Origin of the sequence: Mycobacterium sp. 050128, assembly GCF_036409155.1 — a bacterium.
Taxonomy (GTDB): Bacteria; Actinomycetota; Actinomycetes; order Mycobacteriales; family Mycobacteriaceae; genus Mycobacterium.
Genome location: NZ_JAZGLW010000001.1, coordinates 1,484,238 through 1,540,753, shown reverse-complemented (window position 1 = coordinate 1,540,753; position 56,516 = coordinate 1,484,238). Strand labels below are relative to the sequence as shown.

At 66.0% G+C, this 56,516-nt stretch carries 56 protein-coding genes and 1 pseudogene (2 of these 57 cut by a window edge); 26 read left to right on the top strand and 31 right to left on the bottom strand.

The features are described from left to right. A protein-coding gene (locus SKC41_RS07480; protein WP_330977049.1) for an SCO6745 family protein crosses the window boundary here: on the top strand, nt 1–543 show its 3' portion. It extends 351 nt beyond the left edge of the window; the window shows 543 of its 894 coding nt (coding positions 352–894); its start codon lies beyond the left edge, outside the window; it ends in the stop codon at nt 541–543. Between the two features lie 2 nt (nt 544–545). Here SKC41_RS07480 and SKC41_RS07475 read toward each other — a convergent pair whose 3' ends face one another. The 5 genes from SKC41_RS07475 to SKC41_RS07455 form a co-directional block, all read right to left on the bottom strand. Continuing rightward, nucleotides 546–1,901, bottom strand: coding sequence for a PPE family protein, SVP subgroup (locus tag SKC41_RS07475; protein WP_330977048.1), 1,356 nt, complete (start codon nt 1,899–1,901; stop codon nt 546–548). 349 nt (nt 1,902–2,250) lie between these two features. Further along, complete coding sequence (locus tag SKC41_RS07470) at nt 2,251–2,598, bottom strand: GNAT family N-acetyltransferase (protein ID WP_330977047.1); 348 nt, start codon at nt 2,596–2,598, stop codon at nt 2,251–2,253. After that, nucleotides 2,579–3,574, bottom strand: a complete 996-nt coding sequence (locus SKC41_RS07465; RefSeq protein WP_330977046.1) for a pirin family protein — start codon at nt 3,572–3,574, stop codon at nt 2,579–2,581. The genes SKC41_RS07470 and SKC41_RS07465 overlap by 20 nt, the downstream gene beginning before the upstream one ends. Nucleotides 3,575–3,627: 53 nt before the next feature. Continuing rightward, a complete protein-coding gene (locus SKC41_RS07460; RefSeq protein WP_330977045.1) occupies nt 3,628–5,010 on the bottom strand; it encodes an acyl-CoA dehydrogenase family protein in 1,383 nt (460 codons plus the stop codon). Between the two features lie 91 nt (nt 5,011–5,101). Then, nucleotides 5,102–5,518, bottom strand: a complete 417-nt coding sequence (locus SKC41_RS07455; protein ID WP_330977044.1) for a WhiB family transcriptional regulator — start codon at nt 5,516–5,518, stop codon at nt 5,102–5,104. 146 nt (nt 5,519–5,664) lie between these two features. Here SKC41_RS07455 and SKC41_RS07450 point away from each other — a divergent pair, with 146 nt between their 5' ends. From SKC41_RS07450 to SKC41_RS07425, 6 genes are all read left to right on the top strand, one after another. Next, on the top strand, nt 5,665–6,453 hold the full coding sequence (locus SKC41_RS07450) for a helix-turn-helix domain-containing protein (protein ID WP_330977043.1): 789 nt from the start codon (nt 5,665–5,667) through the stop codon (nt 6,451–6,453). Beyond that, on the top strand, nt 6,450–7,256 hold the full coding sequence (locus tag SKC41_RS07445; RefSeq protein WP_330977042.1) for a C40 family peptidase: 807 nt from the start codon (nt 6,450–6,452) through the stop codon (nt 7,254–7,256). The genes SKC41_RS07450 and SKC41_RS07445 overlap by 4 nt, the downstream gene beginning before the upstream one ends. 15 nt (nt 7,257–7,271) lie before the next feature. Beyond that, nucleotides 7,272–7,634 (top strand): DUF4226 domain-containing protein, encoded by a 363-nt coding sequence (locus SKC41_RS07440; RefSeq protein WP_330977041.1) that lies wholly within the window; start codon nt 7,272–7,274, stop codon nt 7,632–7,634. A gap of 126 nt (nt 7,635–7,760) precedes the next feature. Next, the gene (locus tag SKC41_RS07435) at nt 7,761–9,158 is read left to right on the top strand and encodes a DUF4226 domain-containing protein (RefSeq protein WP_330977040.1); all 1,398 of its coding nucleotides are present in this window, start codon (nt 7,761–7,763) and stop codon (nt 9,156–9,158) included. A gap of 45 nt (nt 9,159–9,203) precedes the next feature. After that, nucleotides 9,204–9,521 carry an ESX-1 secretion-associated protein gene (locus SKC41_RS07430; protein WP_330977039.1) on the top strand — a complete coding sequence of 106 codons (318 nt, stop codon included), beginning with the start codon at nt 9,204–9,206 and terminating at the stop codon, nt 9,519–9,521. Beyond that, complete coding sequence (locus tag SKC41_RS07425) at nt 9,518–9,829, top strand: DUF2694 family protein (protein WP_330977038.1); 312 nt, start codon at nt 9,518–9,520, stop codon at nt 9,827–9,829. Before SKC41_RS07430 ends, SKC41_RS07425 begins: the two co-directional genes overlap by 4 nt. Nucleotides 9,830–9,839: 10 nt before the next feature. Here SKC41_RS07425 and SKC41_RS07420 read toward each other — a convergent pair whose 3' ends face one another. Then, nucleotides 9,840–9,983, bottom strand: a complete 144-nt coding sequence (locus SKC41_RS07420) for a hypothetical protein (RefSeq protein WP_175364318.1) — start codon at nt 9,981–9,983, stop codon at nt 9,840–9,842. An 82-nt stretch (nt 9,984–10,065) separates the two neighbouring features. Here SKC41_RS07420 and SKC41_RS07415 point away from each other — a divergent pair. From SKC41_RS07415 to SKC41_RS07380, 8 genes and pseudogenes are all read left to right on the top strand, one after another. Then, nucleotides 10,066–10,399: pseudogene (locus SKC41_RS07415) on the top strand (hypothetical protein); the annotation flags it as partial. 11 nt (nt 10,400–10,410) lie between these two features. Beyond that, nucleotides 10,411–12,006: a DUF5631 domain-containing protein gene (locus SKC41_RS07410; RefSeq protein WP_330978786.1), complete on the top strand. Its 1,596-nt coding sequence runs from the start codon at nt 10,411–10,413 to the stop codon at nt 12,004–12,006. Between the two features lie 139 nt (nt 12,007–12,145). Continuing rightward, nucleotides 12,146–12,448, top strand: a complete 303-nt coding sequence (locus SKC41_RS07405; protein ID WP_330977037.1) for a hypothetical protein — start codon at nt 12,146–12,148, stop codon at nt 12,446–12,448. Nucleotides 12,449–12,642: 194 nt separating this feature from the next. Next, nucleotides 12,643–12,972 carry a DUF2710 family protein gene (locus SKC41_RS07400; RefSeq protein ID WP_330977036.1) on the top strand — a complete coding sequence of 110 codons (330 nt, stop codon included), beginning with the start codon at nt 12,643–12,645 and terminating at the stop codon, nt 12,970–12,972. Between the two features lie 51 nt (nt 12,973–13,023). After that, nucleotides 13,024–14,520 (top strand): type VII secretion protein EccB, encoded by a 1,497-nt coding sequence (eccB, locus tag SKC41_RS07395; RefSeq protein WP_330977035.1) that lies wholly within the window; start codon nt 13,024–13,026, stop codon nt 14,518–14,520. Between the two features lie 6 nt (nt 14,521–14,526). Beyond that, a complete protein-coding gene (gene eccCa / locus SKC41_RS07390; protein WP_330977034.1) occupies nt 14,527–18,606 on the top strand; it encodes a type VII secretion protein EccCa in 4,080 nt (1,359 codons plus the stop codon). Between the two features lie 180 nt (nt 18,607–18,786). Beyond that, entirely contained in the window at nt 18,787–19,092 is a 306-nt protein-coding gene (locus tag SKC41_RS07385) for a PE family protein (protein ID WP_330977033.1), read from the top strand. A 9-nt stretch (nt 19,093–19,101) separates the two neighbouring features. Then, complete coding sequence (locus SKC41_RS07380; protein ID WP_330977032.1) at nt 19,102–20,313, top strand: PPE domain-containing protein; 1,212 nt, start codon at nt 19,102–19,104, stop codon at nt 20,311–20,313. Between the two features lie 18 nt (nt 20,314–20,331). Here the strand turns inward: SKC41_RS07380 and SKC41_RS07375 are convergent, their stop codons facing one another. After that, a complete protein-coding gene (locus tag SKC41_RS07375) occupies nt 20,332–21,105 on the bottom strand; it encodes a TIGR03084 family metal-binding protein (protein WP_330977031.1) in 774 nt (257 codons plus the stop codon). 9 nt (nt 21,106–21,114) lie between these two features. Then, nucleotides 21,115–22,401, bottom strand: coding sequence for an MFS transporter (locus tag SKC41_RS07370; protein ID WP_330978785.1), 1,287 nt, complete (start codon nt 22,399–22,401; stop codon nt 21,115–21,117). Nucleotides 22,402–22,540: 139 nt separating this feature from the next. On the opposite strand from SKC41_RS07370, the gene SKC41_RS07365 reads away from it, so the two are divergent. Further along, the gene (locus SKC41_RS07365; RefSeq protein ID WP_096291461.1) at nt 22,541–23,149 is read left to right on the top strand and encodes a YqgE/AlgH family protein; all 609 of its coding nucleotides are present in this window, start codon (nt 22,541–22,543) and stop codon (nt 23,147–23,149) included. On the opposite strand, the gene SKC41_RS07360 is transcribed toward SKC41_RS07365, so the two are convergent. The 3 genes from SKC41_RS07360 to SKC41_RS07350 form a co-directional block, all read right to left on the bottom strand. Continuing rightward, complete coding sequence (locus SKC41_RS07360) at nt 23,146–24,150, bottom strand: bile acid:sodium symporter family protein (protein ID WP_330977030.1); 1,005 nt, start codon at nt 24,148–24,150, stop codon at nt 23,146–23,148. The two genes, SKC41_RS07365 and SKC41_RS07360, sit on opposite strands and share 4 nt — an antisense overlap. A 37-nt stretch (nt 24,151–24,187) precedes the next feature. After that, the gene (locus SKC41_RS07355) at nt 24,188–24,529 is read right to left on the bottom strand and encodes a hypothetical protein (protein ID WP_330977029.1); all 342 of its coding nucleotides are present in this window, start codon (nt 24,527–24,529) and stop codon (nt 24,188–24,190) included. A gap of 68 nt (nt 24,530–24,597) precedes the next feature. Beyond that, nucleotides 24,598–25,773, bottom strand: coding sequence for an LpqN/LpqT family lipoprotein (locus SKC41_RS07350; protein WP_330977028.1), 1,176 nt, complete (start codon nt 25,771–25,773; stop codon nt 24,598–24,600). A gap of 188 nt (nt 25,774–25,961) precedes the next feature. Here SKC41_RS07350 and leuS point away from each other — a divergent pair, with 188 nt between their 5' ends. Further along, nucleotides 25,962–28,880, top strand: a complete 2,919-nt coding sequence (gene leuS / locus SKC41_RS07345) for a leucine--tRNA ligase (protein WP_330977027.1) — start codon at nt 25,962–25,964, stop codon at nt 28,878–28,880. Between the two features lie 6 nt (nt 28,881–28,886). Here the strand turns inward: leuS and SKC41_RS07340 are convergent, their stop codons facing one another. The 14 genes from SKC41_RS07340 to SKC41_RS07275 all read right to left on the bottom strand — a co-directional run bounded on the left by SKC41_RS07340 (nt 28,887) and on the right by SKC41_RS07275 (nt 42,905). Next, entirely contained in the window at nt 28,887–29,558 is a 672-nt protein-coding gene (locus tag SKC41_RS07340) for an SDR family oxidoreductase (protein ID WP_330977026.1), read from the bottom strand. Between the two features lie 48 nt (nt 29,559–29,606). After that, on the bottom strand, nt 29,607–30,113 hold the full coding sequence (locus SKC41_RS07335; protein WP_090598062.1) for a MarR family winged helix-turn-helix transcriptional regulator: 507 nt from the start codon (nt 30,111–30,113) through the stop codon (nt 29,607–29,609). A 64-nt stretch (nt 30,114–30,177) separates the two neighbouring features. Next, entirely contained in the window at nt 30,178–30,927 is a 750-nt protein-coding gene (locus SKC41_RS07330) for an amino acid ABC transporter ATP-binding protein (RefSeq protein WP_330977025.1), read from the bottom strand. Further along, a complete protein-coding gene (locus tag SKC41_RS07325) occupies nt 30,924–32,732 on the bottom strand; it encodes an ABC transporter substrate-binding protein/permease (RefSeq protein WP_330977024.1) in 1,809 nt (602 codons plus the stop codon). Before SKC41_RS07325 ends, SKC41_RS07330 begins: the two co-directional genes overlap by 4 nt. 49 nt (nt 32,733–32,781) lie before the next feature. Then, nucleotides 32,782–33,522: a GntR family transcriptional regulator gene (locus SKC41_RS07320; RefSeq protein ID WP_330977023.1), complete on the bottom strand. Its 741-nt coding sequence runs from the start codon at nt 33,520–33,522 to the stop codon at nt 32,782–32,784. Nucleotides 33,523–33,635: 113 nt separating this feature from the next. Then, nucleotides 33,636–34,442: an LLM class F420-dependent oxidoreductase gene (locus SKC41_RS07315; RefSeq protein WP_330977022.1), complete on the bottom strand. Its 807-nt coding sequence runs from the start codon at nt 34,440–34,442 to the stop codon at nt 33,636–33,638. A gap of 26 nt (nt 34,443–34,468) precedes the next feature. Continuing rightward, on the bottom strand, nt 34,469–35,395 hold the full coding sequence (locus SKC41_RS07310; RefSeq protein WP_330977021.1) for an alpha/beta fold hydrolase: 927 nt from the start codon (nt 35,393–35,395) through the stop codon (nt 34,469–34,471). Further along, nucleotides 35,395–36,612, bottom strand: coding sequence for a DUF1214 domain-containing protein (locus SKC41_RS07305; protein WP_330977020.1), 1,218 nt, complete (start codon nt 36,610–36,612; stop codon nt 35,395–35,397). The genes SKC41_RS07310 and SKC41_RS07305 overlap by 1 nt, the downstream gene beginning before the upstream one ends. A 2-nt stretch (nt 36,613–36,614) precedes the next feature. After that, nucleotides 36,615–37,415, bottom strand: coding sequence for a sugar phosphate isomerase/epimerase family protein (locus tag SKC41_RS07300; protein ID WP_330978784.1), 801 nt, complete (start codon nt 37,413–37,415; stop codon nt 36,615–36,617). A 4-nt stretch (nt 37,416–37,419) separates the two neighbouring features. Then, entirely contained in the window at nt 37,420–38,589 is a 1,170-nt protein-coding gene (locus tag SKC41_RS07295) for a sulfotransferase family protein (protein WP_330977019.1), read from the bottom strand. Further along, entirely contained in the window at nt 38,586–39,713 is a 1,128-nt protein-coding gene (locus SKC41_RS07290) for an LLM class flavin-dependent oxidoreductase (RefSeq protein WP_330977018.1), read from the bottom strand. Before SKC41_RS07290 ends, SKC41_RS07295 begins: the two co-directional genes overlap by 4 nt. A 264-nt stretch (nt 39,714–39,977) precedes the next feature. Further along, nucleotides 39,978–41,075: an inositol-3-phosphate synthase gene (locus SKC41_RS07285; protein WP_330977017.1), complete on the bottom strand. Its 1,098-nt coding sequence runs from the start codon at nt 41,073–41,075 to the stop codon at nt 39,978–39,980. A 50-nt stretch (nt 41,076–41,125) separates the two neighbouring features. Continuing rightward, complete coding sequence (locus SKC41_RS07280) at nt 41,126–41,668, bottom strand: PadR family transcriptional regulator (RefSeq protein WP_330977016.1); 543 nt, start codon at nt 41,666–41,668, stop codon at nt 41,126–41,128. Between the two features lie 361 nt (nt 41,669–42,029). Further along, the gene (locus SKC41_RS07275; RefSeq protein WP_330977015.1) at nt 42,030–42,905 is read right to left on the bottom strand and encodes a DUF1707 SHOCT-like domain-containing protein; all 876 of its coding nucleotides are present in this window, start codon (nt 42,903–42,905) and stop codon (nt 42,030–42,032) included. Between the two features lie 100 nt (nt 42,906–43,005). Between SKC41_RS07275 and SKC41_RS07270 the strand changes: the two genes are divergently transcribed. The 9 genes from SKC41_RS07270 (at nt 43,006) to dnaB (ending at nt 53,160) form a co-directional block, all read left to right on the top strand. Further along, entirely contained in the window at nt 43,006–43,431 is a 426-nt protein-coding gene (locus tag SKC41_RS07270) for a DUF5318 domain-containing protein (protein ID WP_330977014.1), read from the top strand. Continuing rightward, nucleotides 43,424–45,982, top strand: coding sequence for a transglycosylase domain-containing protein (locus tag SKC41_RS07265; protein WP_442931568.1), 2,559 nt, complete (start codon nt 43,424–43,426; stop codon nt 45,980–45,982). Before SKC41_RS07270 ends, SKC41_RS07265 begins: the two co-directional genes overlap by 8 nt. After that, on the top strand, nt 45,979–47,643 hold the full coding sequence (locus SKC41_RS07260) for a glycosyltransferase family 87 protein (protein ID WP_330977012.1): 1,665 nt from the start codon (nt 45,979–45,981) through the stop codon (nt 47,641–47,643). The genes SKC41_RS07265 and SKC41_RS07260 overlap by 4 nt, the downstream gene beginning before the upstream one ends. Next, a complete protein-coding gene (locus SKC41_RS07255; RefSeq protein ID WP_330977011.1) occupies nt 47,643–48,281 on the top strand; it encodes a DJ-1/PfpI family protein in 639 nt (212 codons plus the stop codon). Before SKC41_RS07260 ends, SKC41_RS07255 begins: the two co-directional genes overlap by 1 nt. A 252-nt stretch (nt 48,282–48,533) precedes the next feature. Further along, a complete protein-coding gene (gene rpsF / locus SKC41_RS07250; protein ID WP_061557737.1) occupies nt 48,534–48,824 on the top strand; it encodes a 30S ribosomal protein S6 in 291 nt (96 codons plus the stop codon). Between the two features lie 110 nt (nt 48,825–48,934). After that, nucleotides 48,935–49,453 carry a single-stranded DNA-binding protein gene (locus SKC41_RS07245; protein ID WP_330977010.1) on the top strand — a complete coding sequence of 173 codons (519 nt, stop codon included), beginning with the start codon at nt 48,935–48,937 and terminating at the stop codon, nt 49,451–49,453. Between the two features lie 54 nt (nt 49,454–49,507). After that, complete coding sequence (gene rpsR, locus SKC41_RS07240; RefSeq protein WP_066819628.1) at nt 49,508–49,762, top strand: 30S ribosomal protein S18; 255 nt, start codon at nt 49,508–49,510, stop codon at nt 49,760–49,762. A gap of 31 nt (nt 49,763–49,793) precedes the next feature. After that, nucleotides 49,794–50,252: a 50S ribosomal protein L9 gene (rplI, locus tag SKC41_RS07235; RefSeq protein ID WP_330977009.1), complete on the top strand. Its 459-nt coding sequence runs from the start codon at nt 49,794–49,796 to the stop codon at nt 50,250–50,252. 526 nt (nt 50,253–50,778) lie between these two features. Next, nucleotides 50,779–53,160, top strand: a complete 2,382-nt coding sequence (dnaB, locus tag SKC41_RS07230) for a replicative DNA helicase (protein ID WP_330977008.1) — start codon at nt 50,779–50,781, stop codon at nt 53,158–53,160. Here the strand turns inward: dnaB and SKC41_RS07225 are convergent. The 6 genes from SKC41_RS07225 to SKC41_RS07200 all read right to left on the bottom strand — a co-directional run. Beyond that, nucleotides 53,108–53,527, bottom strand: a complete 420-nt coding sequence (locus SKC41_RS07225) for an SDR family oxidoreductase (protein WP_330977007.1) — start codon at nt 53,525–53,527, stop codon at nt 53,108–53,110. The two genes, dnaB and SKC41_RS07225, sit on opposite strands and share 53 nt — an antisense overlap. Nucleotides 53,528–53,636: 109 nt before the next feature. Then, nucleotides 53,637–54,038 (bottom strand): nitroreductase family deazaflavin-dependent oxidoreductase, encoded by a 402-nt coding sequence (locus tag SKC41_RS07220; RefSeq protein WP_330977006.1) that lies wholly within the window; start codon nt 54,036–54,038, stop codon nt 53,637–53,639. A 69-nt stretch (nt 54,039–54,107) separates the two neighbouring features. After that, nucleotides 54,108–54,521 (bottom strand): limonene-1,2-epoxide hydrolase family protein, encoded by a 414-nt coding sequence (locus SKC41_RS07215; protein ID WP_330977005.1) that lies wholly within the window; start codon nt 54,519–54,521, stop codon nt 54,108–54,110. A 55-nt stretch (nt 54,522–54,576) separates the two neighbouring features. Then, nucleotides 54,577–55,692: an NDMA-dependent alcohol dehydrogenase gene (locus SKC41_RS07210; protein WP_330977004.1), complete on the bottom strand. Its 1,116-nt coding sequence runs from the start codon at nt 55,690–55,692 to the stop codon at nt 54,577–54,579. Continuing rightward, nucleotides 55,689–55,889, bottom strand: coding sequence for a ferredoxin (locus SKC41_RS07205; RefSeq protein WP_330977003.1), 201 nt, complete (start codon nt 55,887–55,889; stop codon nt 55,689–55,691). The genes SKC41_RS07210 and SKC41_RS07205 overlap by 4 nt, the downstream gene beginning before the upstream one ends. 4 nt (nt 55,890–55,893) lie before the next feature. Further along, nucleotides 55,894–56,516, bottom strand: partial view of a CaiB/BaiF CoA transferase family protein gene (locus SKC41_RS07200; RefSeq protein ID WP_330977002.1) — the end only. It continues 1,726 nt past the right edge of the window; only the last 623 of its 2,349 coding nucleotides appear in the window; the start codon falls outside the window, past its right edge; the stop codon is at nt 55,894–55,896.

Sequence of the window (56,516 nt, the reverse complement as noted above, 5' to 3'; positions counted from 1 at the left end):
GCGGGAAAGGCGGTGCGCCAGGCGGGCGTCGACGGGCGACCGCTGTTCGCCGCGAATCGCGCGCTGCCGTGGCCGGACAATCCGCTTGACGCACTGTGGCATGCGACCACGCTGCTGCGTGAGCACCGCGGCGACGGCCATGTGGCGGTATTGACCGCGGCGGGCGTCTCGGGCCGGGAATGCAATGTGCTGCATGCGGCGGCGCACCGTGTCCCGCGTGATTACATCGCGCGCACCCGCGATTACGACGAGACCGAATGGCGTCACCACGAACAGCGACTGGCCGAGCGTGGCCTGCTGTACGAGGATGGCACGCTCACCGCGGCCGGCGCCGAACTCAAAGATCATGTCGAATCGAGCACCGATGCGCTGGGGTTGTCGGCGCTCGACGCACTGAGCGACGACGAGGTGGAGGCGCTGTTCCAAGCGCTCACGCCGATCACCCGAACGGTGGTCGAAGGCGGCGACGTCCTCGCCGTAACGCCAATGGCACTGCGCCGCAATGAGTTACACGACGCAAGTGCACATTTGAGCTCTGCCTAGCGTTACGGATCACGCGGCAGCAGGCGCTGCTTTTGCTCGATGAATTCGTCTTGGGTGAGAATTCCGGCATCACGCAGCGAGGCCAGCTCGCGAAGCTCGGCGGCGATGCTCGTGATCGGGCCGCCCGCTGGAATCTGGGCCGCCTCGGGCGGTTCGGTGGGCTTGGAATCCTTTGGTTTGCGCCCGGGTATCCCGACGCGCTCCTGGGTTCGAGCGACACCTCCGCCGGTGGTGCCGGCCATAGCGCGCCCGGCCATGCTTGCCAGGGCCATCTGGCTGAACAGGCTTCCCGCGCTGGAGCCGGTGGCCTGGGCGGCGGCGCCGACGGTCGCGGCCGGCAGTGCTGTCGTCATCGCGCGTAATTCGGGGGCCGCGGCCACCCATGCCGGCGGTACCGACAGCCGTCCGACCGAGGGCGCGTGGCGGAACTGCCCGGAAACCGTCGCTGCCGGTTCGGTGAGCACCGGAAAGGATGTCGCCGGTGCAGGTGCATTGCCCGGCCACGGTTGTACACCCGCCCAGCCGCTGACGATGTCGTCGGTGTGGACACCGGTCCAATATCCGCCTACGTCGTAGGGAAGAGCCGTCGTCCCCAGTGAGGTGTCGGCCGCGAGTCCCGCCGCCCCGATTTCCGGATCCAGAAAAACAGCGCTCAGGTCCGCGAGCAGGCCCAGTAGGTCCCGCCCCCCGAATCCAAAGTCGGCCGGACTGGCCAGGTTGATCAGTGCGTTGGGGACGGCGGAGATGGCCTGCTGGACGTTCTGCTGCGCGTTGCCGACGGAGGTACCGGCGGCTTGGGCGACTGCGTCGGCTTGGTAGGCGGTCCCGTCGCTGTTGGTGCTCGACGACGGCGACTCGAACGGCGTCAGTGAGGTAGCCGATGCCGAGGAGGTCGCGTAGGTCTGCATGGCGCCGGTGTCCTGAGCCCACATCTCGCCGTACTGCGCTTCGGTGGTCGCGATCGCGCTCGTGTTCTGCCCGAAAAAGTTCGTGGCGACCAGCGCTGCCAACAGCGCGCGATTCGCGGCGACCACCGGCGGGGGCACTGTCTCCGCGAACGCGGCCTCGTAGGCGGCTGCCGCCGCGACGGCCTGGTTGCCCGTTTGCTCAGCCTGCTCGCCGGCGGTTCTCAACCAGGCGACATACGGAGCGGCGGCGGCTGCCATGGTTGCTGCCGCCGGACCCAGCCAGGGTCCAGCGGTCAGCTCAGCAATTGCCGACTGGTAGGAGGTTGCTGTCGAGTACAGCTCCGCGGCGAGCGTCTCCCATGCTGACGCCGCGGCAAGCATCGGTCCGGAGCCTGGTCCGGCGTAGATGCGCGCAGAGTTGATCTCGGGCGGCAGTACCCCGAAGTCCACTTTTCCCTCCGATCGAGCATGCCTGGCGCGCCCGCCGCTTCGGTAAACGGCAAACGAACACGACGCCGTGGCCTGGCCTGGCCGCCTGAGCTCATCATTTTGCTCACGGAGACTGTGAGTTAGCTGGGAGGTCCGGCTACTACGGCCGCCGCTTGGATGCCTAGCCACGGGAGTACCCGATTTACCCAGCTGCCCTGCGATAACACGTTAGGTCACGTGGCATTGTCCGTCGAAATCGCGTGAGCCGCCAATAGCATCGCAGGGAATTTAGCTGCCGGTTGACCGCCGCCGTGCCGGAGGTTCGTTTCCAGTAAAGCTGCCGTAAAGCCGTTGTCGACTGCCGGGCCAGCTAGCTGCTCGGCTGGGCTTGCACCCATTCTCGGACCTCGTCGGTGACGGGGTCGGTGACCTGGTCGAATTCGGGGTGCTTCTTGAGCACGGTCTGGAACATCGAGCACACCGGGACGATTCGTTTGCCGGCGTCGCGCGCCCCGTTCAGGGCCTCCTCGACCAGGATGGTCGCCAGGCCGCGTCCGCCGAATTCTGGGTCGACGACGGTGTGGTAGAAAACGCGCTGCTCGCCGCGGTCGGCGTAATCGGCGTGGCCGACCGTCTTGCCTTCGACGGCGATGGCATACGTCTGATGCCCCTCGGTGACGGTGGTCTCCGCGCCGGTCTTATCGGTCGTGGTCGTCATGTCGTTTCCTCCCATTCGGTTCGTGCGGTATTGGTCGCGGCCGTAGCCGGGCGGTCGGCAGCGGTGGGGCCGGCAGTCGCTTCACCGTGCCCCGGTAGCCGTCGACGGCGCCGAAGCGTGCGTCGGCGTCCTCCCACAGCTGGCGATACCCGACGATCTCGTCGTGGGTGCGCCCGACGAAGTTCCACCACATCAGCAGCTCTTCGGTGAAGGGGGCGCCCCCCAACAGCACTACCCGCGCGGGCTGATCCCCAACATTGCGCAGGTGGACCGCGGCGCTGCCCGGGCCTTGATAGCCGAGCGCGGCGACCGTCAGAGTCGTTCCGCTCATCGCTACGGTCCCCTCATCGCAGAGCACGCCGTGCTCGAACGCCGGGTCGACGTCGAGGTGCAGTTCGGCGTTCGCGTCGAGATCGATCTGGGCTCCGAGTAGCGGTGTGAACGTATGCACTGGAGACCGGCTGCCGACCACCTCGCCCAAGAACACCCGCGCTTGCGCGCCCGCCAAAGAGATGGGGTCTGGCACATAGTGAGCGAAGCCGCGTCCGGTGTCGCGATCGGAATCGGGCAGGGCGACCCACAGCTGCACGCCGTGCAAAACAGCGTCCGATCCGACCGACACCTCGGAATGAGAAATTCCCGCACCCGCGGTCATGAGATTCAACTCGCCGGGCCGGATGACGGCGTGCACTCCTGCGCTGTCGCGGTGTTCCACTTCTCCGGTGAACAGCCAGCTCACCGTCTGTAGTCCCGTGTGCGGATGAGGGGGTACATCCATGCGCGCTCGAACGGGGCCGTAATGGTCGATAAAGCACCAGGCTCCGATCAGCGATCGCTGTCGCTGCGGCAGGGTGCGTTGCACCCGGATGCCCCGCGGGCCGCCGAGCGGAACCTCGCGCGGATGTAGCACCTCGGTCCCCGCAACCCGTGCAGCACTGCAGGCGATTTCGGCCGGGGCGGTCTCGAGATTGCTCACCGTGCACCCTTCGTTGCGGGCGTGATATGGCGAAGGTACCCGCGCTCGCCGGCCTATCTGCCCGGCGGCCGCAGCATCTGCATGGCCACCCGCATGATCGGGTCGGGGATCTGATCCTTGACCGACAGCGCGGCGTCGGCGGCGCGGGACCGCAGCGGGGTGCCGCGGCCAAAGATCCGGTTCAGCGGGCCGCCGGACGGTTCCAGCACGACGTGCAGCGGCGGAGTGCCAACGGCGGCGCCCAACGCATTCGAGATGACCATCCGCTGAATCTCGCTGGTGCCCTCAAAAATGGTGTACAGCTTGGCGTCTCGGTACCACTTCTCGACGGGGTGGTCGGTGATGTAGCCCCAGCCGCCCATGGTCTGGAGCGCGCGCTCGGTGGCCTTGATCGCGACCTCGCTGGCGGCGAGCTTGGCCATCGAGCCCTCACCACGCTCGAAGGGGACTTCGTTGGCCGCCATCCAGGAAGCCCGCCAGGTCAACAGCCGGGCCGCGTCGATCTGGGTCGCCAGATCGGCCAACGGAAAGGCGATGCCCTGGTTGTCGATGATGGGTCCGCCGAACGCCTCGCGCTCCGTGGCATATGCCGTCGCGTACTCCAATGCCGCACGCGCGATGCCGATCGCCTGGGCGGCGACCATCGGACGGGTCTGTTCGAACGTGCCCAGCGTCGCCGAGCCCGAGCGCTGTCCCCCCGCGACGACCTCGCGGGCCTTGGCGAGTTTATGCTCCAGCTTCTCTTGTCCGCCAAGCAAATTGGCGCCCGGAACGCGAACGCCGTTGAACCGCAACTCCGCGGTGTGGGACGCGCGGCAGCCCAGCTTGTCGAGCTTGCGCACCAGTTCCAGTCCGGGGGTGCCGCCCGGCACCACGAAGAGGGCCTGGCCGCGGTGGCCGAGCTCCTCGTCGACGACGGCATTGACCACGTGCACGTTGGCGATGCCGCCGTTGCCGATCCACATCTTGTGGCCGTCGATGATCCAGTCGTCACCTTCGCGGTGTGCCCGGGTGCGCAGATTGCGCACGTCGCTGCCGCCCTCGGGTTCGGAAATCGCCAGTGCGGCCAGCTTGAGATCGCCTGGGGTGCCGAAACATTCAGGCGCCCACTGCAGCATCTGCTCGGGAGACGCGGCCTGACCGATCGCCGAAAGAGCCAGCGCCGGCATCACGATCGCCAGACCGATTCCGGCGCAGCCCCAGAACAACTCCTCCATAAACATGGGCAGGGACAGGCCGGTGCGATCACCGATCAGGTCGCGGTAGAACAGCGGACTGTAGAAGCCGCGCTGGGCCGCTTCTTCGAGGACCGGCCAGGGAAACTCCTGCCGCTGGTCGTATTCGAGCGCGACCGGACGGATCACGGATTCGGAGAATTCGTGTGCCCGCCGAGCAAGGTCGTGCTGCGCGGCCGTCGGTGTCAGGTCGAACGTCATGGTGCGCCTCCGGGTCGACGGTCTGGTGTTCCGTCGCGGTCGACTACCCGGTCGACTCGGTGAACAAACGTTCACGGGCACCGTGCACCGGTCAGGCGGCCGAACGCGGGCCAACCTGCGCGATCGGCAGGTGCAGCACTACTGCGGGAACCGGGATGGTCTCGTGCTCGCTGCGCGCCAGCAACGCCGCGTTCTCGGGCAGTTGCCGGGAGTTGATCTCGCCGGTGGCGATACGTCGCAGGATGTCGTGGGCGCGCGCGAGCTGGTCACGCTTGCGGTACTGGCCGCCGGGAAGCTTGACGCCCGCCCACACGCCGTACTCCTCACGATGTGCGATGGCGTATTGCGCACATCGGCGCTGCTGTGCCAGCGGGCAGCGACGCAGGCATTGGATCCGCGCCTCGGTGGCGGATCGTTCATAGGCACGCGCCTTGGCCGCGCCGTCACCGCCGTCGTCATCGGGGTAGCCGAACCACAGTTCCGGGTCGGTTGCGCAGGGGTGGCCCATGTCAGTCTCCTCGGCTAAGGGGCGAAACATATACGAAAGCGTATACACAGGAGCCCGCCCGGCGCAAGAGAAACGTGATAAAAGCGTATATACATAGCGATAGCGGGCTGGCTGTGTAATATCCGGCCTATGGCCGGAGCCAGCGGGTGAGCCGTGAATCGGCAGGCGCGGCCATCCGGGCATTGCGTGAGTCGCGTGACTGGTCCCTAGCGGAGCTTGCTGCCGCGACCGGCGTCAGCATCATGGGATTGAGCTATCTGGAACGCGGCGCGCGTAAGGCCCATAAAAGCACTGTTCAGAAGGTCGAAAACGGCCTGGGTTTGCCGCCAGGCACCTACTCGCGGCTGTTGGTGGCCGCCGATCCGGATGCCGAACTGGCCCGATTGATCGCCGCGCAGCCCCCCGAAACGATGTCGCCGCCGCGCACCGGGGCGGTGGTTGTCGACCGCCACAGCGACACCGACGTGCTGGAAGGATATGCCGAAGCCCAGCTCGATGCGCTGAAATCTGTCATCGATCGTCTGCCGGCGACGACATCAAACGAATATGAGACGTATATTCTCTCTGTGATCGCGCAGTGCGTGAAGGCCGAGATGCTAGCCGCCAGCTCATGGCGGGTTGCCGTGAACGCCGGAGCCGACTCGACCGACCGGCTGATGGAGCATCTTCGGGCGCTCGAGGAAACGCGCAGCGCGCTGCTCAAGCGGATGCCGACCAGTTTGAGCGCGCGATTCGACCAGGCCTGTGCGCGGTCGTCGCTGCCGGACGCGATCATCGCGGCGCTGCTCGGTGTGAGCAGTGACGAGATGTGGGACATCCGCAACCGCGGGGTGATCCCGGCGGGGGTACTCCCCCGCGTCCGTGCGTTCGCCGACGCGGTGGGGTCGACGAGCCAGGAACCCGTTGATGAGGGCAGCGGCGAGGGGGACCGATGACCGAAAGTGAAATCGAGGCGTTGAGCCGAGCTCACGAGTTGTTCGCGGGCAGCACCCGGCAGCCACAGCTGGTTGCGCCTTACCATGTGGTGTCGCCATCGTCAGTGAATACCGTTGTGGGACAAGGAAATTATCAATTTCAAGCAAAGCGGGGCCACGAAGCGCTGCTCTCGGCGGCGCGCACGGACGCCGCGGCCGCGGGCGTTATCGCCGACGCCCACCGCGACCGGGCGCAAGCCCGTGAGCTGACTAAGAACGTCCTCGACGAGGCCCGCGCCGATGCCGCCGTCACCTCGATAGCGCCGATGGCCCAGCGTGACGCGATGCGCCGTCGAGCCGCACGGCTGCGCGCCCAGCGGGCACACGTGTTGACCGCTCGGCTGCGCGCCCGTCGGCATTCGGCGGCGCTGCGCGCACTGCGCTACCGAATGCTGCACCACCGCGGCCTGCGGTTGCCGTCGCCGAGTAGTCGTGCCGGAATTGCGGTGCGCGCGGCGTTGTCTCGGCTGGGCCGCCCGTATGTGTGGGGCGCGACCGGCCCCGATCAGTTCGACTGTTCCGGGTTGGTGCAGTGGGCATACGCGCGGGCGGGGATTCATTTGGACCGCACCACATATCAGCAGATCAATGACGGAATCCCGGTGCCCCGTTCGCAAGTCAGGCCCGGCGATCTCGTCTTCCCGCACACCGGACATGTGCAGATGGCGATCGGCAACAATCTCGTCGTCGAAGCCCCCTACTCGGGCGCCTCTGTGCGGATCAGCCGGTTGGGAAACTACGTCGCGATTCGTCGGCCGATATGAGATTAGGTTGAGCGTATGTCGGAACAGACTGGCCACTCGCTAACCGCCATTCAGGCGCGGCAGTCGGCGATGGCGACCCGGCATGACTCGGTCGCCGAGGCAGACTGTGCGCTAATGGACGTGCTTGCCAGCGCGCACGCCGCGATGCGGGAGAGCATCAGACGTCTGGATGCGATCGGCGACGAGATCGAGCGTGCCGTTCCGCAGCAGCGGAGCCTGGGCGTCGACACGCCCATGGGGGCGAGGGAGTTTCAGAAGTTTCTGGTTGCCAAGCAACGTGAGATCGCGGCGGTCGTGGCGGACGCGTGCGAGCTTGATCGGGCGAAAAGTGCTGTGCTGAAAGGCCTGCGGGCACAATACGGCGTATCCGCGGGATAGCGCCAGGCTGTTATCCACAGCCGCGTCGCGGTGAATTGTCCACAGCTCAGGGCCTCAGTACTGTCACCCGGCATGGAGGGGTCGCGACACCGCCCGCGTTGGGCCGCAGCGGCGTTTGGCTAGCCGATGTCGACGTATGACGAGCTGCTTGCCACGGTCAGAGTTGTGCGCGACCGCACCGGTGACCCGAACGCGTGGCAGGCAGGCCTGACCCCAACGGAGCTGGCCGCGGTGATCACCCCCACGACACATCCGGAACAACTCGACACGATTCTGGCCAAGATCCGCAGGCAGCATCCGGGCCTGTTCGGCTCCGGGGCGCAACCGCCTGCTCCGTCGCCGCAGCAGTCCGAGGGAGCCGCCGCCGAAGCCATCGCAGGCGCTGAAGCCGCTCTGGCACACCAGAATTCGGCTAGCTCCCAGCTGGATTTGCAAGTGATCTCGGCCATCATGAACGCCCACCTAAATACGGTCGAAGGCGCTGAAGCGCTGAGCGCCTTGCAACGCGAGACCGAGGCTGCAGTGCAAACCCGATCGGACTTGGACACTCCGGCGGGTGCACGCGACTTTCAGCGATTCCTGATCGGCAAGCTCAGGGACATCCGCGCCGTGGTGATGACCGCCAGCCTCGACGACACGTCGAAGTCAGCACTGATGGCCGCGTGGACCTCGCTCTACGACGCCTCGAAGAGCGTGCCGAGCGTTGCCGGCGAGACCCGGCCGGCCTCGGTTGCCTCGCCCGTACGGGCAGCCGATCCGGCCGCCGCCGGTGACGATCCGCTACTGGATTCGCTGCTGGCCGATGACCCTGGCCTGTTGACCGGGGATTCGGGGCCCGGGCCGGCCGAGAGCGCGCCGCCGTCCGCGATGCCGTCGGCGATGCCGGGGATTCCCAATCTTGGGCTGGGGTCGGCGCCGGGACCAGGTTCGATGGGTGGTTGGGGGACGCCGGGCGGGCTGCCGCTGCCCGGGCGTGCGGAGGGCAGCGAATCTGATCCGGCCCTGGCGGGCCTGGACGACGAAGACCCCGACGCGAACCCAACCGATCACGAATTGGATGACCCGGACGAACACAAAGACGACGAGCACGGTGCGGAGGTGTCAACGGCGGAATCGGCGCCCGCGGGCCCGACGACGGTTACCCTGCCCGACGGCGACACGGTGACGGCGGCCAGCCCCCAGCTGGCGGCGGCCATCGAGGCCGCGGTGGGCGGTGCGCCGATCCCGGACGCGTTCCATCAGCAGGGAATCACCATTCCCGCACCCGGAACCGCAGTCGCCAATCCGATTGATCCGGTACAAGTCGGACCGGGAGACGTCGGAATCTTCACCGATCGCCATGCGCTGGCCCTCGGCCACGCCAAGGCCCTCCTCGATGGCCAGATTCAGCACATCGCCACCGTAAGCGGGCCGAGCTTCCTAGGCTGGGAGCATCCGCCGGCCGCGGCGACCGCGACCGCGCCAGCCAGGACCGACGCACCGACACCGACCCGGCCGGCGGCCACGCCGACCACTGGACAATAGTGAATTCGCCGGACCGGCCGGCGGCGCAGAAACAGGAGAAAGCGGATGGCAGATCGAATCCATGTGGTGCCCGCGCACTTACGTGAAGCAGCTGCGCATCATCAGGAGACCTCCGACTACTTGCGCACCGTTCCGTCGTCGCATGCCGCCATCCAGGAGAGCCTGGACTCGCTGGGGCCTATCTTCGGTGAACTTCGCGACGCCGGACGTGAACTGCTCGAACTGAGACGCCAGTGCTACGAGCAACAGGCCGACGACCACGCCGACATGGCGCACAACCTGACCGTGACGGCCACGACATGGGATCAGCATGAACAAGATGCGGCCGGCGAACTCGGTCGCGTCGTCGACGGCGGTCGATGACCGACGCCAATCCCGCGTTCGACACCGTTCACCCGAGTGGGCACATCCTCGTCCGCTCGTGCCGCGGCGGTTACATGCACAGCGTTGCGCTGAGCGAAGAGGCGATGGATACCGACGCTGCGACCTTGGCGCAGGGCATCCTGTTGACCGCTGATGTTTCCTGGCTGAAGGCGTTGCTGGAGGTTCGCTATGAGATCGTGGCGGCCGGACACACCCCGTCGGCGGAGGTCCCGACCCCGAACGACCTCGATGCGGCGATCGAGAAGCTGCTGGCGCACAAGCTGCGCCGCCGCGACGGCGCCGACTAACCGTTCGGGTTTAGATCAACCAGGTTTTGACGGCGTCGGGATCGGGTGCAATATCGGTTGGTGGCTCGATGGGGTTGGCGCCAAACAACTCTCGTGCGCGGCCGAGCAGGGTGCGCACCTCATCGAGTTGCTGCTGCAGCGCAGAATCAACCATGGCCCTACGCTACCGAGCCGCTCCCACCTGCACAATTCACCTTCGGTAAAGAGCGTTCGGAATATGTCGGTAGTCTGACGCGGTGGCGATCTTCGGTCGAAAGACGGCGCGCCAGCGCCTCCGGAGAGCTACCCGGGAATCATTGTCGATGCCGGCCTTCAGCTCTCCTGTCGATTGCACCCCGTGGGTGATCGGTGGGCTTTGGCCTGCCGAACTGTCGATGGCGACAGACGAAACCGTAACTCTCGCAGAGTATCTCGAAAAGGATCTGCAGCAAATCACCGCCAGCGCCAACAAGCAGTTGGGGATGGTCAAGCGAGCGGGACTCACCGATGTGGGCCGGCGGGCGGCAGAGGCCCGCGTCATCGACGAGGCGCGTGCCCGCGCCGTGCGGCGCGTCGAATCGACCATTCGCCAGCTGGACTTGATGAAGGCGCAGACGCGCGCGCGACGCCAAACCGCGCAGGTCGCGCGACGTTTCAGCACGGCCGACATGGAAAAGACGCAAGTCATCCCGGCGGTCCCGGCGGCCGAACCCGATGTCGGCGCGTCAGCGGCCGACAAAACCCAGGTCATCCCGGTGGTCCCGGTGACGGAGCCCGAAATCAGACCTCGGACGCTCGATCAGACCCAGGTCATCCCGGTCATCCCCGCGCAGCCCGCGGTACCTGTTGAGGAGCCGGTGACTGAGGTTGCCGCCAATGACGACGACGTTTCGGGTGGCCGGCATCGAGCTCCGTCCGAGGAGACCACCGTGGACGTCGCGGTTCCGCTGCAGCAGGAAGTCTCGGCGGCCGCAGTCGACGCGGAATCCGAGACCGCGCGATTGGAAAAGCTAGTCCCGCCAGCGGAACCTGCCGTGAGCGAGCCCGAGCCCGAGCCCGAACCAGAGCCGCAACCGGAACCGGAGCCGGAGCCGGAGGCGGAACCGGAACCGGAACCCGAGGTCGTGAGCGAACCTGAGCCGGTGGCCGTGAGCGAACCCGAGCCCGAACCCGAACCCGAACCCGAGCCGCAACCGGTGGTCGTGAGCGAACCTGAGCCGGTGGCCGTCAGCGAGCCCGAATCCGAACCCGAGCCGGAACCGGAACCGGAACTCGTCAGCGAGCCCGCACCCGAGCCGGATCCGGAACCGGAGCCGGTGGCCGTCAGCGAGCCCGAATCCGAACCCGAGCCGGAACCGGAACCGGAACTCGTCAGCGAGCCCGCACCCGAGCCGGATCCGGAACCGGAGCCGGTGGCCGTCAGCGAGCCCGCACCCGAACCTGAGCCCGAGCGGGAACCGTTGGTCGTGAGCGAACCTGAGCCGGTGGCCGTCAGCGAGCCAGAACCGGAACCCGAGCCGCAACCGCTGGAAGCGCCTGCGGCTCTTGTTGCCGTCGAATCCGATTCGGAACGGCTGCACCGGCTGCTGGCGTATGTCGTCCGCCAAGAACCCGGGTTGAACTGGGCGGTCGGCGATCTCGCCGACGGCACCACACTGCTGGTCACCGACCTCGCGCACGGCTGGATTCCGCCGGGCATCGCGCTCCCGGTCGGCGTGCGGTTGCTTGCACCCGGCCGCCGCAGGGGTAAAGCCTCCGCACTGCTCGGCGAGGCGACCCTGACCGCGACCTACACCCCCGGCGATCGAGTCGGCCGTGCGACAGACTTCCCGCCGACCGAATCTTCGGTGCAGGCCCGCGAACTGCCGCCCGTCGAAGATCTCGGGTGGGAGCTGGGTCGAGTCACGCACTGGCGGGACGGACTTCCCCGGTTGGTGCACACCTTGGCGAAAGCCGCCACGTCGGGCACCGGTGTCGTGGAGGAGGAAGCCGATCTGCTGCGTGTGCATCTCGACACCGCCCGCTATCAGCTGCTGAGCCAGTACCCGGACGTCGTGCCCGCACTATTGCTCAACTGTCTATTGCTGGCCGCCACCGAAAGCAGTGTCACCGGCGATGCGACGTCGGCGAACTATCACCTGGCGTGGTTCCAGAAGCTCGATGAACCCCCGGCCAGCCAGTGGACCGCCGAGTCCTGACCGCAGCTATAGCCGATATCGCGCGGGTTCGTCGTGGCGAGACAGGTAGTCGACTACGCATGCGCTCAACACCGGGGACTCCCTAGATTTTGATTGACGGCCGGACCGACCGGGCGCAAACCCCTCTCAGGTGATCGAAATGCTAGCCATCCCGAAAACCGCGGTGCTGCATCGTGATACCGCTGCACCCAGGCAACCGCAGCACAGTATGGCCCCGGAGCCTGTCCTCATCACCGAACGCCAGGTCATGTTCGCCACGGCCGCGGCCGTCGCCGGCGCGCGGCCCCACCCCGCACCGCGCCCGCGTCCCTGGCTCACCACGTTCTGGCAACGCCTGGTCCTGAGCGTCAGCATCGAGCATGAGCCGCGCCGCCACTACCCGCCACGGCGGATGAGCTACTTCGAGCAGGCGGCGACGGCCCGAGAGATGGACCGACTGTGAACGAACTTCTGATGGTCGCTGAAGGCGTCGTGCTGCTGGTGATCAGCGTCGGAATTCACCACCTCTCCGCCTGGCTGGAACGCTGGGATTACGAACGCCACTGCGAGGATTGACGGACACTCCCCCATTCGCGTCCGCCCAGCCACTCGTCAAATTGTGAATTGACGCTGGTTGGAGGGGTCGATGATACTGACATGGTGGCGGGGTCGGGCGGTCGCAGCGAACATAGCGACCTAAAAGACAGAGATCTCGTCGAAGCGGTTCTGCGTGAGCTGAGCGAGGCAGCCGACAAGTGGGAAGCCCTTGTCGCGCAAGCCGAGACGGTCACGTACAGCGTGGACTTGGGGGATATTCGCGCCGTGACGAATTCCGACGGCAGGTTGGTCGAGTTGTCGCTGCATCCTGGCGTGATGACCGGTTACGGTCACGCAGAATTAGCGGACAGGTTGAACCTCGCGATCGCGGCGATTCGCGAGGAGGCAGAAGCCGAGAATCGGGCCAGGTACGGCGGCGAACTGCATTGATGTCGGTGTCGATGCAGCAATCCTGCATCGACCGCCTAAAGGAGACTGACCGTGCCACTCAATCTGTCCAACCGGGATCAGAATTCGGGGCACCTGTTCTACAACCGACGGCTGCGCGCTGCGATCACCCGGTTCTCGGTGCGGATGAAGCACGACGACCGCAAACAACAAGCGGCCGTGGCGCTGTCGATCGTGCTCGTGCTGATCGGCGTCGGGTGGATGGCGTTGCTTCATGTCATGAAGCCCTCGGGCCTGGTCGGCCAGTCGTCGATCATCGGGGACCGCGACACCGGTGCCGTCTACGCGAGGATCAACGGCCGGCTCTATCCCGCACTCAACTTGACCTCGGCCCGATTGGCGGTCGGCAGTGCCGGGGCCCCGACGTGGGTCAGAGCCAGCGAGATCGCGAAGTACCCGACGGGCCCGATCATCGGCATCCCCGGAGCGCCCGACAGCTTGCCGATCACGTCGAGCGCCGAATCGGCCTGGTCGGTCTGCGACGCCGCAGCCGCCCGCGGCAGTGGAACCGCGCCGGTGGTGACCGCCATCGCCGGTCAGCTGTCCCCCATCGGCCGGTCGGAGCCGATGCACCCGAAGCAGGCCATCCTGGCAACCCACAAGGGCGCAACGTATGTGATCTGGCACGGGCAGCGGTCCCGCATTGATCCAGCGGACCGGTCGGTGACATTCAACCTCGGTCTCGATCCAGGTGTGACGTATCCGATCGAAATCTCTAACGCCCTGTTCGACGCGATGCCGTCAACGGAACCTATTGTACTGCCGGTCATTCCGGGCCGTGGCACGCCGTCGCGGTGGCTGCCCGGTTCCATTGTGGGCAGGGTCCTGGAAACCCGCGACGCGAGCGGCACCGTCAACGGCTTCTACGTGCTGCTGCCCGACGGCGTCCAGAAGATCACCAGCTTCGTCGCGGACCTCTTACGGACCGCGGATTCGGAGGGCTCGACGACACCCACCCTGGTCGCCCCCGACAAACTGATTCAGATCCCGGTGGTCGACGTCCTCGATGTCGACTACTACCCTTCGGAGAAGCTGGAATTCATTGATACGTCCGCAAATCCGGCAACGTGCGTGGGCTGGGAGAAGCAATCGGGCGACCCGCAGGCTCGTATCACTATCTTCAGCGGGCGCGGTTTGCCGGTTTCGATCGGTATGGATTCCCGGGTGGTTAGCCTGGTCCGCGACGATCGTGACCCCAATTCCGCTGAGGCACAACAGACTTTGATGCTGCCGGGTGCGGCGAACTTCGTTGCGACAACCAGCGGCGTCGCGACGGCCGACAGCCGTGAGAGCTTGTATTGGATTTCGCCGCAAGGTGTTCGCTACGGTATCCAATCCGACCACGCCACCTTGCAGGCGCTGGGGCTCGATCCAAAGCTCGCGGTCCAAGCGCCCTGGCCGATTGTGCGCACCTTCGCGCCCGGGCCCGCGATCGGTCGTGACGCAGCACTGGTGGCGCGTGACGCCGTCTCGGGAGGCGGTGCGGTAGCGCCGATTCCCGATCTCAACGAGCTGGCAGGCGGGGGTTAAACAACAATGTCCAAACGAGGTTTCGTCCGCGGCGGCCGCAAGCCCGCGCCGAATGTTCCACCGGCGCGCATCGCCGTCGCCGCACCGCTGGCATTGCCCGAGCGTGAGCCCCGCAACATCCTGCTGATGATCGCGATTCCCGCGCTGCTCGTCGGAATCATCGGCACGCTGGTGGTGATGTACGCATCCGGCATCCGATCCCTGCAGTCGGGCTTCTTCCCGATGATCGGTCTGGTCGGGTTCGGCACGCTGATGTTCAGCGGGCGATTGGGGCGCGGGCGCCGAATCAGTTGGGGCGAACAAGAAAAGCAACGCCGGGCCTACCTGCGCCAGCTCGACGACGACCGCGACGAAGTGCAACGCGCCGCCCAGGATCAGCGACGCAGCCAGCTGTTCGTGCACGGCGATCCGCAGAAGCTGGATACCGTGATCGGTGGGCCGCGGATGTGGGAACGGCGCCCCGCCGACCCGGACTTCCTCGACGTTCGGCTGGGGATCGGGATTCAGCAAGCCAGCGAATCCGCGGTGTCACTGCAGTGGCCCGACGTTCCGATCGGCGAAGAGCTCGAACCCGTAACCGGGGGTGCGCTAAGGGATTTCATCCTCGAACAGAGCAAGATCCGCGGAATCGGCAAGGTGCTGAGCCTGCGGTCGAAACCCGGTTTCAGCTTCGTCGGCGATGATCCGGGTGAACTGCACAGCCTGGCCCGTTCGATCCTGTGCTCGCTGGCCGTCTACCACAGCTCCAGCGATCTCAAAGTCATGGTGGTCACCCGCCACCCTGAGTTGTGGTCGTGGCTGGTGTGGCTGCCGCACAACCAGCACGACGAGATGTTCGACGCGTGCGGACTGCGCCGGTTGATTTTCACCTCCCCCACCGAACTGGAAGAGGCGCTCGACGCCGAGCTGCACCGTAAGGGCCGGGGACCGTGGACGCCGCCGGTCGGCATGAGCCCGACATCCATGCCATCGCCGATCGAGTCCAGCCCCGGCCTGGCGCTGGGACCGCACTGGGTGATTGTCGACGACAATGTCGGCACCCCCGAGCAATGGGAGGGCGTAACCGGGCAGAAGGGCATGGCCGGCATTACGGTGTTGCGGCTGGCGACCCGGGCCGGTCTCGGCGTCGGATTCAGCGACGACAGTGAGCGTTTCGTGCTGCGCGAAGGCAGACTCAGCCACCGCGGCACGTTCTACGCCGTGGCGGACATGCTCGCCGAAAGCACCGCCAACCGGTACGCGCGAGCACTCGCCCGCTGGTCCCCGATGAGCGCCGGAGACCTGTCGGAAACCGACAGCCAAGGTGGCGAATTGCTGCGCGCGCTGGGCATCAGTGACCCCCGTGAACTGGACGTCGACCGACTCTGGGGTGAGAGCCGCGGTCGAGGCGACCACAAATGGGCGATGATGCCCGTGGGCGTCAAGCAAGGCGGCGAGATGCAACAAATTATTTTGCGCGCCAAAGACTTTGGCGGTTTCGGGTTTCACTCGGTGGTGATCGGGACATCCGGCTCCGGCAAGTCGGAATACTTCCTGTCACTATGCACCGGGATCGCGTTGACGCACTCCCCCGAGACGTTCATCGTGATCTTCGTCGACATGAAGTTCGAATCCGCGGCCCAGGATCTACAGGGATTCCCCCACGTCGCGGGTTCGCTGTCGAACCTGGGCAAGGATGACCGTCACCTGGCCGAGCGCATGCGCAAGGCCGTCAACGGTGAGATCGCACGGCGGTACCGTCTTTTCAACCAGGCCGGGGCCCGCGACGCCAACGAGTACGAAGAGATGCGCCTCGCCGGTCGTGACCTGGAACCCGTACCGATTCTGCTGGTGATCATCGACGAATATCTCGAATTGTTCATTCATCATCCGGAATGGATCGATCTGGTCATCCACATCGGGCAAGAGGGCCGCGGCTGTAACGTCTTCTTCACGCTGGGCGGCCAGCGGCTGGATTTGTCGTCGCTCAGTAAGGTCAAGAGCAACATCGCCTTTCGGGTGGCCCTGCGTGCGGAGACCGCCGAGGATTCCCGCGATGTGATCGGCAGCGACGCGGCGCTGCATCTGCCGTCGAAGGAGAACGGCTACGCCCTGCTCAAGGTGGGGCCGCGCGACCTCGAGCAGTTCCGGTGCTTTTATGTGTCCGCTCCGTTCGTGGTGCCCAAGCGGGCAGTCAACGTGAATAAGACTGTAGCGATGAGCTTTTCGCAGCCGCGGGCGTTGACCTGGGCCTACCAGCCCCTCAGTGAAGCCGACAGCGAAGCGTTGGCAGTCGCCGACGAGCCCGAGGAACCGGACGAGTTCCTGTTCCACTCCGACGGGTTCCGGAAGAAGAAGCTGGTCGACGTGATCCGCGAGTCGCTGATGTCGCACAGCGCGCGTCCACCCCACCAAATATGGCTGCCACCTTTGGAAGTCAGTGAGACGATGGACGTGCTGGTGGCGAGCTGGCGGCGCAAGCCGTGGTACGCCGACTACGGCGACAACCCCGGTCTGGTGTTCCCGGTCGGCGTCGTCGACATCCCCGAAGACCACGCGCAGCGGGTGTACGCCGTCGACGCGGAGATGGACAACATCATGGTGGTGGCGACCGCCCAGCGCGGCAAATCGACCACGCTGATGTCGCTGATCACCTCGGCCGCATTGATGTACCGGCCCGAGCGGGTGACGTTCTTCTGCATCGGTGCTTCGCTGTACCCCGTCGAAGAGCTACCGCATGTGGCATCCGTCGTCAGCCAAACGGACAAAGAGGGCGTCTCGCGGACCGTCGCGTCGATCGAGGGCTTGATCCTCGCGCGCGAGGCAGCGTTCAAGCAGTACCAAATCGACATCTCCGAATTCCGGGAACGGCGATTCGGGACGGAGCGGGAAGGCGGCACCGACCCCGCCGACAAATTCGGCGACGTCTTCCTCGTCGTCGACAACTTCAGCGACCTGTACGACAAGGATTCCCCGATGGGAGACCGCGTGGTGTCGATCGCACGCCAGGGCTTGTCGTACGGGGTCCATGTCGCGACCACCGCCACGGCGTGGCTGGTAGGACAAAAGCAGGCGCTGGTCAATGTGTCCAATGCGCGCATCCAGCTGCGGCTGAGCAATCCGGACGAAACCCAGATGGGTGAGGGCCTCGAGCGCCGAAAGGCCGCCCGCAACACATTGGACCGGCCCGGGTTCGGCGTGACTCGCGAGGGCCACGAGTTGCTGGTCGGCGTCCCGGAGATCACCTCGGCTACCGGTGAACGGGTGCCGACCCGGCAACTCGGTGCGGTCATTGCCGAGGTGACCGGCGTCGGCAGGCTGGAGAAGCTGGCGCGGCTGCCCGAACAGATCCAGCTCGCCCAGATCATCGCGGCGTTCGCGGAGACCGATGAGGCCGCCGACCCGTTCAATGTTCCCTTCGCCATCGGCGAAAGCGCTTTGCAGCCAACGTATTTACCGACTCGAACGGTGCCCAGCATGCTGGTGCTGGGTCGACAGTTGTGCGGAAAGACGACGACCCTGGCCGCCTTCGGGCAGGCGGTCATGAGCCGGTTTAGTCCCGAGCAGGCGCAGATCACCATCATCGATCCCAAGACCTCGCTGATCGGCAAAATTCGGGGTCCGCATGTGCGCGCGTACGCCTATACCGCCGACGACATCGACACCGTGATCGAGGAGTTGGCGGCCCTGATGCGCGACCGGCTTCCTCCCTCGGGTCTGAGTCAGGAAGAGTTGCTGAGCCGCAGCACGTGGGAAGGCCCGCACCATTTCCTTCTGATCGACGACGAGCAGGAACTGCGCCCACACGGCGTGATCGGCAAGGCGGCCGCCAGCGCTCCGATGTGGGGGCTGATCGAGCGCAGTCGAGAGATAGGCCTGCACGTAATTGCGTCGCGCCTGCCCGGAAACTGGGCGGGGGTCTCGGTGACGAATCCATTCCTGCAGAAGATGACGAGTTCGCGAGCACCGACCCTATTCATGGACAACGACCCGGCGACGGTAAAGGTGTTCGCCAGGGTCAGCGCCCAGCAGCTACCGCCGGGGCGCGGCTTGCTCGTCACGACCGACGGCGCGATCGAAGGTGTGCTGGTGGGAACTCCGGAATAGGCCGAATCGGCGCGACCGGCCGGGGTGCCGAAAAGGTGAATCGACAGCTGCCAGTGACCCCCATAGAATCGGTCCATTCCGCGATGTTTCGACGGATACAACTTGCCTGGTGGGGAGCCAGCCAAAAGGGGGTATACCCCCACGGATGAAACCGGGCATTCGCAAATACGGAGGGTCAAAATGAGCGGTCTGTTTGACATGGTGCCGGGCGCCGTCGACTTGTCGGCGGCGACAGAGGGAGCGATCAGCCAGGAGATGGCGGCTACCACCGCGGCCGGCTCGGCAGCCCTGGTCGGCGTGCTGCCGATGGCACCGGACGCCGATTCCATCGAATTCGCCGCCGCGCTGAACGCAACCGGTTCGGCCTACTTGGCGACCGCGGCCGAGCACGCCGGGCAACGCGCCGCCTTCTCGGGGGCGCAGGGTCTTGCCTCTGCCACAAACGTCGGCGTCGACGCAGCCAGTGCGGCCGCGAGCGCGATCTAAGCAGCCGGCATGCCCGACCCCAGGTGGACAGGTCCGCCCGAGATCGTTGCTCAGATCTTCGAGGAGGGCAATCCGGCGTCGGTCCTTGCCAACAACGCGGTGTGGGTCACCGAGACCACGAATAACGGAGTCGCGGCCGGTCTTTCCAGCGCCAACGCGCTGGCCACGGCCGCGCACTGGCAGGGCGTGGGCGCGATCTCCTCGATGATTACCAGTACCGGTCTCAATGCCGGACTGCAGACGCTGATGGGCTGGACCGCGGAGAAGATCGGCGTCACGACGGCGGCGGTCGAGGCCTTCATGCTCGCGAGGTCGACGGTCGTCCCGTCCGTGATGTCGCTGACCAACCGGTTCGAGTGGATCGTTTTGGCCCATACCAACTGGTTCGGGCAAAACACCATGCCTATGGGCGAGCGGGACGCCGAGTACTACGGCCACCACTGGCCGACGAACTCGACCATCGGCTGGGCCTACTCCAGCACGCTGGCCACGCTCGTCGCGGCGTTGGCCGTTCCCCCACCGGTGGCACCGATGGGCGCCTCGCCGGCCGCGCCGGCCGCGGCCGCCTCGGCCGTGGCACAGGCGGCGGCGCAGAGCGGAATGAACGGCGCGATGCAAGCAGGGAGTCAGGCGACGCAGGGTGCGGGCCAGGCAGCGGCGGCACCCGCCGAGGGCGGCAGCCAGCTCAGTTCAATGATGCAGCAGCCGCTGCAGATGATCTCCGGCCTGACCGGCCAGCTGCAACAGGTCGTCAAGGCCCCGATGGATGCCTTCCAGGGGATGGCCAGCATGCCGCAGGGCCTGATGCAGTCCTTGACGGGCGCGTTTTCCTCGGCCGGCGCGGGCAACGCAGGCGCGGCTGGTGCCGCCGCCGAGCCCGCCATGCTGGCCGGAGCGACCGGCCCGCTTGGCGGCGCGTCAGGGGGCGGTGGCGTGGGCGGGGGCGGCGGCTTCCCGGGCGCCGGCCTGACCAGCTACACCCGTCCGACCAGTAGTTTCGAGCCGGAGGCCGGCGGTAGGCCGACCAGCTTGCGCGCCGGCATGCTGAACGCTTCCGAGCTGCGTCCACCCACCTCCCCGACCAGCAGCGGCATGGGTGGCTCGCCGATGCCGATGTCTCCGGCCGGCATGCTGGGGCACGGCAAGGAAGGCCAAGCCGACAAGGACGTCACCCGTGCTCGGGTCGTCGTCGGCGGCGGCGAACCGACCGACGAGACCTAGCGGCGGCTTCCCTTTCGCCTATCTACCCGGCCCGGGCGGGCCCGCGAATGCCTGCGCGATCTCGAGCCACCGCTGCGCTTGGGGCCCATGTGCGGTGATGTCGAGGGCGCTCAGCGGGCGGCGCTGCGTCACCAAGAAGCAGAAGTCCTCGGCGGCCCCGGTGACACGTTCGGCCGCATCGGCCGGACCCCAGGACCAGACGTCGCCGCCGGGGGCACGGAGCTCGACCAGAAACGGCTCCGACGGCGGAGCCAGCTCGTTGACCACGAACGCGTAATCGCGAGTACGCACCCCCAGATGGGCGATCGAGCGCAATCGCGCGGTGGGCGCCCGCTTGACGCCGAGCGCGTCGGCGACGTCCAGCCCGTGCGCCCAGGTCTCCATCAACCGTGCGGTGGCCATCGACGCCGGGCTCATCGGCGGCCCGAACCACGGCAGCTTCCGGCTCTCGTCGACGGTGAGCAGCGCGTCGTGCAGCCGGTCCCGCGTGGCCCGCCATTCGCCCAGCAGTTCCGCCGGTGGCGTGACCGCCAGCTCCTCGGCGCCCGCGTCGACGAAGCCGAGGGGGTCCTGCATCGCGTCGGTCAACACCTCGGCGAACCCCGCCTCGTCGGTGACCGAGAGCAGCGCGACCCGATCGGTCCACCACAGGTGGGCGATCTGATGTGCGACGCTCCATCCCGGCGAGGGCGTCGGGTCGGCCCAGCGCGCCTCGGCCAGCGGCGCCACCAGCGCGTCGAGATCGTCGCTTTCGGCACGCAGGTCGGCCACCATCGGCCCGGCGTCAGCCATCTTGACCTCCTAGCGAGTGGTCGCCGGCTGACCGCGCCGGCCGACGACACTGTGTGCGACGAGTCCGGCCAGGTAGATCGCCGAACCGAACAGAACGAACGTCGGGGCGTGCCCGTCGGCGGGGATCAACGTCGCGGCCACCGTGATCGAGACGATGAACGACACCCAGAACAGCGCGTCCTGCACCGCGAACACGTGGCCGCGCAGCGCGTCGTCGACATCCATCTGCATCGCCGAGTCGGCGCACAGCTTGATCGTTTGGCCGGTGATGCCGAGGAAGAAGCTGCACCCCACCATGACCGGCAGTGTCAGCCCCACTCCAGCCAGTTGGACCAGTGCGGCCGCGGCCAATGCGCCGTTCGCGGCCGCGTAACGCCCCCAGCGACGCACCGTCGGCGGGGTCAGCAGCGTGGCGATGAACGACCCAAGGCCCGACGCGGCGAAGAACACCAGCGCGATCCCCAGCCCGCCGACCGCGGGGTTTTTCGTGTGATGCGCCAGCAACAGGATCACCAGCGAGTTGATACCGACCACCATTCGGTGCGATGCCAATCCGGACAACGCGGCAGCGACCGTCGGCGTAGACACCACCGTGCGCGCACCGTGCAACCACCCGGTGATCACGGCGTAGAGCACCGATCCGTGGATCGCCCGCTTGGTGTCGTCCGGTCCGAGCACCCGCGGGCCGAACCGCAGGGACAGCAGCAGCGCGACGCACACCGGAATCAACGCCATGAAGATGATGACGGACGCGCCCCGATCGCTCCCGCCGACGAACCACCGCGGGATCAGCATGAAGTTGGCGCCGAAGAAGGCCGCGATGGCGCCGGAGGCGGTGGCGAGCGAGTTCATCGTCACCACCTGCTCGCGCGGCACCACGTGCGGCAGCGACGCCGACAACCCCGAGGCCACGAACCGGGAAAAGCCGTTGAATAACAGCGCACCGAGCAGCAGCGGCATCTCGCCGGCACGTACCGCGAGAATCGTGCCGATCACCAGGATCAGGACCATGCGGCACGCATTGGCGCCGACCAGCACCCAGCGGCGGTCCCAGCGGTCCATCAGTGCCCCGGCGAACGGTCCCAGCAGCGAGTAGGGCAAGAACAGCACCGCGAATGCGAACGCGATCGACAGCGGATCGGCCGCCCGGTCCGGATTGAACAGCAGCGCGCCGGCCACCGTCGCCTGGAAAAGACCATCACCGAACTGGCTCGCCATGCGCACCTGGATCACCCGCCGGAAATCGGGCATGGCGCGCACCGACTGCCATAGTTCGACGGGTGCACGCGAGCGCATCCGGGTTTGGAACACAGGACCGACTTCCACGATTGGGCTGGACAAAGACGTCGCACGCGACGCCGCAGTAATAACAGTACAAATATTTACGCTCGGCGTTTGTTTGTGCCGAGTGATGCTGCGGGAGTGCGATGATGGAATGATGCCCCAGCCGGAAGATCCCGAAGACTACATCGCACCCGCTGCCCAGCGGGTGCGTGCGGGTACTTTGTTGCTGGCCAATACCGACCTCCTCGAACCGACGTTTCGGCGCAGCGTCATTTACATCGTCGAGCACAACGACGGCGGCACGCTGGGCGTGGTTCTCAACCGGTCCAGCGAGACCGCGGTCTACAACGTGTTGCCGCAGTGGGCCAAACTCGCCGCCAAGCCGAAGACGATGTTCATCGGTGGGCCGGTGAAGCGCGATGCCGCCCTGTGCCTGGCGGCCCTGCGGATCGGCGCCGACCCGCAGGGTGTGCCGGGTTTGCGACATGTCGCGGGACGGATCGTAATGGTCGACCTCGACGCCGAGCCCGATCTGATTGCCCCGCTGATCGAGGGTGTCCGGATCTACGCGGGATATTCGGGCTGGACCATTGGTCAGCTCGAGGGCGAGATCGAGCGCGACGACTGGATTGTATTGTCCGCGTTGCCATCTGATGTTCTCGTCGGGGCGAAGGAAGACTTGTGGGGCCAGGTTCTGCGCCGGCAGCCGTTGCCCCTGTCGTTGCTGGCCACCCACCCGATCGACGTCAGCCGAAACTAGGGCTCCTCCCCCACCTTCGACGGCGCCGGCGTTTCGTCGGCCGCACGCGCGAGCCTGGCGGCGATCACCGCGCACACCACCAGCTGGATCTGGTGGAAGATCATCAGCGGCAACATCGTCAGGCCCACGATGTTGCCGGGGAAAAACACCAGCGCCATCGGCAGCCCGGACGCGAGGCTCTTCTTCGAGCCACAGAACAGCAGCACGATCGCATCGGCGCGGTCCAGTCGCGCGATTCGGCCGGTCACTGTGGTGGCGACCAGCACGATGGCGAGCAGTCCCGCCGCGACCAAGGCAACCAGGACCAAGCGCCAGACGTCGACACTGAACCAGATGCCCTCGACCACGCCCATCGAGAAGGCCGTGTACACGACCAGCAGGATGGATCCCCGGTCGACGACCTTGAGCACCGCCGCATAGCGGCGGATCAACCCCGCGATCCACGGCCGCGCCAGCTGGCCGGCGCCAAACGGCGCCAACAGCTGCACGACGATGTCGCGGATCGAACTGCCGTCCACGTGGACCGCACCGCTGGTGTTCATCAGCAACACCACCAGCAGCGGGGTCAGCACGATGCCGAGGATGTTCGACAGCGACGCGCTGACAATGGCGGCCGAAACATGGCCCCGCGCAATCGAAGTGAACGCGATCGAGGACTGCACCGTCGACGGGACCAGGCACAGGAACAGCACGCCGTTGTAGAGATCCATCGTCAGGATCGAGGGCACCAACGCCCGAGCGGCCAGGCCCAGCAGCGGGAACAGCACGAACGTCGTGGCCAGCACGAGCAGGTGCAAACGCCATTGCCGCACGCCGTGCCAGGCTTGCTGCGGCGACAGTCGGGCGCCGTACAGGAAGAACAGCAGCGCGATCGCGGACTGCGCGGCGACCGATGCGGCCTTGGCGGCATCGCCGTGGGCGGGGAAGAGGGAGGCAATCGCGACGGTCGCGGCCAGGGCCAGCAGAAACAGATCGAAGATCGTCGACAAGCGCCTCAGCATGCTGGCCTATCGCATGAGGCGCGTCGGCGGGGCTTCGTCAGTGGCAGGACTGCGTGCAGACGCTGCACTCGCCGGCGCAACCGGGTGTGGCCGCCTCCTGGCGTAGCGCGAAGCGCGCGCTCTGCCACGAGCCTGCGGCCAGCGTGCCGAGGGCGCCGGCCACGCAGACGATCAGCACCACGAACGCCGTGTGCGCGGATGCGGCCAGTGCCACCACACCGCCGGCGGTAAGCATCACCGCTGCCGCCAATTGCGTCGGCGCCATTGCGCGCAATGCCAGTTGAGTGCCGTCGACGGCGTGGTTGTGAGACAGCGACCAAGCTCCGAACCCGGCGGAAGCCACCGCCGCACACACGCACACCACCCCAGCGATCAGCATTGCCTCACAATACGAGGCCGGTCAGGGATCCGCGCGCCGGGCTCCACACCCCTTGTGTCTGCGCCGAATTAGCGCGCGCCGAGGTTACTGAAGTTCGGCAGCGGCGGAAGCCCCGGTACGAGGGACAACAGATTGGGTGCGGGCTGCGGGGAGGGCAGCAGATTGGGCGCGGCCATCTGCGCGGGAAGCCGGACCGGCGCGCCGACGGGAGCCTGCGCGGGGACCGCGGCGGGTGCGATGGCGGGAGCCTGGGCGGGAACCGCGGCGGGGGCTTGCGCGGGAACGGCGGCGGGGGCTTGCGCGGGAACTGCGGCGGGGGCCTGCGCCGGAAGCGCGACGGGCGCGGCAGTCGGCGCGGGCGCGGGGGATTGGGCGGGCGCCGCGGCCCCGGGAGCGGCCACCCGGAATCCGTTGATGATCGCGTCGGTGGCGGGCGCATCACCGACGGCGACGGCCCGGTCGGTGGTCACCGACAGCGACACCAGGTACGTGTCGTGGCCCGAAGTGGCGAGGATGTGACGGCGCGAGGTGTTCAGCGTCATATCGCCCTCGCGGTAGGTGCCTTCGATCACCGACGACGGGAAGCCGTCGAAGTCGGCCATCGAAGCGTTCGTCGACTGCCAGGCCAGCAGCTTCTGGCTGTCGACGTAGCCGTGCGAGATGGCTTCCTTGGGGTCGAAGTTACCGACCAGCTTGTAGACCACGACCTGCGCGTTTGATGTGTAGACGCTGCTGCCCTGCCGGTCGGCGATCACCGCGAATGCGTCGGGCACATTGGGGTCGGGCACCTGGGTCCAGCGCGGGGGCACCGGCAGCGTGATGTCGAGCGCCTTGAACCCCTGCGGCTTCTGCGGCTCGAGCTTGACGCCCTTCGATTGGAAGTAGTCGCGCAGCGTTCCGGAGGCCGCGGGGGTGATGGCCGGCTGCGCCGGCGCGACGGCGGCGGCGTTAGGCGTCGCGGCCGGAGCCGCAATGCCGTTGGGCGCCGCGGGCGCAGCGGCAAGGCTTGGCGGTGCGAACGGATTCGCCGACGGTGGGGTGGGGAGGAATCGGTTGCTGTTGGCCGTGCTGCCCGGAGTCGCCGGAGGGTAGTACTGCTGCGCCGGTACCGGAACGATGGGACCCGGCGGGACGGGCGCCACAGGATCGGCCGAAGCCGTAGCACCCGAAAATAGGGCGAACCCGATCACACCGGCGGCGAGACCACCGGCGATTACGCGCCCGCGGGCGGCGATCTGAGTCATCTGTGTCGATCCTTCCGAATGGCTGGCCCACCAGCATCCGTGCGTATAGACGGTGACTGTAACCAGAGGTCAAAGCTGCTGGACAGGGCCGAAATAGAGCTGGGATGAACCTCTGATCTATGCGCAACGCAACCTTTATCAACCTGTGGCCGGCGGACCCGGCAAGTCGGCCCTTATACGCTGTTCAGGTGACCCAATCGCCCTCCACCTCGTCGCCGAGCATCCCTGCGGGTGCCCAGACGGAGTCCGACGCGCCGCCATTCCGTTACACGGCGGAACTGGCCGGCAGTATCGAGGGCACCTGGCAGGACAACTGGGCGCGGCTGGGAACATTCAATGTGCCTAACCCGGTGGGGTCGTTGGCCCCGACCGACGGCACCCCGGTGCCCGACGACAAGTTGTTCGTGCAGGACATGTTCCCGTACCCGTCAGGGGACGGGCTGCACGTCGGACACCCCTTGGGTTACATCGCCACCGACGTCTACGCCCGCTACTTCCGGATGATCGGCCGTAATGTACTGCACGCCTTAGGTTTTGATGCGTTTGGGCTGCCCGCTGAGCAATATGCGGTGCAAACCGGCACCCATCCGCGCACCAGGACCGAAGCCAACATCGTCAACTTCCGCCGGCAGTTGGGCCGGTTGGGCCTCGGGCACGACAGTCGGCGATCCTTCTCGACTACCGACGTCGAGTTTTACAAGTGGACGCAGTGGATCTTCCTGCGGATCTACAACGCGTGGTTCGACCCCGCGGCCGCCAAGGCCCGTCCGATCGACGAGCTGATCGCCGAATTCGATTTTGGTGCCCGTCGTCTCGACGACGGCCGGGACTGGGCGACATTGTCGGCGGGGGAGCGTGCCGACGTGATCGACGGCTACCGGCTGGTGTATAGGGCCGACTCAATGGTGAATTGGTGCCCCGGACTGGGCACGGTGCTGGCCAACGAAGAGGTCACCTCCGACGGCCGCAGCGACCGCGGCAACTTTCCGGTTTTCCGGAAACGGTTGCGGCAGTGGATGATGCGTATCACGGCGTACTCCGACCGGCTGCTCGACGACCTGGACGTGCTGGACTGGCCCGATCAGGTCAAGTCCATGCAACGCAACTGGATCGGCCGTTCCACCGGCGCAGAGGCGCTGTTCTCGGCGACCGTTCTCAACGGCGACCGCAAGGGCTCCGAAGTCGACATCGATGTGTTCACGACGCGACCCGACACCTTGTTTGGCGCAACCTATCTGGTGCTGGCTCCCGAGCACGACCTGGTCGACGAACTCGTCGCCCCCGCCTGGCCGGACGGCGTGGACCCCAGCTGGACGTACGGAGCCGTCACGCCCGCGGAAGCCGTCGCGGCCTACCGGCGCGCGATCGGCGCGAAGTCGGACCTCGAGCGCCAGGAGAGCAAAGAGAAGACCGGCGTCTTCCTGGGCAGCTATGCGACCAATCCGGCCAACGGCAAGCCGGTGCCCATCTTCATCGCCGACTACGTACTGGTGGGCTACGGCACCGGGGCCATCATGGCGGTGCCGGGCCACGATCAGCGTGACTGGGATTTTGCCAGCGCATTCCACTTGCCGATCGTGGAAGTCATTGCCGGCGGCGATGTTTCGGAATCCGCCTACGCGGGCGACGGCGAGCTGGTGAATGCCGGCTACCTCGACGGAATGGATGTCGCGGCGGCCAAGGAAGCCATCACCGCCCGGCTGGAGTCCGAGGGTCGCGGCCGGGCGCGGATCGAATTCAAGTTGCGGGACTGGCTTTTCGCGCGACAACGGTATTGGGGCGAACCGTTCCCAATCGTGTACGACAGCGACGGGCGCCCGCATGCGCTGAACGAGGCCGCGCTTCCGGTGGAGCTGCCCGACATCCCGGATTATTCGCCGGTGCTGTTCGACCCCGACGACGCCGACAGCGAGCCGTCGCCGCCGCTGGGCAAGGCAACCGACTGGGTGCACGTCGAGCTGGACTTGGGCGACGGCCTCAAGCCGTACACCCGCGACACGAATGTGATGCCGCAGTGGGCCGGCAGCTCATGGTACGAGCTGCGTTACACCGATCCGCATAACTCGGAACGGTTCTGCGCCAAGGAAAATGAGGCGTACTGGATGGGTCCGCGGCCGGCCGAGCACGGTGCGCAGGACCCCGGCGGCGTCGACCTGTACGTCGGGGGAGCAGAGCACGCGGTGCTGCACCTGCTCTATGCCAGGTTCTGGCATAAGGTCCTCTACGACCTGGGTTACGTCAGTTCGCGAGAGCCATACCGCCGGCTGGTCAATCAGGGATACATTCAGGCGTTTGCCTACACCGATTCGCGCGGGTCGTATGTCGCGGCCGACGAGGTGATCGAACGGGATAACAAGTTCTTCTACCCGGGGCCCGACGGCGAGATCGAGGTCTTTCAGGAATTCGGCAAAATCGGTAAGAGCCTGAAGAATTCGATCTCACCGGACACCATCTGTGACGAATACGGTGCGGACACCCTGCGGGTCTATGAGATGTCGATGGGCCCGCTCGAGGCGTCCCGGCCGTGGGCGACCAAGGACGTGATCGGCGCGCACCGTTTCTTGCAGCGGGTCTGGCGGCTGGTGGTCGACGAGAACACCGGCGAATCCCGGGTGGCCGATGAGCCGCAGCAGCTGAACGCCGAAACCCTGCGCGCACTGCATCGCACAGTCGAGGGCGTCGCGGAAGACTATGCGGCGCTGCGGAATAACACCGCCGCAGCCAAGCTGATCGAGTACACCAATCACCTCACCAAAGAGCATCGCGACGCGGTGCCCCGCGCTGCGGTCGAACCGCTGGTGCTGATGCTGGCACCGCTGGCCCCGCACCTGGCCGAGGAGTTGTGGTTGCGGCTGGGGCACACCACGTCGTTGGCGCACGGCCCGTTTCCGGAAGCCGACCCCGCTTACCTCGTCGACGACACCGTCGAGTACCCGGTGCAGGTCAACGGCAAGGTGCGCGGACGGGTGGTGGTGGCCGCCAACGCCGATGACGCCACCCTGAAAGCCGCCGCGCTGGGTGATGAAAAGGTCCAGGCGTTCTTGGCCGGGGCCACCCCCCGCAAGGTGATCGTGGTCGCCGGCCGGCTGGTCAATCTGGTGGTCTGAAGCCGATTACCGTCGGCCCGGTCGTAGCACCACTTCGTGGACGTGGCCGTCGCGTGGTGTGGCCACCGCTTGGGCGACCGCCGCGGCGACGGTTTCGGGCTGCAGGAATTTGTCGGCGTCGTACTCACCGCCCTCGAACGCGACCAGTTCGCGCTGCATCTCGGTGTCGGTGCGGCCGGGAAATATCGTGGTGACCCGCAGGTCCGGTTCGTCGATGCGCAGCGAGTCGGCGAACGCGCGCAATGCGAACTTGCTGGCCGAGTAGGACGCCATACCCGGTGAAACCGCGCGTCCCGCCCCGGAGTTGATGAACACCACCTGACCGCGAGCGCTGCGCAGGGCCGGTAACAGTTCTAGCGTAAGGGCCACCGCCCCAAAGACATTCACGCTGAAGGTGGCACGCCATTCGTCGACATGCGACTCGGCGACCCGACCCGGGACGGACACCCCCGCGTTGTGCACCAGCACGTCGAGCGCGTCCACGATTTCGCACGTTGCCGCGATCTCGTCGATGTCGGTCAAGTCCAGTGGGAAGGTGGTGGCGCCGAGTCGCTCCGCGACGGCGTCGAGCCGAGGCGAGGGCCGACCGGCCAGCAGCAGCGTATGCGTCGGGGCCAGCGCGGTGGCGATGGCGGAACCGATACCACCGCCGGCACCGGTGATGAGTGCAGTTGGCATGAAGCTCAGTCTACGGACAGCACCAATGCCGTTGGAAAACAGCTACTTTCACGCACGCTTGCGTGCGGGGGACTCTCCGCCGGCGGGACCCGACGTCGGCTCGCCCGAGGCCAGGTGCTCCAGCGGTGCCAGCGCTTTGGTCAGCATGTCCAGGTCGGACTCGTTGAGCTGGCTGAGCATCGCGGCCAGGGCCGCGTGCCGATTAGCCAGCGACTCGGCGTGAACGGCCCGGCCGCGCGGCGTGATGTCGACGAGAACGGCCCGCAGGTCGGACGGGTCGCGCGAGCGCTTCACCAGTCCGATCTTCTCCAGCCGGCGGATCGCCACGGTCGTGGTGGGCGTCCGCACCCGTTCGTGTGCGGCCAGATCCGTCATCCGGATCGGGCCTTGATCGAGCAAGGTGACCAGGATCGACAGCTGCGCCAACGTCAATTCGCCCGCCACCACTCCACTGGGATCACCGCGGCGCAGTATCGAAAACAGTTTGGACAGCGCGCGGTGCAAGCCTTCCGCAAGCTCGGTCACCTCGGCCGCGGTGGAGTCGCTGTCCGCCATAAGTCGGCAGTCTAGCCCGATATGGGGGCCGTACAAGGTAGCTACGGCGACTATTTTTAGCCCGTCAAAGCACTTGGGACAGGAATCGCTGCAGTCGTTCGGTCTTAGCCGCTTCGAATATCTGCTCTGGTGGCCCGGATTCCACCACCTTGCCGTGATCCATGAACACGACGATGTCCGACGTCGACCGGGCGAAACCCATTTCGTGCGTGACCACAATCATCGTCATCCCACCGGCGCCGAGGTCGGCGATGAGTTGCAAGGCGCCCTTGACCATCTCCGGATCCAGCGCGGATGTCGCCTCGTCGAAAAACATCACCTGCGGCCCCATGGCCAGCGCCCGGGCGATCGCAACCCGTTGCTGTTGGCCCCCCGACAGCATGCCGGGGCGGGCACCGGCCTTGTGCTTCAGGCCAACTCGCTCCAGCTGAGCCAGCGCGAGTTCCTTGGCCTCGTCCGCGGAGAGCCCGCGCAACTTGCGCGGGGCCAGCGCCACGTTCTTGAGGATGCTCAGATGCGGGAACAGGTTGTAATGCTGGAACACCATGCCGATGCGTTGACGGAGTTCGGCGGGATCGTCGTGCAGCACCGAGTGCCCGTCGAGCAGGATGTCGCCCTGGTCGGGTTCGTAGAGTCGGTTCAGTGCGCGCAGCAGCGTCGACTTACCCGACCCCGACGGTCCGACGACGGCCACCGTGGTGCCCGCGGCGGCTTCGAAGCTGACGCCACGCAGTACCTTGTTCCCGCCGAGGGTTTTGTGAATGTCCCTGGCTTCCAACGAGACTGATGCGTGGCTTGCGGTGTGGTCGGTCATGTCATCCCCGGGCCGAGGGTGGAGCTGAAAATGGCGGCAGACTCTTCTGATTCGTCGCTGGAGCCGCCGCGGCGCAGCCGCGCGTCGATGTAGTTCACCAAATGCGTTAACGGAACAGTCAATAACAGATAGAAGAGGCCCGCGGCCACCAACGGCGAGAGGTTGCCGGTCTGCGCGTTGAGGTCGCGGCCTACTTGAAACAGCTCTCGCTCCTGGGCCACCAGACCCAGGAAGTACACCAGCGCCGAGCCCTTCAGCAGCGCGATGGCCTGATTGACCAGCGCGGGCAACACCCGCCGCACCCCCTGCGGCACCACGACCAGCCGCATCGCGGCCGGATAACTGAATCCGAGTGCGCGCGCGGCCTCCAGCTGGCCGGAGTCGACGCTCTGGATTCCCGAGCGCAGAATCTCGCCGATGTAGGCGGCCGCCATCAAGCCCAGCGCGGCGATACCCAACGGGTACGGGTTGTTGTTCGTCAGCCCACCCACCAGTGGTCCGATCCCCATCCCGATGATCAAGATGATCACGACCTCGGGAAGACCGCGGAAGATGTCGGTATAGATCCGCGCCGGCCAGCGCAGCCACCATGAGTTCGACATGCCCGCCATGGCCAGCACCATGCCGAACACCAGCCCGATCGCCAGCGCGCTGTTAGTCAGGATCAACGTGTTGGGAAGTCCCGTCATAAGCAAAGCGGGGACGGCCTGTTTGTAGAGATCCCAGTCCAAGAACTGGTCACCCAGTTGTGCGAGTACGGATTTCGGGGCCGGCGGGTGCGTCGACCTGTGGTGGTTGCTGGCCGCTATCGCGGCGAAGTCCGGCAGCTGCGGTACCGGGGCGGCCCGGGATCCGGGTTTCCAGCCCGGTGGCAACGGGCGTGGGACCCATTCCGAGTAGAGCTTCGACCAGGTGCCGTCGGCGATGACGGCGTCCAGCGCGGAGTTCAGCGCAGAGATCAGTGCCGGGTTGTCGTTGGCAACCGGGTACGCGACGAAGTCGCCGGCGCTGAACTCGTTGGCCACCACCACCGCCGGATCGCCCGGGTGCATCACGTTGGTGGCCAACGCCGCCGGCGCGACCCAGGCGTCGATCTGGTGGGTCTTGAGGCTGGCGTACACGGTGGAGAAGCCGGGGTACTTCACCGGTTGCAGGTGCAGGGTGTCGACGACATAGGACTCCTCGACGGTGCCCTGGACGACGCCGATTCGTTGGCCCTCGGCGAGATCACTGAAGCTTTTGATCGGCGACCCGGGTGGCACGATCAGCGCGTAGTAGCCGAAGTCGTAGCCGTTGGTAAACCCGACGGTGCGCCGCCGGGCAGCGGTGGCTTTCACCGATGACGAGCCCACGTCGAAGCGCCGCGACGCCACTTCGGCAAGCAATGCGGAGAAATCGGTACTGGCGAAACGGACTTGCAGGCCCAGCTTTTTCGCCATCGCGGTCAGCAGCTGATTGTCGAATCCGCTGAAGGTGCCGTTCGCGTCAACACAGACCGAGGGCGGGGCATCCGACAGGGTGCCGACGTTCAGGACGCCCGGTGAGTTCAGGCCCAACGCGTTGACGTTGATCTCGCTGAGCGGCTCCACCGAGGCGGTCGTGTGGTCGTCGTCGCGTCCGACGCCGCCGACGGTGGTCAGGTCTTTCGGTAAGGCGGACGCGCTCTCGGGTCCGCCCGGCGCGCATTGGTTGCGGTCGGCGAACGCGGGTCCGGCCAGCACCAGGCTGACCACGATCACAATTGTCGCGGTTAGTCCGAACAGCTTGGCGCCGCACTTCGCGCGCGGGCCTTCGCACGAGTTCATCACCGCCACCGTATCTATCGGGCGGCAACTCGTCGCGGCGAGAGTCGATTTAGAGCGCCATCGACGGCTCGGCGCAGACCGCCTCCGTCTTCGCCAGGACGGGAAGCGGCCCGGCAACAACCCGGCGAATGTCGTCGGGTGCGGCGAAAACCCTGCGCCGGAACAGTTCGGCCAGCATGGTCTGCGCCATCAGGTGGGCGCGGCCGACGCATGCCGCCCGCGCGGCGTCCGGGTCGCGGCGGTGGATCGCCGACGTTTCGTCCTCGTAGTAGGGCAGCACATCGTCGCGATTGTTCTGGTAGCTCATCCAGAAGGCGTGCGGGATGAGGTCTTCTGAGGCACGGATAGTGGCGTGCAGTCGCGGCCCGGCGTATTCGTCGTTGACGGTGCGCCGGTACTCAGCGGTGAATTCGGAAAAGACCCGGGAGTCCTTCGCGGTGCGCATCGAGCGCATCAGCGAATCGAGCTGCCCGAGGATCCGCGGCGTCGGGTTGCTCGCGGCGCGCGCCGAGGCGATGCCGTTGAGCATGCCGTCAAGCTCGTGATGCTCGAGGACGGTGGCTTCATCGAATCGCTCGACGAACGCGCCCCGGTGATAGCGGGTCGACACGATGCCGTCGTGCTCGAGCTCGATCAGGGCCTCTTGAATCGGCACGCGACTGACTCCCAAGCCGAGCGCGATCTCGTTGCGATCGACGCGGTCGCCGCTGCGCAGCTTGCCCGTCAGCACCAGGTTGAGGATGTGGTTGACAACCTGGTCCTTTTCCTTGACCCCATATTTCTTCGGCATGAGTCTCTCTCAAGTCTGTTGCAGCTCCGCACCAGCGATCAGCGGTGGAAAGTTTCTCATGTATTTGCGCATTCGTTAAGGTGTTTGGCGGATGAATTGGAGGCAAACCCCAATTAACGCGCGTCGCGCCAGCGGCACAATGCCTCGGCCGCGCCCAGGTCGTAATCCGGACCATTGACGCCGACCGTCAACAGCGTCACCCCCAACGCGGTCAGCCCCTCGGCGTTGGCGATCAACCCGTCGACCCCTTCGCCGCGGCGCACACCGCTGTTGTCCTCCACGCCGGCCGACCGCTCGATCGTGGACGGGTCGCGCCCGAACGCGGCGCAATGCTCGTCCAGCACGGCCGCGGCGGCCGGGTAGGTATCGACAGTGGTGAAGCCGTGCCAGATGTCGCCGTACTCGGCAACCAGTCGCAGGGTCTTTCGCGGACCCTTGCCGCCGATCAGTATCGGGATGTCGCGGGTGGGTGCGGGATTGAGCTTGCTCAGCCGCGACGTGATCCGGGGGAAGGCCGCGGCCAGGTCGTCGAGGCGGCTGCCCGCGGTACCGAATTCGTAGCCGTACTCGTCGTAGTCCTTTTCCTTCCAACCGGATCCGATACCCAGGATCAACCGGCCCTCGGAAATGTGGTCGACGGTGCGCGCCATGTCGGCGAGCAGTTCCGGATTGCGATACGAGTTGCACGTCACCAGCGCGCCGAACTCGATGCGCGACGTCTGCTCGGCCCAGGCCGCCAGCACCGTCCAGCATTCGAAATGCGCGCCGTCGGGATCACCGTAGAGCGGGAAGAAGTGATCCCAGGTGAATGCGACGTCGACACCCATGTCCTCGCAGCGCCGCACGGCGTCACGGATGTGGCGGTATTCGGGCGCGTGCTGAGGCTGCAGTTGTACACCGATGCGAACGGGGTGGGTCATACGACCACCGTAGGAGCCCGGGCCTCTCAGCCTGCGTTGAGGACCCCGGTCAATAGTTCGATCAGCGCGCGGGGCTGATCGCTTTGCACGGAATGTCCGGAGTTGGCGACAACGTGAACCTGACGGAAATGCGTTGTGCGCTTGGTGAGTTCGTCGGCGTCCTCGTCCGTGACGAAGGGTGACGAGCCGCCGCGCACCAGGGTGACGGGTGCGGTCAACGCGTCCACGTCGTTCCACAAATCGCCGAAGTCCGGGACTTTGCGGATGGTGTCGTAGCGCCACGCCCAGTTCCCGTTCTCCAGCCGTCGGGAGTTGTGGAACACGCCGCGGCGCAGTGCCTTGACCTCGCGGTGGGGTGCCGCGGCGACCGTCAGGTCGAGCATGGCCTGGAAGCTGGGGAACTCGCGCTCGCCCTGTACCAGCGCGACGGTGCCCTGCTGCTCGGTGGTCAGCTCGGCGTAGCGGTGCAATGCCGACGGTGTGACGTCCACGAGAACGAGTTCGCGCACCAGTTCCGGTGCGATCGCGCCGAGCCGGATCCCGGTCAGCCCGCCCAGCGACATGCCCACGACCAGGTCGGCGTCGGGCGCGAAGTCGCGCAGCACCGGCGCCACGGCATCGGCGTTGTGCTGCGGCGAGTAGTCGCCGTCTGCACGCCAGCCGGAATGGCCATGGCCGGGCAGGTCGACCGCCAGCGCCGGTACCCCGAGCCCGACGATGACGGTGTCCCAGGTGTGGGCGTTCTGTCCACCACCGTGCAGAAAGACGATTCGCGGCGCAGTGCCGCCCCAGCGCAGCGCGCTGATGGAGCCGTTCGGCGTTTCGGCCTCGATCCGTTCCACGTCCGGCAGCCGACCGGTCACGCCGGCCTGCTCGGCGTTCTCGGACAGCAGCGAGAATTCGGACAGCCCGGCCAGTTCGTCTTCGGAGATCTCGGTCACGATCTCTGACATTAGAGGAAGTAACGGCGCCGAATGCCGTGGAATCGATCCCACATTGCGGCGCTGCGCTGCGCGCCGCTCATGGTCGCGGTGTCCGGCGGAAGCAGGCGCGCGATGTCGTCGTGTTTGACGACTTTGGTGTGCAGCACGGCGGGCTCGCCCTCGAGCATGTGGCGATAGGTCAGGTTCCCGCGTTCGAAGCCCTGGGTGTCCAGCCAGTTGTGGACATTCGGATCACGATGCGCCATGACCAGGCGGATGCGCCCGTCGCCATCGATTTTGGTGCGGCTGGGGGTGTAGCTCACCGGGCGGTAGAGGTAATCCATGCTGTTGAAGAACACACCCATATTGGTGAACATCCACAGCCCGTCGTGGGCGTCGAATTCGACGATCAGCGCCTCGTCGGGTGCGAGCTCCCAGTACATGTTGGCGGCGGCGCGGCCCCGCTTGCTGTCCGCTTCGGTGGTAGCGCCTCCTGCAATGGTGGGAAACGCGTTGGGATGCTCGGCGTCGACGCCGCCGTAGGTGAACGGAAATTCGGGCCAGTCCGACATCAGGCCGGTGACGAAATCGCCGGCCCATTCCATCGCCTCGATCATGACCTGCGGGCTGGGCAGCGGTTTGGGGTCGGCCATGTCGACCCGCTCGATCCGCAGCCGCGCTGGCAGCTCATCCCACGCGTCGAATCCTTGGCGGATGAACAGCTTTCGCGAGTGCACGGTAGTGGGTAGCCAGTTGGGACCGCGCTCGGGCCCACCGATGTAGATCTCGAATTCACCGTCGTCGCCGACGCTCAGTTGACGCCCGAACAGGTTGGCCTCGGGCGTGTCACCGAACGGCTCGTGTAGCACGCCGGGCCCGGGGATCCGCGCGCCCTGCACGGTGACGTTGAAAAACGCTGCGGTTCCGCGTTTTCCGTATAAGCGGTAGGTCGACTGGCCGTCGATCCAGACCTGCTGGTAGGTGAAATCGGCACAGTCGCCACCGAGCTTGCGGGTCGGACCGCAGAACGTGTGCAGCACCGGGTAGCCGGTGTCGCGGGTCTCGAGCGACAGATCGAATGCCTGGCCCAGGTTCTGCGTCAGGAAGCGGAACGCGTCGACCCGCTGCGTCCCCGACGTGGCGTTGGCGTCCTTGAAGACCTGCTCGCCCGCCCGCTGCAGCTGCGCGCAGAACTCGACCCACGCCGAGCGCAGCGCCGCATCGTCCGCACCGTCACCGAAAGCCATTGTCACGCACCCAATCTGTCCAGCATCGCACCGATGACAGCGCAGGCGCGGCGGGCGGATTCGAGACGGCCCTCCTGCTCGATTCGCGGCCCGATCAATTCCAGGTCGAACCCGTGCGAGTAGCCGCGCGCCAGCGCGTTGGCGACGAATCCTTCGATCGGAATCGCCCCGTCCCCGGGGACCGCCCGGCCCGGCAGCGCGCGATCGCCGAGTACGTAGTCGCTGAGCTGGATGAGCTCGGTTCGCGGCAGGGCGCGCTGCACCATTGCGTCGAAATCGCCTTCCGCCCAACAGTGAAACACGTCGATGCAGACACCCAGCCCACTCATCTCGGCCAGCGTAACGGTGTCGCGCAGGGTATGGGCCAGATGCAGGTCGGCATACAGGCTGGAGGCGTTCTCGACGGCCAACGCCACACCGGCCCGTTGGGCGTGCGCGACGCAGGGGGCGATCATCGTGCGGAACCGGTCGGCGGCCCGGTTCCACGTGAGGGTGTCCCGGCCCCCGGTGAGCAGGTAGATCATTCGCGCCCCGACGCCGGCCGCGGCGTCGATCACCGGCATCAGAGCATCCTGCGCGGCCCGCGGGTCGGAGGTCAGCCGACCGCCGGCGAACAGATGATAGACCGCCTCGACAGTATAGTCGTTGCGCTGCAGCAGCTTTGGAAATTCCGGGTCGAGCAGCTGGCTGTCCAGGACGCTCAGCCGGGATACGCCGAGCGCCGCCCAGTGGGTTTCCAGCTCGGCCAATTCGGCACCGTAGAACGTGACGTTGTGCACCGACAGACGCGGGTGGGCCGGCATCGCGTCAGCCACGATTCTCGATCTCGACGCCGAATCGATCACGGAATGGCCGGAATTCCGCATGCAGCGCGTCGAGGTCTTCGCCGATGTCGATCAACAGCGCAGTGGAGTAGTGGAACTTGCCGTGGCGGTCGCCGCGATTGCCGGCCAGGTAGTCGCGCATCGCGGTCTCGGCTTCAGGTGTGACCTGACGGCCGGCGAATGCGTAGTAGCGTTGCACCGTCGCCACCTGATCGGCGATGAAGTCGGTGTAGCGGATATGCAGGATGCGCGGATCGTCGACCATCGGATTGCTCATCGTGTTGGCGACGCCGGCGCGGGTCAACTCCAGATGCATCTTCGCCAGCGCGTGCAGGTCGACGGTCCCGACCATGCCCTCGGCGATGTCAGCCATCATCATCGTGCGCGACGCCGCGACCTGCACCGGGTCGCGGTGCAGCCAGACCAGGGTGGCGTCGGGGTAGACCTCGAACATCTCCTTGAGCCGGAAGCCATGAAAACCCTTGAGAACCCAGTACTTTCGCGGCCGCTTGTACTGCAGCTGTTGCAGCATCGCCTTGTGCAGCCGGTACTGCGCGCCCGCATCGGTGGCCAGGCCGCCGACCAGCGACTGCATCGGCACCCGCCACCACGCCGTTGGCGTCATGACCCGGAAGTCGAAGGCCCAGGTGCGTTCGTCCTCGGGCAGGCCGTCGCCCAGCATGTCGTTGTACGGGTGGCTGTGCAGCCACTTGGGCATCTTCGCGTTGATCTCGCGCCAGTCGTCGTCGGCCCGCGCGCGACGCGGGTCGTCGTCGGCGGCCAGCCCCGGTGGCGGCGACGGGTACATCACCTCCCAGAAGCGCAGCGCCCGCCCGTGCGGATCGACGGACATCAGCGCGTGCATCAGCGTTGTCCCCGAACGTGGTTCGCCGGTCACGAACATCGGCGCCTCGATCACTTCGTCACCGATCGGGTAGCGGTTGCGGTCCTCGATGAATTCCAGCCGCGACGTCAGCAGCCAGTGACACACCTGCGCGGCCGCCGCGGTGCCCTCGGCGTCCATGCCGAGGTTGTTGAGATGGTCGGCGGCGACGGCGAAGCGCTCCGGCAACGTCGGGTCGCCGTAGTCGTGCAGTCCGGTCGCGGCCTGGGCGGCACGCAGCAACTCGGCGGCGTCCAGCTGCGGGCTCACGACAGATCTCCGCACAGCCGCATCAGTTCATCCTCTGCGGCAAGAACATTCGCAGCCGACGTGGCGGCATACGTCAGGCCGGCCATGGCACCGTAATCGAGAATCTTGGGCACCCGCAGCCCCGCGTCCACATAGCTCTTGATGATCTTCGCGACCTCTCGCGCAGTGCCGTGCGGCACGACGGCCAGCAGCATCTCGGGCTGCGCGTTGTCCAGGAACGTCAGGATCCGCTCGCGGGTGAGCACCACGGGATCGATGTCCTGGAAGCCGCGCCAGCTGGGACCCATCGGGTGTTCGAACCCGAAGCCGCGCAACGTCTCTGCCGACACCTGCAGCAGGAACGCCTTGACCAGCGGCGCCCGCAGGATCTGGGCAAGAGCGTCTTCGCTCGCGCCGATGAGGCACACCTGCATGAAGCCCGGCGTGATCGCCATCGGATCGCGGCCGGCGCGCTCGGCGGATTTCCTTACCGTCGAAAGCATTTCGGCGTAGTGCTCCGGGGTCCACGCCCCGGCGGGCCACCAACCATCGGCGTGGCGGCCGGCGATGTCGAGCATGCGCGGGCCGCTCGCGCCGATCCAGATCTGCGGGAACCGTCCTTGATACGGCTCGGTGTCCAACCGCGCGTGCTGCAGCGTGTAGAACTGCCCCTCGAAGTCGACCGGGCCGTCGCTCTCCCAGAGCAGCCGGATGACCGTCAGCGCTTCCTCGAAACGGGCGACCGGTCGGGAGAAGTCGAAGCCGTACGGCAGCGTGTTCTCACTCTCGCCGCTGCCCAGCCCGAGGATGAAGCGTCCCTTCGCGAGATGGTCAATGGTCAGCGCGGTCTGGGCGAGCAGCGACGGGTGGCGTCGCACGGTGTCGACCACCGCGCTCACCAGCGGGACGCGCTCGGTCAGCACGGCGGCCGCGGCCGCTACCGACAGGCCATCGAGATGGCGATGCGGCGACGGCGACGCGATGGCGAGGTCGGTGAACTCGGGCGTCCAGATCGAGTCCGGCCAGAAGCTGACCATGTGATCGGGCAGCCAGATCGAGTGGTAGCGCCCGCCGTCGAAGTCGGCGAGCCGGGACATGTCGAGGGGCAGGGTCGTACGCAGGAACGCGGCGGGCTGAACTTTCATCCGTGACTAGGCCTGACTCGTCGAGGGAGGGGGTGCTCCGCGTAATGCTAAGCGACTGCACAGCAAGCCGTTCACGGTATGGCAGTCCCGGCGTTGAGTGTGCACCCCGGGTCGTCAGCGCACACCCATACAAAAAAGAGTGTGCGGCGAGGTCGCAATTTCGTTCTGAAACGCGACCTCACCGCACACTCGATGAGTGAACCGAATTGCCCGGTGCATCCGGTTCGACAGCGCGCCGTCACGCGGCGCGCATCGTCGTTCGAACTAACCCTCGATGATGAACTCCTCGAGCTGCGTACGCGCGATATCGTCGGGCAGCTGCTTCGGGGGGCTCTTCATCAGATAGGCCGATGCCGGCACGACGGGTCCGCCGATGCCACGGTCCTTGGCGATCTTCGCCGCGCGCACCGCGTCGATGATGACGCCGGCCGAGTTCGGCGAGTCCCACACCTCGAGCTTGTACTCCAGGTTCAGCGGCACGTCACCGAACGCACGGCCTTCCAGCCGCACGTAGGCCCACTTGCGGTCGTCGAGCCAGCCGACGTGATCGGACGGGCCGATGTGCACATCCTTGGTCTTGAACTCGCGCTGCAGGTTTGACGTGACGGCCTGCGTCTTGGAGATCTTCTTGGACTCCAGTCGCTCACGCTCGAGCATGTTTAGGAAGTCCATGTTGCCGCCGACGTTGAGCTGCATGGTGCGATCGAGCTGCACACCGCGGTCCTCGAACAGCTTGGCCATCACGCGGTGCGTGATCGTCGCGCCGACCTGGCTCTTGATGTCGTCACCGATGATCGGCACGCCGGCGTCGGTGAACTTCTTGGCCCACACCGGGTCGGAGGCGATGAACACCGGTAGCGCGTTGACGAACGCCACGCCGGCGTCGATCGCGCACTGCGCGTAGAACTTGTCGGCTTCCTCGGAGCCCACCGGCAGGTAGGACACCATGACGTCGACCCGGGCCTCCTTGAGCACCTGGACCACGTCGACGGCCTCGGCGTCGGACACCTCGATGGTGTCGGCGTAGTACTTGCCGATGCCGTCGAGTGTCGGGCCGCGCTGCACCGTCACATTGGTCGGCGGCACGTCGGCGATCTTGATCGTGTTGTTCTCCGACGCGAAGATCGCCTCCGACAGATCGAAGCCGACCTTCTTGGCGTCCACGTCGAACGCGGCCACAAACTTCACGTCGCGGACGTGGTAGCGGCCGAACGTCACGTGCATCAGGCCTGGCACGGTGCTGTTCGGGTCGGCGTCGTAGTAGTACTGGACGCCCTGAACCAGCGACGACGCGCAGTTACCGACGCCGACAATGGCGACTCGAACCTCCGTCGACGCCTGGGGCGCGTTCTGCTCACTCATAGGGCGTTCTCCTTACCTTCAATTACCTATGTCTCGAATGCCGTGGGTGGTTATGCCTGCTCAGTGAGCCCGGGTGCCGCGCGCTCGGCGGCGATGAGCTCGTTGAGCCACTTGACCTCGCGCTCGCTGGACTCGAGCCCGAGTTGGTGGAGCTGACGTGTGTAGCGGTCGAGTGAGCTGCTGGCGCGCGCAATGGCGTCACGCAGACCCTCACGGCGTTCCTCGACCTGACGACGGCGACCTTCCAGGATCCGCATCCGGGCCTCCGCCGGCGTGCGGTTGAAGAAGGCCAGGTGCACCCCGAAGCCGTCGTCGGTGTAGTTGTGCGGACCGGTGTCGGCCACCAACTCACCGAAGCGCTGACGACCCTTCTCGGTCAGCTCGTAGACCCGACGGGCCCGCCGGACCGGAGTACCGGCCGGCGCCGCGTTCTCGGCGATCAGCCCATCCGCCTGCATGCGCCGCAGCGCCGGATAGAGCGAACCGTACGAAAATGCACGGAACGCGCCGAGCAGGCCGGTCAGCCGCTTACGCAGCTCATAGCCATGCATTGGCGACTCGATCAAGAGCCCGAGGATCGCAAGCTCCAGCATCGAGTCACCTCCCTTTGCATAACTGGTTACGTCCTGCCGACGCGTCGCGTAATAGTATCGCCTCGATATATTTGCCACAACACTACTTGGTGTTGGCAGGCAGTTTGCCACCCGGATTCGCGGAATTGGCCTCGCATCGAGTGTTGTCGGGTCCTCGGCGCTCGACGTGTCCCGACGTGTTTCGGTGTGCGTCCAGGGTGGTGACACGCCGAATGAGACCGCCGTGAACGCCCACCGAACACCGTGAAAGCACACTCAAAGCCGTGAGGGCCCACTCGAGGCCGCGGCCTCGACGGCTTGCAGGAGTCTCGGCCGGCTCAACAGCGCTAGCCGCCCCGGCGCCCCGGACGCCTCAGCCGATTCAGCTGGAGGGGTAGCTCACCCGCTTGACGGTGCCGTCACCGGCGAAATCGATCGAACCGCTGCCGTAGTCGCTGGAGACGTACACCGACAAGGTGAGCGCTCCGGGCGCGGTCGGATCCTTGGCCGGTTCGACGATCAAGTACGTCGACTTGACCTCGGCGGCCTTGATGCCCAGCGTCTCGGGGGCCCCGCGCATGATGCCGACGGCCGCCTTGACGTCGAACTTGGCCAGGTCGGCCGCGACGGCCTTGGGGTCGGTCCTGGGGGAGACGGTCGGGTCGTCCCAGCCGCCGCGGTAGTCGTAGTCCAGCACTCGGCGGTCGTCGGCCGGGTCCGGCCGATAGAAGCTGGCATAAGTCGGGTAGACGAGGAGCCGGTAACCGACGGTGTCGCCGAATTTCTTGCGGGCCTGCTCGAGCAGACCGGTGAGCCCGCCGAGCGATTGCAGTTGCTTGGGTGGGGTCAGCACCACCGCCGCGACGCCGTCGGGTTTGGCGCCGGGGTCGGAGGTGAAGTCCAGCGGTGAGCTGGTGTTCCCGTACAGCCCCCAGCCGAGGCCCATGCCGAACAACACCGACACGACCAACGCGGCGATCGCGATGCCGCGCGAACGAACGACCGGTGCTGCATTCGACTTTGCCGCGTGCAGCCGCGGCGGGGTGCTGCCCTGCAGATCCTGCACCAGAAGCTTCAGGTCGCCGAGTGTCACGGCGTTGGTGGCCTTGCCGACGCGCTCGCGATGTTCCTCGCCGGAGAGCTCGCCGTCGGCCAGGGCGGCGTCGAGCACCGTACAGGTGTCTTGCCGGTCGGCATCTTTGGCGCGGGTCGCGGTGGTCACTCCGCCGCCGAGTGGTGCGCCCAGCCATTTCGCCATGGGGATGATCGTAGAAGTCACCTGTTGTTACCGCGGCGCAGCGGTAACAACAGCCTCGGTTGCGTATCGGCAGTGCCGAGGGCGACGTACTCTGGTGAACGTGCGACTGCAGCGACAAGTGGTGGATTACGCGCTTCGGCGCCGCTCCCTGCTGGCCGAGGTGTACTCGGGCCGCACCGGTGTGACCGAGGTCTGCGATGCGAACCCCTATTTGCTGCGCGCCGCGAAGTTTCACGGCAAAACCAGCCAGGTGATGTGCCCGATCTGCCGAAAGGAACAGCTCACGCTGGTGTCCTGGGTGTTCGGCGATCACTTGGGCGCGGTGTCGGGTTCGGCCCGCACCGCAGAAGAGTTGGTCTTGCTGGCGGTGAAGTTCACGGAGTTCTCGGTTCACGTGGTCGAGGTGTGCCGAACCTGCAGCTGGAATCACCTAGTCAAGTCGTATGTGCTCGGCGCGGAACGCCCTCCCAAGGGAACCCGCGGTCCGCGGACGGCACGCAACGGCGCCAGCGCGGCCATTGAATAACGAAGGGCGCCACGATCAGTCGCCCGACGACCCGAGCAGGTCCGCGACTGAGCGTATGAGCAAGGAACCCGACGCCGCTCGTCCGGACGAGTCCGATCGTGCGGCGCATCGCGGCGATGTCGGGACCCGTCGCCGCGTTCCCCCCGACGATCGGCAGACGACGATCCTGCCCGCGGTCGCCGACGACCGGGCTCCTCGACGGTCCGACCCGATCGACGAGGTCAAGGCTGCGCTGGGTGGTCCTGGATCCAGGCCTGCGCCCCGCGATGCGATCGAGGAAGTGAAGGCCGCGCTCGACAGCCGGTCGTCGGGTCCGCAGCGGCACGACCGCCCGATGTCCGGTCGCCCACCGGAAGGCCCTCCGCCGCCGCCCCCACCGCGACGGCCCGGCGACGCCGGGGGCCCCGATGTGCCGAGCCACCGGGCCGCGGCACCGAATTGGGTCGAGCAGATCAACTGGCGGTGGGTACGCCGTGCGGCCTACCTCAGCGCGGCGGTGCTGATCCTGTTGCCGATCGTCACCTTCACGATGGCGTACTTCATCGTCGACATTCCCAAGCCAGGCAACATCCGCACCAACCAGGTCTCGACCATCCTGGCCAGCGATGGTTCGGAGATCGCGAAAATCGTTCCGCCCGAAGGCAATCGGGTCGACGTCAGCATCAACCAGGTGCCGGTGCACGTGCGCCAGGCCGTCATCGCCGCCGAGGACCGCAACTTCTATTCGAACCCCGGGTTCGACTTCACCGGCTTCGCGCGCGCGGTGGAGAACAACCTGTTCGGCAACGGCGGCCTGCAGGGCGGGTCGACGATCACGCAGCAATACGTGAAGAACGCGCTCGTCGGCTCCGCGCAGCACGGGTTCGCGGGGCTGCTGCGTAAGGCCAAGGAACTCGTCATCGCGACCAAGATGTCGGGGGAGTGGTCCAAAGACGAAGTGCTGCAGGCCTACCTGAACATCATCTACTTCGGGCGCGGCGCCTACGGGATCTCGGCGGCGTCGAAGGCCTACTTCGATAAACCCGTCGACCAGCTGTCGGTTTCCGAGGGCGCGCTGTTGGCGGCGCTGATTCGCCGGCCGTCCTCGCTGGACCCGGCCGTGGATCCCAAGGGCGCCGAGGCGCGCTGGAACTGGGTGCTCGACGGCATGGTGGAAACCAAGGCGCTATCGCCGAGCGATCGTGCGGCACAACAATTCCCCCAGACCGTCCCGCCCGATCAGGCCCGCGCGCAGAATCAGACCACCGGCTCCAACGGCCTGATCGAACGTCAGGTCACCAAAGAGCTGATGGAGCTGTTCAACATCGACGAGCAGACCCTGAACACTCAGGGATTGCAGGTCACCACCACGATCGATCCCAAGGCCCAGCAGGCCGCGGAGAAGGCCGTCTCGAAATACCTTGACGGACAAGACCCCGACATGCGCTCGGCGGTGGTGTCCATCGACCCGCACACCGGCGCGATCCGCGCCTACTATGGCGGCTCGGACGCCAACGGCTTCGACTTCGCGCAGGCCGGGCTGCAGACCGGGTCGTCGTTCAAGGTGTTCGCGTTGGTGGCCGCCCTGCAGCAGGGCATCGGGTTGGGCTATCAGGTCGACAGCTCACCGCTGACGGTCGACGGCATCAAGATCACCAACGTCGACGGCGAAAACTGCGGCACCTGCAATATCGCCGAGGCGCTGAAGATGTCGCTGAACACGGCCTACTACCGGCTGATGCTCAAACTCAAGAACGGACCGGCGGCCGTCGCCGACGCCGCACACTCCGCCGGCGTGGCCACGAGCTTCCCCGGCGTTCCGCACACCCTGTCCGAGGACGGCAAGGGTGGTCCGCCGAACAACGGAATTGTGCTGGGCCAGTACCAAACTCGGCCGGTCGACATGGCCTCGGCGTACGCCACACTGGCCGCGTCCGGCGTCTACCACCCTCCGCACCTGGTGCAAAAGGTCGTCAATGCCGAGGGCCAAGTGCTTTTCGACGCCGGAACCTCCGACAAGGGCGCCGACCAACGGATCGACAAGGCGGTCGCGGACAACACCACCGCGGCGATGCAACCGATCGCCTCCTATTCACGCGGCCATGCCCTATCGGGCGGCCGAGTATCGGCGGCGAAGACCGGCACGGTGCAGCTGGGCGACACCCAAGCCAACAAGGACGCCTGGATGGTCGGATACACCCCGTCCCTGTCGACGGCGGTGTGGGTCGGGACCGTCCAGGACAATGTGCCACTGGTAACCGCTTCGGGCGCAGAGGTTTACGGCTCGGGGCTGCCGTCGGATATCTGGAAGTCGACGATGGACGGCGCGCTGAAGGGCACCCCCAACGAGACCTTCCCCAAGCCGACCGAGATCGGCGGCTATGCGGGAGTACCGGCCCCGCCACCTCCGCCGCCCGCGGTGACCGTCATCCAGCCCACGATCGAGGTGGCCCCGGGCATCACCATCCCGGTGGGACCCCCGACGACGATCACTGGGGCGCCCCCGCCACCACCGGGACAGGCACCACCGGCTGAACCGCCCGCCCCACCGTTCGGGCAACCGCCACCGTGACCGGCGCTCAGTTGGAGAGCGCCACTATTTCCCCGCGGACGCTGGCCGATGATCTGCGTAGCGTGGACAACCGCGATTGCCCCAGCCGCACAGACTCGTTGGGCGCCGCCTTGGCCGATGCCGTTGGCGGCCCGGTGGGCCGGCACGCGCTGATCGGCCGGGCCCGGCTGATGACGCCGGTGCGGGTGATGTACGTGTTCGCTCTGGTATTCCTGGCATTGGGCTGGTCGACGAAGGCGGCGTGCCTGCAGAGTAGCGGCACCGGAACCGGGGATCAGCGCGTGGCAAACTGGGACAACCAGCGCGCGTACTACGAGTTGTGCTACTCGGACACGGTGCCGCTCTACGGGGCGGAGTTGTTGAACCAGGGCAAGTTTCCGTACAAGTCGAGCTGGATCGAAACCGATTCCAGCGGTGCGCCGCAGACCCGCTATGACGGCAAGCCCGCGGTGCGCTACATGGAGTATCCGGTGCTGACCGGGGTCTACCAGTACGTGTCGATGGCGCTGGCCAAGACCTACACCGCGTTGAGCAAGCTCGCCCCGCTTCCGGTGATCGCCGAGGTGGTGGTGTTCTTCGACATCGCCGCATTCGGACTGGCGCTGGCCTGGCTGGCGACCGTCTGGGCCACCGCGGGCCTGTCCGGTCGGCGCATCTGGGATGCGGCGCTGGTGGCCGCATCGCCGCTGTTGATCTTTCAGATCTTCACCAATTTCGACGCGCTGGCAACGGGATTCGCGATGAGCGGGCTGCTGGCCTGGGCGCGACGTAAACCGGTGCTGGCCGGTGTGTTGATCGGGTTGGGCGCCGCGGCCAAGCTGTATCCGCTGCTGTTCCTGGGTCCGATGCTGGTGCTGGCCGTCCGCACGGGCCGTGTTCGTGCGCTGGTTCGAATGGCGACGGCCACCGTGGCGACCTGGGTGCTGGTGAATCTGCCCGTGTTGGTGCTCTTTCCGCGCGGCTGGTCGGAGTTCTTCCGGCTCAACGCCCGCCGCGGCGACGACATGGACTCGGTGTACAACGTCGTCAAGTCGTTCACCGGCTGGCCCGGCTTCGATCCGAAGCTGGGCTTCTGGGAGCCGCCCACGGTGCTCAACGCTGTGGTCGCGGTGTCGTTCGTCGTATGTTGTGCCGCAATCACTTACGTCACGCTCACCGCCCCGCAGCGACCACGCGTGGCGCAGCTGTTGTTCCTCGTCGTGGCCGCCTTCCTGTTGACCAACAAGGTGTGGAGCCCGCAGTTCTCGCTGTGGCTGGTGCCGCTTGCGGTGCTGGCGTTGCCGCATCGGCGGGTGCTGCTCGCGTGGATGACGATCGATGCGGTGGTGTGGGTGCCGCGGATGTATTACCTGTACGGCAACCCGAATCGTTCGCTGCCGGAGCAGTTTTTCACCACGACGGTACTGCTGCGCGACATCGCCGTTATTGCGTTGTGCGCGTTAGTGATCCGTCAGATCTATCGGCCCGACGAGGATTTGGTGCGCTGGGACGGCCGCGTCGACGATCCGTCCGGCGGGCCCTTCGACCGTGCTCCCGATGCACCGCCGGGATGGTTGCCGGACTGGCTGCGTCCGGCCCGGTCGCGACGGCCGTCCGCACCGGCGCCCATGTTCGATACCGATACCGAACTCGAGACGACAACCAGCCAAAGGCAGGCGTGATGCTGGTCGCGATCCCATTGTTCCCGCGCTTCACCGCGCTCGACGCCGTCGGGCCGTATGAAGTGTTGCAACGCATTCCGTCGATCGACGTCACGTTCGTCGGGCACCGACGGGGTGAGGTGCGCACCGAGAACGGAATGCTCGGCGTCACCTGCGACGCCAGCTTCGACGAAATCAGTGCGCCCGACGTGGTGGTGGTGCCTGGAGGTATCGGCACCCGCAAGCTGATTCACGACGAACCCATCCGCGACTGGCTGCAGACGGTACACCCGGCCACCACGTTCACCACCTCGGTATGTACGGGCGCACTATTGCTGGCTGCCGCCGGATTGCTGGACGGGCTCAACGCCACCACCCATTGGCGTGCAGCGGATCTGCTCAACGAGTTGGGCGCACGCTACGTGCCCGACCGGGTCGTCGAGCATCTACCGCAACGCATCATCACCGCCGCGGGAGTGTCCAGCGGCATCGATATGGCTTTGCGGCTGGTCGAGCTACTCGTAGACCGAGAGGCGGCGCAAGCCGCTCAGCTGATGATCGAATACGACCCACAGCCGCCGTTCGACTCCGGCTCGCTGGCCAAGGCCGACGAGGCGACCAAGGCCCGGGCCGAGGAATACGGGCGAGCCCGGCAATAGCGGGGTATTGGGGACTGCTATTCGGCAGCGACTGCCGGCGCGTATGAGTGCGTCAAGGTTGAGCCGGGGTTGGATTCCGACGGTTGCCGCGGGGCAGCAACCCGAAATCCATTCGCTCGGTCGCTGCGCGGATTGGCCGGATTTTTGGGACCAGCCGGTCGTCCGGTACCCTGGGGCGGTTGCCGACGCAGGCGACTCTCCTGCCACGGATCGACCGTGGCCGCATAGACCAGAGGAGGTGGTGAGGTTTCCATGCGTCCATACGAAATCATGGTCATTCTTGACCCCACACTTGACGAACGCACCGTTGCTCCGTCCCTGGAGACGTTCCTGAACGTCGTCCGCAAAGACGGTGGATCCGTCGACAAGGTGGACATTTGGGGCAAACGCCGGCTGGCCTACGAGATCGCCAAGCACGCCGAGGGCATCTACGTAGTCGTCGACCTGAAGGCCGAGCCGGCGACGGTGTCCGAACTGGACCGTCAGTTGAGCCTCAACGAGTCGGTGTTGCGCACCAAGGTGATGCGCACCGACAAGCACTGAGACCTGTCAGCGCGCACGCTCCCCGTAGTCGGTGCGTGTGCGTAGGCTCAGCGAGAACATGACCGTCAACCGTCCCCAGGCGAGAGCCGGGATGGACCCAGGAGGACCCAGTGGCTGGTGACACGATCATCACCGTTGTCGGAAACCTGACCGCCGACCCTGAACTGCGGTTCACGCCGTCAGGGGCTGCCGTCGCGAACTTCACCGTGGCGTCGACACCGCGCACGTTCGACCGCCAGAGCGGGGAGTGGAAGGACGGCGAGGCGCTGTTCTTGCGATGCAACATCTGGCGCGAGGCTGCCGAGAACGTCGCGGAAAGCCTCACCCGTGGCTCACGGGTGATCGTCACCGGCCGGCTCAAGCAGCGTTCGTTCGAGACCCGCGAAGGTGAGAAGCGCACCGTTGTGGAGGTCGAGGTCGACGAGATCGGCCCCTCGTTGCGGTATGCCACCGCCAAGGTCAATAAGGCCAGCCGCAGTGGCGGCGGAGGCGGCGGTTTCGGTAGCGGCGGTGGATCCCGCCAGGCGGCCCCCGCCCAGTCGGGCGGCGGCGCACCGGCGGACGACCCGTGGGGCAGTGCCCCGGCATCGGGTTCCTTCGCCGGCGGCGACGAAGAACCTCCGTTCTGACGTCAAACACCTTCAAACCACACAAGACCAGTAGCAAACGGAAAGTAAAGACACATGCCCAAGTCCACGAAACGGCGCCCGGCTCCGGAAAAGCCGATCAAGACGCGAAAGTGCGTCTTTTGCTCGAAGAAGGGGCAATCGATCGACTACAAGGACACGACACTGCTGCGCACCTACATCAGTGAGCGCGGCAAAATCCGGGCCCGCCGGGTCACCGGTAACTGCGTGCAGCACCAGCGCGACATTGCGATCGCGGTGAAGAACGCCCGCGAGGTGGCTCTGCTGCCCTTCACTTCGTCGGCGCGATAACCGCCGACGTCCAACCGAAAGTACGAAAACGATGAAGCTGATTCTGACGGCCGACGTCGACCATCTCGGCACCGTCGGCGAGACTGTCGAGGTCAAGGACGGATACGGCCGTAACTTCCTGCTCCCGCGTGGCCTGGCGATCGTCGCCTCGCGCGGAGCACAGAAGCAGGCCGACGACATCCGCCGGGCCCGCGAAACCAAAGCCGTGCGCGATCTCGGGCACGCCAACGAGATCAAAACGGCGATCCAGGCCCTCGGCCCCGTCCCGCTGCCCGTGAAGACGGCCGCCGATTCGGGCAAGCTGTTCGGCTCGGTGACGGCCGGGGATGTCGCCGCAGCAATCAAGAAGGCCGGCGGCCCGAATCTCGACAAGCGCATTATTCGGTTGCCCAAGGCGCATATCAAGGCCGTCGGCACCCATTCGGTCGAGGTGCATCTGCACCCCGAAATCAACGTCGACGTTGCGCTCAACGTCGTCGCGGATAGCTAACTCAGCACCGTTCGTTCATATCCGGCGGCTGTCGTTAATCGGCGGCCGCCGGATTTTGTCGTGCCAGCGGAGCGCCACGAGGTTCGCCTGTGGATGGTCGGGCTGGCGAACTATTTGGGTGACGTCGCCAAGGGGACCCCTTAACCCCCTCGTAACGCGGCGAAAATATGGCCGAAAGCCAACACGCCCGGCACAGTAACCTGCGGCGACACGCCGAAGAGATTCTTCTCCACACGAATTCACCGCCTCTGTACGACTCTTATCTGCAGGGATGTCGCAGCGCCGCGTTTTGTTCCACAGGTTCTCCACAACCCACTCAACACAGGTGTCGATGGATATGCACACACGATGCACAGCCTTATGAACAAGGGCCCTTTTAACGGCAGGCCAGCAACGTTTACGGTCTTCCCGGCGCAAGGCTTTGTGGGCGCAAGGAACCGGACTGGGAGTGCCCTGATCGACGTTGTTGAGTGTCGCCTATCGAATGTATGTTCGTATCATGATTACCTGAGGGAGGTGTGAGTCCGTGGCTGTCGTAGATGACCTGGCACCCGGCATGGGCTCGCCGCCGCCCAGCGAGGAGTTCAGCCGTCAACCGCCGCAGGATCTGGCCGCCGAGCAGTCGGTGTTGGGCGGGATGCTGCTGAGCAAGGACGCCATCGCCGATGTGCTCGAACGGGTGCGGCCCGGCGACTTCTATCGTCCCGCACACCAGAACGTCTACGACGCGATCCTGGACTTGTACGGGCGCGGTGAGCCCGCCGATGCCGTGACGGTGGCCGCCGAACTGGACCGCCGCGGAATGCTGCGCAGGATCGGCGGAGCGCCCTATCTGCACACCCTGATTTCGACGGTGCCGACCGCCGCCAACGCCGGGTACTACGCGGACATCGTGGCCGAGAAGGCGCTGCTGCGCCGGCTTGTGGAGGCCGGAACGCGGGTCGTGCAGTACGGGTACGCCGGCGCCGAGGGCGCCGATGTCGCCGAGGTGGTGGACCGGGCCCAGGCGGAGATCTATGAGGTTGCCGAGCGGCGAACCTCGGAGGATTTCGTTCCGCTCGAGGATCTGCTGCAGCCGACGATGGACGAGATCGACGCCATCGCCTCGAACGGTGGAGTAGCGCGCGGCGTGCCGACCGGTTTCACCGAACTCGACGAGGTGACCAACGGTCTACACGCCGGGCAGATGATCATCGTCGCGGCTCGTCCTGGAGTCGGCAAGGCACTCGCTCTGGACACGCCGCTGCCCACGCCGACCGGTTGGACGACCATGCGTGACGTCGCGGTCGGCGACGAGTTGATCGGCGACGACGGGCTGCCGACGCGGGTGGTGGCCGCCACCGAAATCATGCTCGGGCGCCCCTGCTACGAGGTGGAGTTCTCCGACGGAACGGTGATCGTCGCCGACGCCGAGCATCAGTGGTTGACCGATACCCGCGCCTCCAGGAGGTCAGCACAAGCGGCGGCGGTGGGCTACAACCGTTACAAGAACCAACGCACCTTCGCGGCGGTGCGCACGACGGCCGAGATCGCGGCAACTCTGCGTTGCGACACGCTAGATCGTCGACTGAACCACAGCGTGGTCAACGCGCGCGCACTTGACCTGCCGGATCGCGAATTATTAGTCCCCGCATATACTCTCGGCGCCTGGCTTGGCGACCGCACCAGTGCCGCCGCTCAGATCACCTCGGCCGATCCCGAAATCATCATGCGCATCGAAGCCGACGGCCTCGATGAGGGAACGCTACAGGCGCGTCTGCGGACATTGGGAGTGCTTGGTAACAAGCACATTCCGATGCAATACCTGCGCGGGTCGCAGACACAGCGACGCGCTCTGCTTGCGGGCCTGCTCGACACGGACGGCACGGTGACGGTGGGCGGGGCTGTCCAATTCTCGGTCACCAATCAGCGGCTGGCGGCCGATGTCGCCGAGCTGGTCGTGAGCCTTGGCTACCGCTGCCAGACCTCGACGAAGCGGGTGCGAGGCCGCGACGAGTCGTCCAGCATTGCTTCCACGCTGACATTTTCCACGGACGACACGGTATTCGGGTTGCAACGGAAAGCCTTGGTGCACAAGGAGCGTCGGGCCGCCGTCAACACCCAGCGCTCTGGATCACGCTTCATTGTGGATGTCCGGCCGATCGAGTCGGTTCCGGTGCGGTGTGTCGAGGTGGACAACGACAGCCACCTGTACTTGGCGAGCAACGCGATGATTCCGACCCACAACTCGACCCTGGGTCTGGATTTTTTGCGTTCGTGCTCCATCAAGCACCGGATGGCCAGCGTCATCTTCTCGTTGGAAATGAGTAAGTCCGAAATCGTGATGCGGCTGCTGTCGGCGGAAGCGAAAATCAAGCTCGCCGACATGCGCTCGGGTCGGATGAACGACGACGACTGGACGCGGCTGGCGCGGCGGATGAGCGAAATCAGCGAGGCGCCACTGTATATCGACGACTCCCCGAACCTGACGATGATGGAGATCCGCGCGAAGGCGCGGCGGCTCAAGCAGAAGGCCGACCTGCGTCTGGTCGTCGTCGACTATCTGCAGCTGATGTCGTCGGGCAAGAAGGTCGAGTCGCGGCAGCTCGAGGTCTCCGAATTCTCAAGGCATCTCAAGCTGCTGGCTAAGGAGCTCGAGGTTCCCGTCGTCGCGATCAGTCAGCTGAACCGCGGTCCCGAGCAGCGCACCGACAAGAAGCCGATGCTGTCGGACCTTCGTGAGTCGGGATCGCTGGAGCAGGATGCCGACATGGTCATCCTGCTGAACCGGCCGGATGCCTTCGAGCGTGACGATCCGCGCGGGGGAGAGGCCGATTTCATTCTGGCCAAGCACCGCAACGGCCCGACGAAGACGGTCACCGTCGCTCACCAGCTGCACCTGTCGCGCTTCGCCAACATGGCGAGATGAGTCGAGAGAGTTGTCGATATGCGGCGAACATTACAAACGGCCCTCGCTTGTTTAACAACGATGCAGGGCTTATGCCGCGAAGATTAACAAGGCTGCGCGACATCGCCCCGGCATTTTTGACACGAATATTCACGCTTTCTGAGTTCGACGTCACGAGGTTGGCGAGGCGCTGACACTCGTCATGCCTGCACAGGTTGGCGGGGATCGCCTGGACATCAACGAATTCCGACAACCGCCGCTGTGCGTTCGCGTCCGCGTCTGCGTTGCGTGAGCTGATGAGCACGCGGGTGCCCGCCTGCAAAAGGCCACTAGCGACTATCAGCCCGATGCCCCTGGGTGCCGCGAGTGACCAGCTCGTACGTTCCATTCAAAATCGAAAAGGCCGGTGTGCGAGGTAATTAACCGCCATCGTGACCAGGTTGACAGGCGTGTCGGGCCTCGGCGACCCTGTCAATACGGTTATTGAGAGAGCCACCCTACGGATCTGAGCTATGAGCGGTCTTCGTCAGCACCAAGGCTGCTTCGCTGTAGGGGAACAGACGGTAGAGCCGCCGGGGCGCTGGTGCGACGAGATGTGCGGCCTCAGCCTTACTCAAGAGCCGCGGATGGAACAACGGGATGGCCTTGCCCCGCTTCTGCAGTACTGTTCGGCCGCCGGCCAATACGTTCTTGAGCCAGTCCGTTTCAGGCCCGTAGCCGATGAGAATGACAAAGCCGTCCCCGGTTTTGAATACTAATAGGGGCGTTCGATATTGCTTGCCGGACTTGCGTCCGACGTGCTCGAGCGTCCCTAAACCTGGAAGCCACGGTGTGATTGAGCGAGCAGCCGGATTCGTGACACGGCGATTGAAATCGGCGACCGCACGAGGCATTCGCATGAAAGTCCCTTCCTCACGGCCTGACTCGTGATGCCTCGAGATGACAGCGGCCCGCCGCTACGGACCAACTCATGCGGTCGCGGGCACCAGGGCGCTGATGTCCTCGCCTTGAAGGAGTTTCATCGTCAGGTTCAGGTCGAAGTAGTCGGTCCAGCGAGCGATCCTCCCGTCGTCATTGACGACGAAGGTGCCCATGACCGGAATGGCCCGCTTGCTTCCGTCCGGCGCCTGGATGTAGTCCAGGCGTTCGGTGAGCACCACGGAACCCTCGCTGGCGAGGTTGACGATTTCGAAGGCGTAGGCATCGGGAAACATCGAGAACTGGGCGGCCATGTTCTCCACGATGGCATCGGGCCCGGTGAAGGCGGGCATGCCCACGTTCTGATAAACGGCACCTTCGGCGAGCAGAGGACGCAACGCTTCGGCGTCCCGTTGCTCCATCAACGCGCAGAACCGGCGGACGACATCAGCTGGTGAAGACATGAGTGAATTCCTTTCGGCGAGTGGGTGAATGAACTTGGGCTGTTTCGCCACAGACTCAGTGGTCGTGGATGATCACCCCGCGGATGTTCCGCCCGGCGAGCATGTCGTCGTAGGCCTCATTGATGTCGTCGAGCTTGTATTCGGTGGTGACGGTCTCGTCCAGCAACAGCTTGCCGCTGCGATACAGGCTGATCAGCCGCGGGATGTCGGCCCGCGGGTTGGCCTCGCCGTACAAGCTGCCCAGGAGGCGCTTCTGGAACAGCGTGAACAACGTCAGCGGCAGCGTCGGCGTCACGTCGGACATCGATGCCAAGGCCGTGGCCACCACGGCACCGCCCTTCCGTACCGCATTGAGCGCGTCGTTGATCATCGCGCCTTCGAGCACTCCCGGCGTGAGGATGGCCGAGTCGGCCATGACGCCACGCGTGATCTCGCCGACGAGCTGGGTGGCTTCCTCTAGCGAAGTGGAAAAATGCGTGGCACCGAACTCAAAGGCTTTGTCGCGCTTGCTCGGCTCGATATCGACGACGACGATTTGCTCCGCGCCGGCCAGCCGCGCACCCTGGATGGCGCCGCTGCCGATGCCTCCGCAGCCAACCACAACGACGACATCGCCAGGGCTGACGTTGGCGGTATTGACGGCCGAGCCCCAACCGGTGGTCACGCCGCAGCCGAGAAGGCACGCGCGCGAAAGCGGCACGTCGTCGTCGATCTTGACCACCGAGGCTTCCGACAACACACCCCACTGCGCGAAACTGCCGACGCCGGAAAGGGCTCCGATGCCCCGTCCTCTGGCTCGGCGCCGGAAGGTGCCGTCGGCCTGGACTCCCGCGAGGATCGTGGCGCCGAAATCGCAGAGGTTCTGCCGGCCCGTGGCGCACCAGCGGCAGCGACCACATGCCGGCAGGAAAGAGGTAACCACGTGGTCTCCCACCGCCATATCGCGGACCCCCCGGCCGACCTCCCGAACGACGCCCGCGCCTTCGTGTCCGCCGATCAACGGAAAACTCACGCCGAACATGTCGCCCGTGCGGATGTGGTGGTCAGAATGGCATAAACCGGTGGCTTCGAACTCGACGAGTAGCTCGCCCTCTTGCGGCGGATCGAGCTCGATCTCTTCGACCGACCACTTCTCGTTCAGCCCCCACAGCACGGCTCCCTTGGTCTTCATGGCGACTCCTTCACGACGTGAATGGCCCGTTCGGGGCAATTGGCGATTGCGTTGTGCACCCGGTCTTCCCATTCGGGGGGAATGTTTTCCACGACGACGAACGCGGTTCCTTCGTCGTCGATGTCGAACAGTTCGGGATACGTTGCAAGACAACGGCTGTGGCCCTGACACATGTCCCTGTCGACATGAACTCTCACTGTCCTAGTCCAATCCGGCTGGTTTGGTCCCGATGACTCCGCCTTCTGTCAGCGCCGCTATGGACGCGGCGTCCAGGCCGAGCACGTCGCCGAGGATGACGGCGTTGTGCTGCCCCAGCGTCGGTGCCGTCGACCGGTACCACTTGTCGACGCTGCGGTACTTGAAGGGAATCGCCGGCACGTGATGCGTCCCGGCGATCGGATGGTCGAGGCTTTCGAAGAAGCCGCGCGCGGCCAGCTGAGGGTGCATCGATCCGACCCTGGCGTCGGCCAAATCCGCGGCCGGTACCCCGCATCCAACGAGTAGCTCGGCCGCGGTCGAGGAGTCGCGGCTGCCGGCCCATTGCTCGAGGTGTTTGTCGAGCACATCATGTGCCCGGACCCGCCCTTCGTGGGTGTCCAACGATGGGTCGTCAGCCCAATCCGGCTCGCCCAGGGCAGATTTCAGTAGGCGCCACTGTTCATCCGTTGCGACCGAAATCGCCAGCCACCGCTCGGTTCCGGCGCATCGGTAGAGCCCTTGCGGGGCGGCGTCACGGCTGCGATTTCCCAGTCGCGATATCAGGTTGCCGTAGGCGGTGAATTCGACGACCTGCTCGGCGGCCGCGTTGAGCGCCGACTCGACCA

Coding starts and splice junctions, on each gene's coding strand:
- SKC41_RS07470 (WP_330977047.1), bottom strand. CDS start 2,598: ATGACGACCACGACCGATAAGACCGGCGCGGAGACCACCGTCACCGAG.
- SKC41_RS07460 (WP_330977045.1), bottom strand. CDS start 5,010: ATGACGTTCGACCTGACACCGACGGCCGCGCAGCACGACCTTGCTCGG.
- SKC41_RS07455 (WP_330977044.1), bottom strand. CDS start 5,518: ATGGGCCACCCCTGCGCAACCGACCCGGAACTGTGGTTCGGCTACCCC.
- SKC41_RS07445 (WP_330977042.1), top strand. CDS start 6,450: ATGACCGAAAGTGAAATCGAGGCGTTGAGCCGAGCTCACGAGTTGTTC.
- SKC41_RS07440 (WP_330977041.1), top strand. CDS start 7,272: ATGTCGGAACAGACTGGCCACTCGCTAACCGCCATTCAGGCGCGGCAG.
- SKC41_RS07435 (WP_330977040.1), top strand. CDS start 7,761: ATGTCGACGTATGACGAGCTGCTTGCCACGGTCAGAGTTGTGCGCGAC.
- SKC41_RS07430 (WP_330977039.1), top strand. CDS start 9,204: ATGGCAGATCGAATCCATGTGGTGCCCGCGCACTTACGTGAAGCAGCT.
- SKC41_RS07425 (WP_330977038.1), top strand. CDS start 9,518: ATGACCGACGCCAATCCCGCGTTCGACACCGTTCACCCGAGTGGGCAC.
- SKC41_RS07420 (WP_175364318.1), bottom strand. CDS start 9,983: ATGGTTGATTCTGCGCTGCAGCAGCAACTCGATGAGGTGCGCACCCTG.
- SKC41_RS07410 (WP_330978786.1), top strand. CDS start 10,411: ATGAAGGCGCAGACGCGCGCGCGACGCCAAACCGCGCAGGTCGCGCGA.
- SKC41_RS07405 (WP_330977037.1), top strand. CDS start 12,146: ATGCTAGCCATCCCGAAAACCGCGGTGCTGCATCGTGATACCGCTGCA.
- SKC41_RS07400 (WP_330977036.1), top strand. CDS start 12,643: ATGGTGGCGGGGTCGGGCGGTCGCAGCGAACATAGCGACCTAAAAGAC.
- eccCa (WP_330977034.1), top strand. CDS start 14,527: ATGTCCAAACGAGGTTTCGTCCGCGGCGGCCGCAAGCCCGCGCCGAAT.
- SKC41_RS07385 (WP_330977033.1), top strand. CDS start 18,787: ATGAGCGGTCTGTTTGACATGGTGCCGGGCGCCGTCGACTTGTCGGCG.
- SKC41_RS07380 (WP_330977032.1), top strand. CDS start 19,102: ATGCCCGACCCCAGGTGGACAGGTCCGCCCGAGATCGTTGCTCAGATC.
- SKC41_RS07375 (WP_330977031.1), bottom strand. CDS start 21,105: ATGGCTGACGCCGGGCCGATGGTGGCCGACCTGCGTGCCGAAAGCGAC.
- SKC41_RS07370 (WP_330978785.1), bottom strand. CDS start 22,401: ATGCGCTCGCGTGCACCCGTCGAACTATGGCAGTCGGTGCGCGCCATG.
- SKC41_RS07365 (WP_096291461.1), top strand. CDS start 22,541: ATGATGCCCCAGCCGGAAGATCCCGAAGACTACATCGCACCCGCTGCC.
- SKC41_RS07360 (WP_330977030.1), bottom strand. CDS start 24,150: ATGCTGAGGCGCTTGTCGACGATCTTCGATCTGTTTCTGCTGGCCCTG.
- SKC41_RS07355 (WP_330977029.1), bottom strand. CDS start 24,529: ATGCTGATCGCTGGGGTGGTGTGCGTGTGTGCGGCGGTGGCTTCCGCC.
- SKC41_RS07350 (WP_330977028.1), bottom strand. CDS start 25,773: ATGACTCAGATCGCCGCCCGCGGGCGCGTAATCGCCGGTGGTCTCGCC.
- SKC41_RS07340 (WP_330977026.1), bottom strand. CDS start 29,558: ATGCCAACTGCACTCATCACCGGTGCCGGCGGTGGTATCGGTTCCGCC.
- SKC41_RS07335 (WP_090598062.1), bottom strand. CDS start 30,113: ATGGCGGACAGCGACTCCACCGCGGCCGAGGTGACCGAGCTTGCGGAA.
- SKC41_RS07330 (WP_330977025.1), bottom strand. CDS start 30,927: ATGACCGACCACACCGCAAGCCACGCATCAGTCTCGTTGGAAGCCAGG.
- SKC41_RS07325 (WP_330977024.1), bottom strand. CDS start 32,732: ATGAACTCGTGCGAAGGCCCGCGCGCGAAGTGCGGCGCCAAGCTGTTC.
- SKC41_RS07320 (WP_330977023.1), bottom strand. CDS start 33,522: ATGCCGAAGAAATATGGGGTCAAGGAAAAGGACCAGGTTGTCAACCAC.
- SKC41_RS07315 (WP_330977022.1), bottom strand. CDS start 34,442: ATGACCCACCCCGTTCGCATCGGTGTACAACTGCAGCCTCAGCACGCG.
- SKC41_RS07310 (WP_330977021.1), bottom strand. CDS start 35,395: ATGTCAGAGATCGTGACCGAGATCTCCGAAGACGAACTGGCCGGGCTG.
- SKC41_RS07305 (WP_330977020.1), bottom strand. CDS start 36,612: ATGGCTTTCGGTGACGGTGCGGACGATGCGGCGCTGCGCTCGGCGTGG.
- SKC41_RS07300 (WP_330978784.1), bottom strand. CDS start 37,415: ATGCCGGCCCACCCGCGTCTGTCGGTGCACAACGTCACGTTCTACGGT.
- SKC41_RS07290 (WP_330977018.1), bottom strand. CDS start 39,713: ATGAAAGTTCAGCCCGCCGCGTTCCTGCGTACGACCCTGCCCCTCGAC.
- SKC41_RS07285 (WP_330977017.1), bottom strand. CDS start 41,075: ATGAGTGAGCAGAACGCGCCCCAGGCGTCGACGGAGGTTCGAGTCGCC.
- SKC41_RS07280 (WP_330977016.1), bottom strand. CDS start 41,668: ATGCTGGAGCTTGCGATCCTCGGGCTCTTGATCGAGTCGCCAATGCAT.
- SKC41_RS07275 (WP_330977015.1), bottom strand. CDS start 42,905: ATGGCGAAATGGCTGGGCGCACCACTCGGCGGCGGAGTGACCACCGCG.
- SKC41_RS07255 (WP_330977011.1), top strand. CDS start 47,643: ATGCTGGTCGCGATCCCATTGTTCCCGCGCTTCACCGCGCTCGACGCC.
- rpsF (WP_061557737.1), top strand. CDS start 48,534: ATGCGTCCATACGAAATCATGGTCATTCTTGACCCCACACTTGACGAA.
- rpsR (WP_066819628.1), top strand. CDS start 49,508: ATGCCCAAGTCCACGAAACGGCGCCCGGCTCCGGAAAAGCCGATCAAG.
- rplI (WP_330977009.1), top strand. CDS start 49,794: ATGAAGCTGATTCTGACGGCCGACGTCGACCATCTCGGCACCGTCGGC.
- SKC41_RS07225 (WP_330977007.1), bottom strand. CDS start 53,527: ATGGAACGTACGAGCTGGTCACTCGCGGCACCCAGGGGCATCGGGCTG.
- SKC41_RS07220 (WP_330977006.1), bottom strand. CDS start 54,038: ATGCGAATGCCTCGTGCGGTCGCCGATTTCAATCGCCGTGTCACGAAT.
- SKC41_RS07215 (WP_330977005.1), bottom strand. CDS start 54,521: ATGTCTTCACCAGCTGATGTCGTCCGCCGGTTCTGCGCGTTGATGGAG.
- SKC41_RS07210 (WP_330977004.1), bottom strand. CDS start 55,692: ATGAAGACCAAGGGAGCCGTGCTGTGGGGGCTGAACGAGAAGTGGTCG.